Origin of the sequence: Methanosarcina sp. UBA289 (assembly GCA_002496565.1) — an archaeon.
In the GTDB taxonomy this organism is placed as follows: Archaea; Halobacteriota; Methanosarcinia; order Methanosarcinales; family Methanosarcinaceae; genus Methanosarcina.
The window spans coordinates 381660-439330 of record DAKJ01000018.1; the positions used below are offsets into that span (position 1 = coordinate 381660).

Annotated in this window: 54 protein-coding genes; 30 read left to right on the top strand and 24 right to left on the bottom strand. The window is 40.9% G+C overall.

Translation table 11 applies throughout. The features are described 5' to 3' along the window. Positions 1-66: 66 nt before the first annotated feature. The gene (metG, locus tag BP549_RS09580) at positions 67-2199 is read left to right on the top strand and encodes a methionine--tRNA ligase (RefSeq protein ID WP_292380159.1); all 2133 of its coding nucleotides are present in this window, start codon (positions 67-69) and stop codon (positions 2197-2199) included. Between the two features lie 223 nt (positions 2200-2422). Here the strand turns inward: metG and BP549_RS09585 are convergent, their stop codons facing one another. From BP549_RS09585 to BP549_RS09595, 3 genes are read right to left on the bottom strand one after another with little or no spacing between them, the layout of a single operon-like run. Beyond that, positions 2423-2623, bottom strand: a complete 201-nt coding sequence (locus tag BP549_RS09585) for a heavy-metal-associated domain-containing protein (protein ID WP_292380161.1) — start codon at positions 2621-2623, stop codon at positions 2423-2425. 27 nt (positions 2624-2650) lie between these two features. Next, entirely contained in the window at positions 2651-5026 is a 2376-nt protein-coding gene (locus BP549_RS09590; protein WP_292380163.1) for a heavy metal translocating P-type ATPase, read from the bottom strand. Between the two features lie 26 nt (positions 5027-5052). Continuing rightward, positions 5053-5406 (bottom strand): ArsR/SmtB family transcription factor, encoded by a 354-nt coding sequence (locus BP549_RS09595; protein ID WP_292372104.1) that lies wholly within the window; start codon positions 5404-5406, stop codon positions 5053-5055. A gap of 501 nt (positions 5407-5907) precedes the next feature. On the opposite strand from BP549_RS09595, the gene BP549_RS09600 reads away from it, so the two are divergent. Next, positions 5908-6594: a hypothetical protein gene (locus BP549_RS09600; protein ID WP_292380164.1), complete on the top strand. Its 687-nt coding sequence runs from the start codon at positions 5908-5910 to the stop codon at positions 6592-6594. A 93-nt stretch (positions 6595-6687) separates the two neighbouring features. On the opposite strand, the gene cyaB is transcribed toward BP549_RS09600, so the two are convergent. From cyaB to BP549_RS09625, 5 genes are all read right to left on the bottom strand, one after another. Further along, a complete protein-coding gene (gene cyaB, locus BP549_RS09605) occupies positions 6688-7215 on the bottom strand; it encodes a class IV adenylate cyclase (RefSeq protein ID WP_292380166.1) in 528 nt (175 codons plus the stop codon). Positions 7216-7333: 118 nt separating this feature from the next. Further along, positions 7334-7732, bottom strand: coding sequence for a Zn-ribbon domain-containing OB-fold protein (locus tag BP549_RS09610; protein ID WP_292372111.1), 399 nt, complete (start codon positions 7730-7732; stop codon positions 7334-7336). 6 nt (positions 7733-7738) lie between these two features. Then, positions 7739-8911: a thiolase domain-containing protein gene (locus tag BP549_RS09615; protein WP_292380169.1), complete on the bottom strand. Its 1173-nt coding sequence runs from the start codon at positions 8909-8911 to the stop codon at positions 7739-7741. Positions 8912-8927: 16 nt separating this feature from the next. After that, complete coding sequence (locus tag BP549_RS09620) at positions 8928-9977, bottom strand: hydroxymethylglutaryl-CoA synthase (RefSeq protein ID WP_292380170.1); 1050 nt, start codon at positions 9975-9977, stop codon at positions 8928-8930. 48 nt (positions 9978-10025) lie between these two features. Next, positions 10026-10766, bottom strand: coding sequence for a helix-turn-helix domain-containing protein (locus BP549_RS09625; RefSeq protein WP_292372116.1), 741 nt, complete (start codon positions 10764-10766; stop codon positions 10026-10028). 135 nt (positions 10767-10901) lie between these two features. Here BP549_RS09625 and BP549_RS09630 point away from each other — a divergent pair, with 135 nt between their 5' ends. Then, positions 10902-11723 (top strand): CRISPR-associated protein Cas4, encoded by an 822-nt coding sequence (locus BP549_RS09630; RefSeq protein WP_292380173.1) that lies wholly within the window; start codon positions 10902-10904, stop codon positions 11721-11723. 436 nt (positions 11724-12159) lie between these two features. On the opposite strand, the gene BP549_RS09635 is transcribed toward BP549_RS09630, so the two are convergent. After that, the gene (locus tag BP549_RS09635) at positions 12160-12591 is read right to left on the bottom strand and encodes a serine O-acetyltransferase (RefSeq protein WP_292380176.1); all 432 of its coding nucleotides are present in this window, start codon (positions 12589-12591) and stop codon (positions 12160-12162) included. Positions 12592-13342: 751 nt separating this feature from the next. Between BP549_RS09635 and BP549_RS09640 the strand changes: the two genes are divergently transcribed. Together BP549_RS09640 and BP549_RS09645 are read left to right on the top strand one after the other, a co-directional pair. After that, a complete protein-coding gene (locus BP549_RS09640) occupies positions 13343-15247 on the top strand; it encodes a phosphoadenosine phosphosulfate reductase family protein (RefSeq protein WP_292380178.1) in 1905 nt (634 codons plus the stop codon). Between the two features lie 1159 nt (positions 15248-16406). Beyond that, the gene (locus tag BP549_RS09645; protein WP_292380181.1) at positions 16407-17015 is read left to right on the top strand and encodes a hypothetical protein; all 609 of its coding nucleotides are present in this window, start codon (positions 16407-16409) and stop codon (positions 17013-17015) included. Positions 17016-17404: 389 nt separating this feature from the next. Here the strand turns inward: BP549_RS09645 and dinB are convergent, their stop codons facing one another. Next, positions 17405-18502 carry a DNA polymerase IV gene (gene dinB, locus BP549_RS09650; protein ID WP_292380182.1) on the bottom strand — a complete coding sequence of 366 codons (1098 nt, stop codon included), beginning with the start codon at positions 18500-18502 and terminating at the stop codon, positions 17405-17407. 168 nt (positions 18503-18670) lie between these two features. On the opposite strand from dinB, the gene BP549_RS09655 reads away from it, so the two are divergent. Together BP549_RS09655 and cbiQ are read left to right on the top strand one after the other, a co-directional pair. Then, a complete protein-coding gene (locus BP549_RS09655; RefSeq protein ID WP_292380186.1) occupies positions 18671-19651 on the top strand; it encodes an ATP-binding cassette domain-containing protein in 981 nt (326 codons plus the stop codon). A 32-nt stretch (positions 19652-19683) separates the two neighbouring features. Continuing rightward, complete coding sequence (cbiQ, locus tag BP549_RS09660) at positions 19684-20490, top strand: cobalt ECF transporter T component CbiQ (RefSeq protein ID WP_292380188.1); 807 nt, start codon at positions 19684-19686, stop codon at positions 20488-20490. Positions 20491-20613: 123 nt separating this feature from the next. Here cbiQ and BP549_RS09665 read toward each other — a convergent pair whose 3' ends face one another. Continuing rightward, entirely contained in the window at positions 20614-21576 is a 963-nt protein-coding gene (locus tag BP549_RS09665; RefSeq protein ID WP_292380191.1) for a class I SAM-dependent methyltransferase, read from the bottom strand. Positions 21577-22185: 609 nt separating this feature from the next. Here BP549_RS09665 and BP549_RS09670 point away from each other — a divergent pair. The 4 genes from BP549_RS09670 to BP549_RS09685 all read left to right on the top strand — a co-directional run bounded on the left by BP549_RS09670 (position 22186) and on the right by BP549_RS09685 (position 25541). After that, complete coding sequence (locus BP549_RS09670) at positions 22186-23190, top strand: hypothetical protein (RefSeq protein WP_292380194.1); 1005 nt, start codon at positions 22186-22188, stop codon at positions 23188-23190. Positions 23191-23336: 146 nt separating this feature from the next. Continuing rightward, a complete protein-coding gene (locus BP549_RS09675) occupies positions 23337-23702 on the top strand; it encodes a response regulator (protein ID WP_292380196.1) in 366 nt (121 codons plus the stop codon). 874 nt (positions 23703-24576) lie between these two features. After that, complete coding sequence (gene cbiM, locus BP549_RS09680; RefSeq protein ID WP_292380198.1) at positions 24577-25239, top strand: cobalt transporter CbiM; 663 nt, start codon at positions 24577-24579, stop codon at positions 25237-25239. After that, entirely contained in the window at positions 25236-25541 is a 306-nt protein-coding gene (locus tag BP549_RS09685; RefSeq protein WP_292380201.1) for a PDGLE domain-containing protein, read from the top strand. The genes cbiM and BP549_RS09685 overlap by 4 nt, the downstream gene beginning before the upstream one ends. Positions 25542-25629: 88 nt before the next feature. On the opposite strand, the gene nth is transcribed toward BP549_RS09685, so the two are convergent. Continuing rightward, a complete protein-coding gene (nth, locus tag BP549_RS09690) occupies positions 25630-26337 on the bottom strand; it encodes an endonuclease III (RefSeq protein ID WP_292372138.1) in 708 nt (235 codons plus the stop codon). A gap of 112 nt (positions 26338-26449) precedes the next feature. Next, positions 26450-27811: a dihydrolipoyl dehydrogenase family protein gene (locus BP549_RS09695; protein ID WP_292372140.1), complete on the bottom strand. Its 1362-nt coding sequence runs from the start codon at positions 27809-27811 to the stop codon at positions 26450-26452. A gap of 382 nt (positions 27812-28193) precedes the next feature. Here BP549_RS09695 and purH point away from each other — a divergent pair, with 382 nt between their 5' ends. Beyond that, entirely contained in the window at positions 28194-29810 is a 1617-nt protein-coding gene (gene purH / locus BP549_RS09700) for a bifunctional phosphoribosylaminoimidazolecarboxamide formyltransferase/IMP cyclohydrolase (protein WP_292380203.1), read from the top strand. 681 nt (positions 29811-30491) lie between these two features. Beyond that, positions 30492-31277, top strand: coding sequence for a helix-turn-helix transcriptional regulator (locus tag BP549_RS09705; RefSeq protein ID WP_292380205.1), 786 nt, complete (start codon positions 30492-30494; stop codon positions 31275-31277). A gap of 169 nt (positions 31278-31446) precedes the next feature. Here BP549_RS09705 and BP549_RS09710 read toward each other — a convergent pair whose 3' ends face one another. Together BP549_RS09710 and BP549_RS09715 are read right to left on the bottom strand one after the other, a co-directional pair. Then, positions 31447-32370: a UbiA family prenyltransferase gene (locus BP549_RS09710; protein ID WP_292380208.1), complete on the bottom strand. Its 924-nt coding sequence runs from the start codon at positions 32368-32370 to the stop codon at positions 31447-31449. A 570-nt stretch (positions 32371-32940) separates the two neighbouring features. After that, positions 32941-33543: an acetate uptake transporter gene (locus BP549_RS09715; RefSeq protein ID WP_292372148.1), complete on the bottom strand. Its 603-nt coding sequence runs from the start codon at positions 33541-33543 to the stop codon at positions 32941-32943. A 248-nt stretch (positions 33544-33791) separates the two neighbouring features. Between BP549_RS09715 and gpmI the strand changes: the two genes are divergently transcribed. From gpmI to BP549_RS09730, 3 genes are all read left to right on the top strand, one after another. Beyond that, entirely contained in the window at positions 33792-35339 is a 1548-nt protein-coding gene (gpmI, locus tag BP549_RS09720; RefSeq protein ID WP_292380789.1) for a 2,3-bisphosphoglycerate-independent phosphoglycerate mutase, read from the top strand. A 228-nt stretch (positions 35340-35567) separates the two neighbouring features. Beyond that, positions 35568-36524 carry a beta-ribofuranosylaminobenzene 5'-phosphate synthase gene (locus BP549_RS09725; protein WP_292380211.1) on the top strand — a complete coding sequence of 319 codons (957 nt, stop codon included), beginning with the start codon at positions 35568-35570 and terminating at the stop codon, positions 36522-36524. A gap of 139 nt (positions 36525-36663) precedes the next feature. Next, positions 36664-36942 (top strand): hypothetical protein, encoded by a 279-nt coding sequence (locus tag BP549_RS09730; protein ID WP_292380214.1) that lies wholly within the window; start codon positions 36664-36666, stop codon positions 36940-36942. A 101-nt stretch (positions 36943-37043) separates the two neighbouring features. Here BP549_RS09730 and BP549_RS09735 read toward each other — a convergent pair whose 3' ends face one another. From BP549_RS09735 to BP549_RS09750, 4 genes are all read right to left on the bottom strand, one after another. Beyond that, on the bottom strand, positions 37044-37394 hold the full coding sequence (locus BP549_RS09735; RefSeq protein ID WP_292380216.1) for a cation transporter: 351 nt from the start codon (positions 37392-37394) through the stop codon (positions 37044-37046). Continuing rightward, positions 37378-38394: a flap endonuclease-1 gene (gene fen, locus BP549_RS09740; protein WP_292380219.1), complete on the bottom strand. Its 1017-nt coding sequence runs from the start codon at positions 38392-38394 to the stop codon at positions 37378-37380. The genes BP549_RS09735 and fen overlap by 17 nt, the downstream gene beginning before the upstream one ends. Before the next feature lie 520 nt (positions 38395-38914). Next, positions 38915-39217, bottom strand: coding sequence for a hypothetical protein (locus BP549_RS09745; RefSeq protein ID WP_292372158.1), 303 nt, complete (start codon positions 39215-39217; stop codon positions 38915-38917). Positions 39218-39708: 491 nt separating this feature from the next. Then, positions 39709-40032: a hypothetical protein gene (locus BP549_RS09750; protein ID WP_292372160.1), complete on the bottom strand. Its 324-nt coding sequence runs from the start codon at positions 40030-40032 to the stop codon at positions 39709-39711. 426 nt (positions 40033-40458) lie between these two features. On the opposite strand from BP549_RS09750, the gene BP549_RS09755 reads away from it, so the two are divergent. The 11 genes from BP549_RS09755 (at position 40459) to BP549_RS09805 (ending at position 51427) form a co-directional block, all read left to right on the top strand. After that, the gene (locus BP549_RS09755) at positions 40459-41346 is read left to right on the top strand and encodes a presenilin family intramembrane aspartyl protease PSH (protein WP_292380222.1); all 888 of its coding nucleotides are present in this window, start codon (positions 40459-40461) and stop codon (positions 41344-41346) included. Positions 41347-41443: 97 nt separating this feature from the next. Further along, entirely contained in the window at positions 41444-42244 is an 801-nt protein-coding gene (locus BP549_RS09760; protein ID WP_292372164.1) for an HAD family hydrolase, read from the top strand. Positions 42245-42622: 378 nt separating this feature from the next. After that, entirely contained in the window at positions 42623-44236 is a 1614-nt protein-coding gene (atwA, locus tag BP549_RS09765; protein ID WP_292380224.1) for a methyl coenzyme M reductase system, component A2, read from the top strand. A 41-nt stretch (positions 44237-44277) separates the two neighbouring features. Next, positions 44278-45834 (top strand): methyl-coenzyme M reductase-associated protein Mmp3, encoded by a 1557-nt coding sequence (gene mmp3, locus BP549_RS09770; protein WP_292380226.1) that lies wholly within the window; start codon positions 44278-44280, stop codon positions 45832-45834. A 304-nt stretch (positions 45835-46138) separates the two neighbouring features. Further along, on the top strand, positions 46139-46582 hold the full coding sequence (locus BP549_RS09775) for a methanogenesis marker 6 protein (protein WP_292380229.1): 444 nt from the start codon (positions 46139-46141) through the stop codon (positions 46580-46582). Continuing rightward, positions 46579-47088: a methanogenesis marker 5 protein gene (locus BP549_RS09780; RefSeq protein ID WP_292380232.1), complete on the top strand. Its 510-nt coding sequence runs from the start codon at positions 46579-46581 to the stop codon at positions 47086-47088. Before BP549_RS09775 ends, BP549_RS09780 begins: the two co-directional genes overlap by 4 nt. Further along, a complete protein-coding gene (locus tag BP549_RS09785; protein ID WP_292380234.1) occupies positions 47085-48332 on the top strand; it encodes a methanogenesis marker 15 protein in 1248 nt (415 codons plus the stop codon). Before BP549_RS09780 ends, BP549_RS09785 begins: the two co-directional genes overlap by 4 nt. A 7-nt stretch (positions 48333-48339) precedes the next feature. Next, positions 48340-48939, top strand: a complete 600-nt coding sequence (locus BP549_RS09790) for a methanogenesis marker 17 protein (protein WP_292380236.1) — start codon at positions 48340-48342, stop codon at positions 48937-48939. 1 nt (position 48940) lies between these two features. Beyond that, the gene (locus tag BP549_RS09795; protein ID WP_292372177.1) at positions 48941-49873 is read left to right on the top strand and encodes a methanogenesis marker 7 protein; all 933 of its coding nucleotides are present in this window, start codon (positions 48941-48943) and stop codon (positions 49871-49873) included. A gap of 142 nt (positions 49874-50015) precedes the next feature. Continuing rightward, on the top strand, positions 50016-50480 hold the full coding sequence (locus tag BP549_RS09800; RefSeq protein ID WP_292372179.1) for a carboxymuconolactone decarboxylase family protein: 465 nt from the start codon (positions 50016-50018) through the stop codon (positions 50478-50480). Between the two features lie 293 nt (positions 50481-50773). After that, positions 50774-51427, top strand: coding sequence for a matrixin family metalloprotease (locus tag BP549_RS09805; RefSeq protein ID WP_292372181.1), 654 nt, complete (start codon positions 50774-50776; stop codon positions 51425-51427). 36 nt (positions 51428-51463) lie between these two features. Here the strand turns inward: BP549_RS09805 and BP549_RS09810 are convergent, their stop codons facing one another. Continuing rightward, positions 51464-51901: an NUDIX domain-containing protein gene (locus BP549_RS09810; RefSeq protein WP_292380238.1), complete on the bottom strand. Its 438-nt coding sequence runs from the start codon at positions 51899-51901 to the stop codon at positions 51464-51466. Between the two features lie 252 nt (positions 51902-52153). Here BP549_RS09810 and BP549_RS09815 point away from each other — a divergent pair, with 252 nt between their 5' ends. The 3 genes from BP549_RS09815 to speB all read left to right on the top strand — a co-directional run bounded on the left by BP549_RS09815 (position 52154) and on the right by speB (position 55747). Next, positions 52154-53884, top strand: coding sequence for an aldehyde ferredoxin oxidoreductase family protein (locus tag BP549_RS09815; RefSeq protein WP_292380240.1), 1731 nt, complete (start codon positions 52154-52156; stop codon positions 53882-53884). A 518-nt stretch (positions 53885-54402) separates the two neighbouring features. Then, positions 54403-54789, top strand: a complete 387-nt coding sequence (locus tag BP549_RS09820; RefSeq protein ID WP_292372187.1) for a translation initiation factor IF-5A — start codon at positions 54403-54405, stop codon at positions 54787-54789. An 82-nt stretch (positions 54790-54871) separates the two neighbouring features. Beyond that, a complete protein-coding gene (gene speB / locus BP549_RS09825; protein ID WP_292372189.1) occupies positions 54872-55747 on the top strand; it encodes an agmatinase in 876 nt (291 codons plus the stop codon). Between the two features lie 175 nt (positions 55748-55922). Here speB and BP549_RS09830 read toward each other — a convergent pair whose 3' ends face one another. From BP549_RS09830 to BP549_RS09845, 4 genes are all read right to left on the bottom strand, one after another. Further along, a complete protein-coding gene (locus BP549_RS09830; RefSeq protein ID WP_292372191.1) occupies positions 55923-56099 on the bottom strand; it encodes an MM0924 family protein in 177 nt (58 codons plus the stop codon). Between the two features lie 199 nt (positions 56100-56298). Continuing rightward, on the bottom strand, positions 56299-56478 hold the full coding sequence (locus BP549_RS09835; protein ID WP_292372193.1) for an MM0924 family protein: 180 nt from the start codon (positions 56476-56478) through the stop codon (positions 56299-56301). 437 nt (positions 56479-56915) lie between these two features. Next, the gene (locus BP549_RS09840) at positions 56916-57140 is read right to left on the bottom strand and encodes a helix-turn-helix transcriptional regulator (protein WP_292372195.1); all 225 of its coding nucleotides are present in this window, start codon (positions 57138-57140) and stop codon (positions 56916-56918) included. A gap of 1 nt (position 57141) precedes the next feature. Beyond that, the gene (locus BP549_RS09845; protein WP_292372197.1) at positions 57142-57525 is read right to left on the bottom strand and encodes a DUF2178 domain-containing protein; all 384 of its coding nucleotides are present in this window, start codon (positions 57523-57525) and stop codon (positions 57142-57144) included. Positions 57526-57671 lie beyond the last annotated feature (146 nt).

Below are 57671 nucleotides of genomic sequence, written 5' to 3' on the forward strand. Positions count from 1 at the left end.
GAAATATATTTCTGAATTGCAATATTCGAAGAGGAATATATTCATAAAAAATATGTGGAGATAAGAATGCCAGAATCATCTAGTAAACCCGTACTTGTCACTTGTGGCCTGCCTTATGCAAACGGCAAGGCTCATATCGGGCATCTCCGGACTTATGTGCCCGCTGATATTTTTGCCCGTTCCCTAAGAAAGGAAGGAAGGGACGTTACTTTTGTCTGCGGCTCGGATACTCACGGCACCCCCATTGTCGTAAATGCCGAAGAGCTCGGGATCACCCCTAAAGAGCTTGTAAAGGTCTATCACAAACATTTTGACGAGACTTTCAAGCAGCTGGGAGTTTACTTTGATGCTTTTGGGACAACAGATGATCCTGAAAATCATAACCGAACCCTGGATATTGTCAACAGGCTGATTGAAAAAGGCTATGTATACCCGAAAACTATCGAAATTGCCTATTGCCCGAAATGCAATCGTTTTCTCCCCGACCGCTACGTAGAAGGCTCCTGTCCTCACTGCGGCGAAACCGCGAGAGGAGACGAGTGCGATCAGGGGTGTGGGAAACACCTTGAGCCTGGAGAACTTCAGAATCCTGTCTGCACTATTTGCGGAGGACCTGCCGAGTACAGACAGCAGGAACACTTCTTTTTCAAGCTTTCCGATTTCAGTGACTACCTGATGGATTATCTCTCAAATGATCTTGGCGGAACCATTAATGCCAGGAACTATGCACTGGGCTGGGTAAAGCAGGGACTTACAGACTGGTGCATTACCCGGAATCTAGAATGGGGAGTAAAATTCCCTGGACATGATGATCTTGTGGTCTATGTCTGGGTAGATGCTCCTATAGGGTATATCGCTTTTACCGAGGAATGGGCTGCAAAAGCTGGGGATTCCTGGGAAAAATACTGGAAAAATAACGGGGAAATTGTCCATTTTATAGGAGGGGACATTACCTATCATCACTGCATCTTCTGGCCGGCTATGCTTAAAGGTGCAGATTACTCAGTGCCTACAGCTGTTGTAGCTTCAGGCATGGTCAAAATTGAAGATAAAAAGTTTTCCAAGAGCAGGGGTAATGTGGTCTGGGTAGGAGAAGATTACCTAGACCACGGTTTCCATCCTGACTTACTGAGATATTATCTGGCAAGCTATACCTCCCACACAAAGGAGCTGAATTTCTCCTGGCGCGTGCTTCAGGAAAAGATAAATACCGAACTTGTTGCCGTGCTCGGGAATTTCCTATATCGGACAATGCTCTTCGCTTTCAAGAACTATGGAGAAGTTCCCGCAGGAGAGCTTGAACCTGAGGTAAGGGAAGAGATAGGAAAGGCTCTGAAGGAAGTAAAAGACTCAATGGCCGAATACGAGTTCAAAAGAGCCGTTGATTCCGCAATGTCCCTTGCATCTTTCGGAAATACCTACTTCCAGTCCCATGAACCCTGGAGTCTGATAAAACAGGATAAGGTAGCCTGTGGACAGGTGATTTACAACTGCCTCCACCTAGCAAAAGCTCTATGCCTTATTTTCGAGCCAGTGGCCCCTGAAAGCATGGAAACCGCCTGGAAAGAGCTGGGTCAGGAAGAAGACCTGCACGCCGCCCTGTATAATGAGGCTCTCGTACCTCTAAAAGCAGGTACAAACCTTGCAAAACCCGAGATCCTTTTCACCAAACTCGAGGATGACAGGATAGGGGAAATGGAAGAGATCGCAAATCAGAGGGTAAGAGCCGCAGATGCAAAGAAAGCCGCAGGAAAAGGTAACGGTAAAGAACCCGCCAAATCCGAAGGGATGGGGCCCGCCGAAGAAGCAAAATCAGCCGAAAAAGCTGAAAACGCAGCAAAGCCCGAGCAAGAGGAGAAAGAAATTCTTCCCACTATCGAGTATGAAGACTTTGCAAAACTCGACATCCGCGTAGGAAAAGTTCTCCTCGCCGAGCCTGTAAAGAAGTCAAAAAAGCTCATCAGGGTTGAAGTGGACATCGGCGAAGAAAAGCCAAGGCAGCTTGTTGCAGGCCTTGCTTCGTATTACACGCCTGAAGATCTTATCGGAAAATCTGTAATCGTACTCGCCAACTTGAAACCTGCCAAACTCTGCGGAGTTGAATCAAACGGTATGATGCTCGCAGCCGACGATGGAGGAGAATTTGTAGCAGCGCTCATGCCAGACAAAGAGATAAAGCCAGGTTCAAGAATAAGATAAGATTCAGGATTTAGAGTAATAAAGGAATAAACCAAAAGTTACCTGTTTTCATGCCCGTAAGAATGCGGGCATGAATAATTTTAGATTTTTGCTAAGAATAAATTGCTTTTGGAGAAGCTCAGTAATTTAATGGCTTTAATAGCCTGAAAGTTTCCTTTCCTAAATGTTGAGAAAAACATCTCAAATTATAGGCATTAATCTGGGAGTGAAATACATACTTTATTTATTCGACATCATAGCCGAAGTCTTCTACTTTTTCAGTAATTTCCTGCTTGCTAACCTTTTCAGGATCAAAGGTTACTATAGCTATCTTTTCTGAAAGTCTTATATCAAGATTTTCAATACCATCTACACCTTCCAGGGCTTTACGCACATTTGCCGCACAGTTGTTGCAGTCCACATCTAAAACCTTTAAATTCTCCATCTTTCTTCCTCCTCACTAATGATTCATTTAATCCTCATGTTTCACTCTCAATAATCTCATACCATTCAGGGTAACTAGAAGCGAGCTTCCCATGTCCCCTGCCACAGCCAACCACAGAGTCAGCCAACCTGGGACGACCATCAGAAGAATTAATCCTTTAATTATTAAGGCAAAAGAGATATTTTGTTTGATGATGCTCAGTGTTTTTCTGCTCAGTCTCATAGTGTAGGTCAGTTTTGTAAGGTCGTCAGCCATCAAGGCGATATCCGCAGTTTCCAGTGCTGTATCAGTACCTGCAGCTCCCATCGCAATACCAACTGTGGATATTGCCATTGCCGGAGCATCGTTGACGCCGTCTCCAACCATAGCTACCTTTCCATGCTCAGCAAGGAGGCTCTTAATCGCATCTACTTTGTCTTCCGGCAATAAGTCTGCTCGGAAATCATCGACTCCTGATTTTGTGGCAATAGCACGGGCAGTGCTTTCATTATCTCCTGTGAGCATAATGACTTTTTTAATACCGACTTTTTTTAACTTATTGATAGCCTGTCCGGAATTTTCCCGCAATACATCCGCCACAGCGATAAGGCCCAAAACGCGTTCCTCGTCTCCTAGCATCATTACTGTTTTTCCTTCATTCTGCAGACGGGAAACTTCACTTTCTATATGTTTAAGATCTATTGCCTGCTCTGTAAATAACCTGGAATTCCCGATCTGGTAAGTCTTGCCCTGAACCATTGCTCTGGCTCCTTTTCCGGGAATTGCCTCAAATGCTGATATACTGGAGATTTCAGCTCCATGTTCTTTAGCGGATTTGACAATCGCTTCGGCTAAAGGATGTTCTGACCGGCTTTCAATTGCCGAGGCTATTGATAAGAACTCCTTATCTGGGATTCCATCAGTCGGAATGATATCGGTTACCTGAGGCTTTCCTTCAGTAAGAGTGCCGGTTTTGTCAAAGGCAACTACTGACAAAGCCCCGGCTTCTTCGAGGTACCTACCTCCTTTAATGAGTATACCGTTTTTAGCAGCGTTGCCAATTGCAGATACGATAGATACGGGCGTAGATATCACCAGTGCACAAGGGCACGCTACCAGTAGCATAGCCATAGCCTCGTAAAACCACTTCTCGAATGGTTGTCCCAAAGCCAAAGGGGGTACCGTAGCAACCAGAGCAGCCAAGAATATAACAGCAGGAGTATAATATTTCGCGAACTTATCGACAAACTGTTGAGATGGAGCTCGATGTCCCTGAGCTTCTTCAACCAAATGAATAATTCTAGATATTGTATTGTCCCTGGCTAGCTTTGTAACTTTGACCTCAAGCGAACCGCGTTCGTTGATAGTTCCCGCATATATTTCATCTCCAGGCTGTTTCTCCACCGGGATGGATTCTCCTGTGATTGGAGCCTGATTCACTGTAGAGTAACCAGCAGAGACTTTACCATCCATAGCAATTCTTTCACCTGGACGAACGATAATTATGTCTCCAATTACAATTTTTTGTACTGGTAACGTTATTTCAGTTTCTCCTCGCCTGACCAGAGCCTCATCTGGTGTTAATTTAATTAAAGCCCGAATAGAATTCCTTGTTTTATCGAGAGTATAACTCTGCAAGGTGTTTCCGAAAGAGAAAAGAAATACAACCGTTGCGGCCTCCTCAAAAGAACCAAGTGCCGACGCGCCGATTACTGCTATGGTCATCAGAAAATTCATGTCAAATTCTCGGGCATTAACTAGCACGGAGATGCCGTTCTTGGCTGGTAGAAAGCCGCCCAGAAAGATCCCAGTAAGGAACAGCCCATTGACTATTAATTCCGAGGTTTCCAGCATTCCAGCAATAAGCCCAGAGATCAGCATAATAAAAGAAATAGCTGTGGGCTTGACATACTGATTTGATTTCCAGAAACTAGCCGGTTTATTCTTTATCCGATTGCCCTCATCTACTTTTCCCGAATAACCCATTTTTTCAATGGTTGACAGAATTTCTGCCGCTGGTACACTATGACTTACAGTCATTTTAGAAGTGCCGAAATTGACGTGAGCAGTCTCTACTCCAGGGACTTTGGAGATATATTTTTCCAATTTAGTCGCGCAGTCTGCACAATCCATACCTGTGATGCAAAAATCAGTAGTTTGAGAAATTTCTGAGATTTTCCGGTCGTCTTCTCTTGCCTCATAACCTAACTTTTTAATCTTGTCTACTACCTGATTAACACCGATTTGTTGTGGATCATACTCTATGTTGAGGTTTCCTGCTGGGAAAACGAATGTTGCGTTAACTACCCCCAGCATACGTTTAATGGCTTTTTCTACTTTTGCTGCACAATCGGGACAGTCTATACCGGTCACGAGCAGTTTGGATGAGACTGTCGATTCCATTTTTTCTGCCGTATCGGTCATAATTTCTTCCTTATCATTTACGGTTTTTATTCGGTAACATGCTCTAGCCCTTGAGCGAATAATTTCTCAATATGATCATCAGCCAGTGAGTAATAAAGGATTTTACCTTCCCTCCTGAACTTGACAAGACGTAAAGTCCTGAGAATTTTGAGCTGATGAGATACTGCTGATTCAGAAACTCCTATTACAGCGGTAAGGTCACAAACACAAAGCTCTCTGGTCATTAAGGAAAACAAGATTTTCACTCTTGTCGGATCTCCTAGGGCCTTGAACAGTTCGGCCAGCGACACAGCTACATCTTCACTAAATAAAGCCTGTCGCACTGCTTGTACCGCCTTGTCATGTATACAGTGAATATCACACTTGTCCAGTTCAACCACAGTTAACCCTCTAATTGGAACAACTTTTAAGTAATACTAAATATGAGTATCTGTTCATATGTACAGATATAAAGAATAACTCCAAAACTATTAAAGCGTTTGCTTTTTGTATCAGATAATAAACCTGTAAACCTGGAATCTTTTCACCAGTCAAAAAATGACAGTACAGGTGAACCGACCAATTTCGGTGACGGGCTAGAAAATATTTAAGGATTATCCATATTTCTTTTTGCTCAAGCACAACTATGTAGTCCTCGACAAAAACATTTTTTAATGTGGAGAACGTTTTTATATAGTTATAGAAGTTTGATAAATATGAAGTAAGTTATCTAAATGAATCTTCTATTTTTTCGCTGTTTATTTTTAAGTATCAGCGGAGTTAGATCAATCTGCTTCAGTAAATGAAAAGCAGGCAGCTGCTACATAAATTGTAAAAAATCCAGCTAGGAATTTCGATGACCTACTCTTTACCAAATTGAAATAAAGAATAGGAGAATTTTGATGAAACACCTAAATTTGTTTTCGATACTCTTTACACTTATACTGCTTCTTCTGGTTCCAAATCTCGCGGCAGCATTGCTTGTGGAAGAAATTACCAAAATTCCTTACCAAGTAAATAACTCTGATCGAATAGTTATTGGTACAGTCAGCAAAATTGACACATATCCCAGCTATACAATTTATACCATTTCAGTTAAGGAATGGCTCTATAATCCTCAGCCTTTAAAGAAGATAAAAGTGAAATCTAAAATAGGGGCCAACTTATGGGTTGAAGACGAAGTTGAGTTTACTAAGAACGAATCAGTGCTCCTAATGTTAAAGGATGAAAATCTCGGTAAACAGCTTTTCAGAGTATTTGTTGGCATTGCGGGAAAACGCCCTGTTTCTGATAGAGACGCAGTAGTCAAGGAGCTGAAATCTTTGGGTAAATGGCCGGAAGAAAACCAAACCGAAAATAAAACAAACAAAACCGAAGTAGTAGAAAATGCTGGAACAGTAGAGCAAGAAGAAAATCAAACCGAAAATAAGACAAATGACACCGGAATGACAGATAACGCAGGAACAACAGACGAGCAGGAAGAAAGTTCCAATCAAACCCAGAAATCAAACACTACTCCTTTCATGAGTCCTGTCAGTGCGATTGCAGTAATTCTTGGGGCAATCGTATACATAAGAAGAAAGCAATAAAAACTACGGAAGAAGAGTTTATGCAAACCTTAGATTAAAAACAGATAGAGAAGATTAAAGATTGGTACATGCATCTACCAGACGTACTAACCTTTATTTTTTTTCCAGCACCATCTCAAGATAAGAAGTCCGAATAGAATCCTTTTCCCCGGCGCCGAACTCTTTTAGCAGTTCAAACAACTTTGCCCTTGAAGTTTCAAGCTCACTTTCGTTTTCAGCCACGATTTCGACTTCAAGGAATTCCCCGAGCCCTTCGACAGCATCGAGGCAGACAGTAATTTCTCCCGTTCTGAAAACTTCCCTTTTTTTGCGGACTACCCCAGCCTCTGAGAAACCAAGAGAATGTAGTATTTGTATTGTAGCGGTCTCGTCTACAGGAGTTTCAAATTCTTCCCTGGTTTTGGAGATGACATCGAGCTTGGGGCCTTTATAGGTCAGCACAGCCTGACCGTCAAGGGAGCGGATCCTGAGTGCCTCATCAGTTTTTGCAAAATCCCTATGAGGAGCTGCAAAATAAATATCTGACTGGTCCTCAACTCCGAGTTTTAATGCCCCTATCTTCTTGAGAATAGGAAAAGCTTTTGAATGGTCTGCTCTGACCTTGACCTCAATTTCAATCATAGTTTTCAGGCATCTCCAGTTAATTCTGGTTAAAATTGGCTAAATTATGCTAGATCCTTACCTTGCTAAAAACTCATAAAAATAGTCTGAAAAATGGGACCCGGAAGATCCGGATCTTTTATTCATCTGCAGGAACGAATTTGGTACCGTAGTAGATCATACCATGTTCACCGTCTTCCCCGAGTCTACGGAATACGGATCTTACCCTCATTCCAATATGAATCTTTTCTGGGTCACCAATTACCTGCGAAGTCAGACGGGGGCCTTCATCAAGCTGAATTATTGCAAGGGTGTAAGGAGCCTGGTCTTCAAAACCTTCCGCAGATGTATGAATTAATGTGTAGGATATTATTTCGCCAGTACCTTTGAACTTGTAAGACTCAATATGGCCTACACGTCTGCAATTTACGCAAAAATTACGTGGGGGATAGAAATACTCCCCGCATTCTTTACAGTGGGTACCTTCAAGGTTATACCTGCTGCCGAGACTTCTCCAGAATCTTGGAACTGAAGACATCGGATATCACCTCTCCCTCGAGAAAATATGCACTACTGCCGTAGCACCTGACCCTCCTACATTGTGGGTCATACCGTACTCTGCTCCTTCTACCTGACGCTGGCCTGCTTCCCCGCGCAACTGGGTTACGATTTCTACAGCCTGCTTTATGCCTGTTGCTCCTACCGGATGTCCGCAAGCTTTGAGGCCGCCAGATGTATTGACAGGAATCCTGCCTCCTATTGCAGTTTCACCGTTTGCTGTGACAATTCCGCCTTTTCCTTTTTCTGCAAACCCGAGATCCTCAATTGCGCAAATCTCGGCAATAGTGAAGCAGTCATGCACTTCCACAAGATCGATGTCTTTCGGCGCCAATTTTGCCATTGAATATGCCCGTTTTCCAGCCATTACGGTTGCATCGAGGGTTGTAATATCCCGCCGGTCATGAAGCGCAATTGTGTCACTTGCCTGAGCGGTTGCCCTGATATAAATGGGAGTATCCGTATACTTGTGCGCAATATCCGCTGGGGCAAGCACAAGAGCTGAAGCACCATCAGTTATTGGGGAACAGTCAAAAATATGTAAGGGATCGGCTACCATTATAGAGTTCAATACATCGTCTACAGTAATTCTGTTTTTATACTGAGCAATAGGATTAAAAGAGCCATTTTTATGGTTCTTTACGGCAACCTCGGCAAGCTGTTCGCCGGTTGTACCATACATGTGCATGTGCAACCTTGCAATCATTGCATAAATCCCAGGAAAAGTTGCCCCTGCCATTCCTTCCCATTCTCGATCAGCCGCTGCTGCAAGAGCTGAAGACGCCTCTTCAGAGCCGACATCAGTCATTTTTTCTGCTCCTGCCGCAACAACGATATCGTTATAACCGGAAGCTACAGCCATGATGGCCTGTCGCAGGGCAAGCCCGCCCGATGCACAGGCGGCTTCAACTCGCGTAGCCGGAACATGCAGATTCTTGGAAAGTCCAGAATAGTCTGCGATAAGAGCCCCTATATGCTCCTGATCAATAAATCGGCCTCCGCTCATGTTTCCTACGTAAAGGGAATCGATTTCTTTTCCGCCAACGCCTGCGTCTTCGATTGCTCCTGTCCCGGCTTCTACTACTATATCCCTCAGGGACCGTCCCCAGAGTTCTCCGAACTTGGTATTCTTTACTCCAATAATTGCTACATCTCTCATATTGTTCACTCCGTTTTCATGCCCGGCGGATCTTACCTTTATGCTTGGCGTATCTTGCATAGTCAATATATATAGGATCTTTAATCAGTTCGGAAACCGTCGGAGCCCTGTTCCGGATTTCCTCGATCCTGTCTGTAACTGTTATGCTAAAAGCATCAGACCCTGCGCCTGAACCGAAAGCGGTCGCAAAAATCCTGTCCCCTGGTTTTGCCTGGTCCAGAGTAGCAGCAATTCCCATTAGACAGGAACCTGAATATGTGTTCCCGATTTTTGGAACTACAAGCCCTGGAGCAATCTGGGCCTTGGTGAAACCCAAAGTTTTTGCAGCTTTGGTAGGGAATTTTCCGTTTGGCTGGTGGAAAACCGCATAATCATAATCTTCAGGCTTTGTCCCGAGTTTTTTCAGAAGACCTTTTGCGCCGTTAGTTACGTGCTTGAAGTAGCCCGGCTCTCCTGTAAAACGACCTCCGTGCTCAGGATAGGGCATTCCTTCCCTTCTCCAGAAATCAGGGGTGTCAGTCGTAAAGGAATAAGTGTCTTCAATGATCGCGGCAAGCTCGGATTCTTTTCTCCCAATGAGACAGGCAACTCCACCTGCAGCTGCAGTATATTCAAGGGCATCACCTGGGGCTCCCTGGGAAACATCTGCTCCTATAGCCATACCTAGATCGATCATCCCTGAACCTACCAGTCCCATACAGGCCTGAATTGCGGCTGTCCCTGCCTTACATGCGAATTCGAAGTCTGCTGCAGTCATGTTTGGAGTCGCTCCTATAGCCTGAGCGACAATTGTGCTTGTTGGCTTTACGGCATAGGGATGACTCTCTGAGCCAGTATATACCGCCCCGATCCTGCTTGGATCAACCCCGCTTCTAGCCATCGCGTATCTTGCAGCTTCCACAGCTATAGTTGCTGCGTCTTCATCGATATCAGGCACGGATTTTTCATATACCATAAGGCCATTTTTAAGAGACTCTGCGTTATCACCCCAGAGCTGGGCGATTTCTTCAATTTTTATACGGTATCTGGGGACGTAAGCACCGTAAGATACAATTCCAATAGTCATTATTTCCACCTGTTTTTGAGTTTTTCAGGGTATCAGAATAAAGGGAGTTCATTCCTTAGCATAGTATTGACTGTATTTTCTCATTAACTGTACAATCTGGTCAAGATCCATCGTAGTTGCGACCAGGGGAATACGGTCGACTTCAGCCATCTTGACCGCAACAGGTTCTACCTCTTCTTTTCGAAGCCCATGAAGTACCACGGCGCCAGGCTTAAGGTTGGTAACCCTGATGGCCACCAAAGGGGATTTCCCAGTACTGACCTTCGTAAAGATCATGGCTCTGTCCGTACTCCAGCCGTAGAGCTTCTGAAATTCATGGGAAGAAAGTTCCAAGATTGCTCTCTGGCTGTCAATCACAGAGAAACCGTAAAGAGGCCTTTCCACTCCTTTGTAGACGATGTCTCCTTCTATAAGGTTGACAAGCTTTGCAAGCTGTATCGGGAACGTATACTCATATGTTGAGTAGATGGATTTCGTACTGCTTTCGGAATTAAGTATTGACTCGTAAGCGTGAATTTTTTTGCTTCCCCTATCTATGTCAATCTCAAGAAGAGATTCTACAATTTTTTTTACAATTAGTGTCCCTGGAGACTTTCGCCTTCCACTTTCATAGTCACTGATAACGGAGGGAGAAACCTTAAGGTAATTTGCAATATCGGTCTGGGATATCTCGAAATTCGATCTCCACTTTTTGAGTGACTCTCCCGGCTTTTCCGAAAGGGTTATATCTCCAGCCATTTTTTCCGCAAGACGGTTGCGCAGATTTTCTGAGGATTCATTAGATGTCATGAATTACGTACTCTAAGAGGAAACAGTACCATATATATCTAACGAATATTAGTTCGGCAATTGTCGCAAGACTTCTGTACAATCTAGTGCGAAAATTCTCACAAAAATTTATAACACTTGTAAAAGAAATAATATATGATGTCAGCCGAGCTACAGAATCAAGAGATAAACGTCTCAGATCTTCTTTTATATATCAACTGCCCTAGAAGAGTGTACTTTGCCAGCCGAGGCTTTGAATTATTTCCAGAAATAAACACCTCCAGGCTCGAAAGAATGATCCTGAAAGAACTTTCCCTGACTTATCCCGAAATTGTGAAGGGGTGTTCGTTAAATGCCGATAACCTCCATAAAGAGCTTGAAATTTCCCTTACAAGGATATGTACAGACCTTCCGCTCTTGTTTCCGAGAGAACTTTCAGAGGTTACGAGAGAAACTTTTGAGGAAGGAAAAGCGCGGGCAAGAGCTAAAATTCCCGAAATTGCAGCCAACCTTCTAAGAGCACTTGAAGAATATGGGAAAGAGCCTATTCTTGCGGCACTAACGCCTATTAAAACCGAGCCGTTCCTTTCCTCGGAAAGACTCAACCTTAAAGGTGTCCCCTCCAAATTGGTTTACTTTGAAGGTGCGCAGGTTCCGTCAATCTTAAAGCCAGGAAGCTGCCCTGAGCAAGGAGTATGGGCTTCTGACCGGATACATGCCGCAGCTTTTGTCCTTCTTCTTGAAGCCGAAAACGGAAAAGAAGTCCCCTTTGCCTTTGTGGAGTATGTAAGTTTCGGCCTGCTCCGAAGGGTAGTTGTTCGAAGCTCTGATAGGCGGGAAGTCCTCAAAATCTGCAGGGAAGTTGAGAAAATTAAAGCCGGATTCATGCCTGAGATAAAGGAAGAGAAATTCTGTAAGGAATGTAACTTTCTAGAGCAATGCACACCGAGCCCGTCCCTGATGTCGAAATTTTTATGAAACTGGGATAATGGTCCATTTTGAAACATTTAAAAGAATTTTAATCTTTTTGGTGGCCTCTTCTAGCATTTTGTCCTCTATTCAGCTCATTTTTAGGTTTTCAGTATTGGGCTTGAGGTTCATTTTAATCCCCATGAACAATGAATAAACGGAGATAATATTATATTTAACATGAGATTTCATCTCTGAAATTTAAAAAAGATACAGATTTTTCCTTTCTTCACCATCTTTAAAGCCTTAATAAAAATAACTAAGATATATCTTAAAAAGGAAATTTTGGAGAGATTGGACATAGAATATGGGCTAATTGAACGAAGCGCATCAGAGTTGCACATGAATTTGTTTTATTTCACCTATGACCGAAAATTTTTAAAAAGTAAATATACACCTATTGAATAAATGTGTATGAAACCTACACTTCTATCACGAAAATTAATTATTTGAGAACGATCAATGGAGATTGTTCCATCTTTGTAGCAATTTTAGAATTATTGGAATTGAATGACTCTTTATTTGAAAGTAAGATTCCATTTGTTCCTTTGTTATTTATTTTTTTAGCAGGAACGCCTGCAATTGAAATACCTTTTTCGTAAAATGATTTATTTACAACGGAATTTGCTCCAATTGCAATATCGTCTGCAATTGTAATATTTCCAAAAATTTTAGCGCCCGGTCCGATGTATACATTATTTCCTATTTGTGGAGCCGAAGTCTCGTCTCTGTTAGATCCTATATTGGTGCAGGCATGTATCCTGCAATTTTCTCCGACCCTGACGTTCTTGTTTATAACTATAGTTCCTCTATGAGCTATGCATAACCCTGGACCAAAAACATTTAGGGGGATAGTAAACCCTAGACAAATACTCATCTTGTGATATCTGTACTGTATATATTTTAAATATAATTTGGAAATTAAGGATTTTTTACAATTAGTGTAATACTCAGCCTTTCTTAGGATTCTCTGAAATTTCCATATATCATCGCCAACTAATTTAGGCTTCCGATAATTTTTTCCACAAGCTAACTTATCCGCTTTAACATAAAAATCGTAATCTGCTTTTGATTTAATTATAAAAATCCCCCCTTATAATAATAGGTATTAGAATTCTATATATCTAGTGTTGAGTCAATCATCAAAGATTCAATGATTCCGAATAATTGTAATCGATTTTGTACAACATTTTGCTGTTGACTCAACAATAGAAGTACAAAATATTCAATTAACCTGCTTAACTTTGACACAAAGGTCGAAGTTTTAAGGAACATCAATGAAGTAACTGTGTGTATTTTATTACATAGATGAGAATTTAGATAAATTTTTCTTAAATGACATGAAATTTTTTATAGTTATCCAGGTTTTTGAGCAACTTTTCGAAAGGAATAAACTACTTTAAAAGACCTTATTTTAATAATGTCCTTTCAATAATTTTTTGAAATTCGATTTACATCCAAGAGAGAAGTCAACACTAACAAAAGCGCCGTTACACAAAAATTCACCAGGAAAAATATCGAAAGTCTGAGAAAAAGAAGAAGACTTTAAATGAATTTTTGGTCAAGCTTTTTTTTAAAAAGCTTGAGCCAAAGCCTTTTAAGGGAGAACCTCTCTCAATCTGCGTGACATGTCCAGACCAGCATATCTTGGAAAAATGCTTCTGCACTGGTGCGAAGCCTGTAATGTGCCTGTGCTAGGAAAAAAGTGCGGATGCGGCAAAAGTACAAAAAAAGTTGAGGTCACCCCTCCAGGGGATATCCGCCCGGCTTTTGATTATGATATAAAGCGCATAAATTCGGTTTCTGAAAAACAATTCAATGCTCCCCTTATACCCGACGGACACCTTGTAGTACTAAATAAAGCTCCATATGAAGATCGTATGGACGAAATTATTGTTGACGGGAAAGTGATCGCGTCTCTCAGATTTGAGATAGAGAGCTGTGAATGGGTTCTGCTTCCCAGGCTCGAAGGGGCAAGAAGGCTTTTCCAGGGCAGGGATAGAAAAGCCCTGAAAAAATGGGTTGTTATTGAGCAAGCCGTTGTACCTTTTATTCTGGAAAAGGGTGCAAGTGTTCTGGCACCTGGAGTTCTTGATGCCGATCCCGAAATCAAAAAAGAAGATGAGGTAGTTGTGCTGAACCCTACGGGGGAAGTAATCTGCTGCGGACGGGCTCGAATGTCAGGGAAAGAAATGTGTGAGGAAAAACGCGGGCATGCCGTAAAACCACGCTGGAGCAGGGAGCCAGAGCCACAAAAAACGAAATCTGGAGGGCAGACCTGGGAAGATGCCGTAAAAGCCAACGAAAAAATCCTGGACGGTATGATAGAAAAATCCCACGCCTTCATTAAAAATGTCATAGGGAGCATGAATCTTAAAGTAAGCGTATCCTATTCCGGGGGTAAGGATAGCCTTGCTGTGCTCCAGCTAGTTAGTGAAAGTCTTGATGATTACGAGATTATGTTTGCAGATACAGGACTTGAGTTTCCTGAAACCCTTGATAACGTCAAACAGGTTGTTGAGCACTACGGGAAAAAACTCAGGACCTCAAGTGCAGGAGACGCTTTCTGGGATTCGATAAGTGTTTTTGGTCCTCCTACCATGGATACCCGCTGGTGCTGCAAAATCTGCAAGCTCGGACCAATTACCCGGTTAATTGATGAAAACTACGAAGGCGGATGCCTGAGTTTCATAGGGCAGCGGCAATACGAATCTCACGCCCGTTCAATCAGCAAGAAAATCTGGAAAAATCCCTGGGTAGGAAACCAAGTAGGAGCATCCCCAATACAGGACTGGACAGCCCTTCATGTCTGGCTTTACCTTTTCAGGACAAAAGCCCCCTATAATCCGGCTTATGAGAAAGGATACGATAGAATGGGATGCTGGCTCTGCCCGTCTTCCTCTCTTGCCGACTTCTTCCAGCTCGAAGAAAGCCACCCCGAACTTGCAAAAAAGCTGAACTCCCATCTCCTTGCCTATGCCGAGAAAATGGGACTCTCTTCTGAGTGGGTAAAGTACGGTTTATGGCGCTACAAGCGATATCCTCGGATTCTCCAGGAACTTGCTGAGAAAAAAGGAATTTCTCTTCTTCCCTCCCAGGAGGCCCCAAAAGAACTTCACTTTGAAGTGGCTACAGGATACAGACCCTGCAAGGCAGGAGGAATGTCTGCAGATGGAAGCTTCGGACAGGCAATTGATATGGAAACCCTGAAAGAATGCGGAATGCTTTCCCCTATCGGAAAGGTTTCTTTTATAGAAGGGGCTGCCTCGGTCACTTTCAGAGAATCCCGAGCACAGGTTTTTGCCTCGGGGAATGTTAACGGAAGAAGCGAGAATGAAAAAGAACTAAAAAAGTTTATGAGAATTGTTGAGTTCTCGGTAAGACGGGCTTTACTCTGCCAGGGGTGCGGAATTTGCGTGGGCCATTGTGAGCATAACGCGATTGAGATGAAAGAAAAGAAGGTAAGGATTAAAGAAAACTGCATTCACTGCGGAGCATGTATCGAAGTCTGCCCGCTTGTAAAATTTATTTAAAAGTATTTCGAAAAACCCAACATTTGGATGGTTGTTTATAAAGAGTATATAAGCAATTCATTGAAATCAGAAGTTTATCGAAATTCTCTAGGACTTACGCACTTGAGGATTAAAATCTAAAACAAGCGAGTTTGTGAAACTGGCATACGTTGGATAGTTTGATGTCCTATGCTATTGATTTTTCAGTTCAACCGCGTAAGTCCTATTCTCTATACTTAAAGTCCAACTTTTGTTGGTATATAAAAAGGGCTCTTCGCTATTTCGAGTGGGTAACTTACATTTAGCTCCTAAATGTTGGAGTAGCATATCTAAAATTTAAAAGCACTTATGATTGAAAATCACATTCATGCTTGATGTTTTCATATTTGATCTGAATACTTTCTAACTAAGTAATTATTTTTAACCCATACAAAACAGCTAAGAGCCATAAAAAGTAAGCTTGACGTACTTTGCAATATCGTCAATGCAGAGGAAGTACAGGAATTGGCAAATTGAAGCGTTTTCTCTGCTCTGATAGTTTTTGAAGGAGTACTTGAAGAGAACTCCTTATATACAATACTTTTATTTAGCCACAAGAGCGGCCAATTTTGTAGTATTTAATGTTGCAGCTATCGATAAAGACGAGAGCCTGCCAGAGTTCGTGAAAATAAGAATCGGGTTTTAAGTCAAATTCTAATTTGAAGTTCTCGGGATATTATATCCTGTTTTCGGCAGGTATTTTGTGTTTTTCGGCATAATTTCCTTTGATATCGTTTTTGTCATACATCTAAAATCATGTCCAACACATACAATCCCATGCGCTCCCACCTATGAATCCTAATTTGGGACATATGTCGATCTCATGAACATGTGAGATTATGAAACAGGGTTTTAAAAAAGCCATCAATAATGAGTCTCACATTTTAATGTCGCACCTGCCAGATGCAGGTTATATGTAATAGAGAATAATGATTCTAAATAAATATTCCATATCGATTATATCAAATTGCCACAATAAATTAAGTGTCTATATAAGCAAAAAAACAAGAACGCTTTTTAGTATTTTTTGGGAGCGTTAAAATTTAGCATTGATTACGCTGGCATTTGACAGTAATCAATCAAAACCCCAGAAAATAATAAAAAGTCTCGCGAGATGTGATAAATAAAGGGAGTGCTAATTATGTATTTGGATATTGAAGACCTTAAAAAGAAAGCACCCAATGCGACGACAGTGCAAGACTTTGTAACGTCATTAAAACCAGCCGAACCAACCGTTGTTCTGAGAAATTATAATGAGCCTACCACACCGCCATTTCTTGAAAGCGATGTAAAAGTCTTAGATGTCAGAAAAGAAATTCAGCCCAACCCCAAACTCGGTTTTGGAACAAAACCTAATGTGCCTGGCATTAATGTTTACAACGCCATAAAAAAGGCACTGGGTACCGGAAACTACCTCGTATACATGTCAGATGGCAGTTATACCGGGTACACAATTTATGAACTGTATGAGTACCTTAAGAATTTCGACAGTACGAACCTTCAGGTTTGGATTGCGGAAGTCTTCGATTGCGATGACTTTGCTCAAGTTGTCCAAGGAAATACGAACCTCTTCTTCAAGGGTATTCCGCTTGGAACTTTATGGTATGGAGATAAAGCAGGGAAATGGGGACATGCCGTCAATATCTTCTATAGTTACGAGCAGGATAAGGTATACTTGATTGAGCCTCAAAACGATGTTTTCTACGAATTCGACCAGCAAAACTGGGTTGCCTGGATTGTAATGCTTTAAGAAGAGATTTTTTATTAGTACTGCAGAGAGAATGAATCTCTCTGAGCTCATCCCAAAACCCATTTTTATTCTCAATTATCAGAAATATACAGGATTGGCTTCATAGTTTATAAGCTCGCTTGGCCGCTTAAAATACGAGATCCAAAGAAGCAAATTTTGAGTTTTGGGATAGACTCTATTTCTTTCTTTTTGATTATTTATTATTTTGGTTGAACGTAGATGAAATGTGACGCTTTTTAATATTTAGGACTTACACATAAGAGATACAAAACCAAGCACAATAGACATTGCAGTTAAGTATGTGCTTTAGATAGTTGAAGATTTAATGCTATTGATTATTCAGTTCAACCGCGTAAGTCCTAAAGATTATTAATGTAAAAAAAGGCAGATTAATAATCAAAAAGGCTTTTCTGGCCTATTCTTTTCTGGAGTTCTCCTACCCTGACCCCTACGCGCCTGAACTCAGTCCGGTTTTCCGAAATAAACTCGTTCAGGATTTCGCGAGTCACATCGAGAAGGGTTTCTTTTGAATAGGCTGGGTGGTTTAAGGTACGGCTTTTCGTGTACATTTTAAACTTCGAGTTTATGACCGTAACGGTTACAGTCCTGAAGGAAAGCTCCCTTGAATCGAGTTTTGAAATTACATCTCCTGCCAACCTGTCAAGTAATTGAGAAATAAGATTGATATCAAGGGTATCCTCGGGAAGGGTTGCGATCCTCCCTATCTGTTCAGAGCCATCCCTTTCTTTTAGGGGAGAATTATCGATACCTGATGCAGCTTGTTTAAGCCAGACACCCCGCGTTTTTCCGAAATTAGAGATCAGGTCGAGAACATCGTGTTCAGCAAGATCTTTTATTGTGACTATGCCCATTTCCTGCAGTTTTCCTGCGGTTACGTCCCCTATCCCCCAGAGTTTGGACACTTTAAGAGGCCAGAGAAAGCTCTCGATTTTTTCCGGACTTATAACCGTAATCCCATCGGGTTTCTGGGCAGAAGAAGCCATCTTCGCAATAAGCTTATTTGGGCCTATCCCCACCGAACAGGTCAGCTTCTCTTTATCCTTAATTTCATTCTTAATCTGGATTCCAATCTCAAAGGCAAGGTTAAAATCTCCACCTGTTTTTACGGTAATTTCCAGGAAGGCTTCGTCTATGCTTATCTGTTCAAATGCCTCCCCTGTTTCCCTAGCATCCGCATAACTCCTGAGAATTTCCATAACCCGATCCGAGACCGAAGTATAGAAATCCTTTCGGACAGGTAGAAAAACAGCTTCAGAGTTCAGTTTCTTTGCCTTCGAACAAGACATTCCTGCCCTGATCCCGGATTCCCGCGCGATATAATTGCAGGTACTTACAGCTCCACTGAGCTCACTTCTTCCGGACAGCATGCAGACCACAACGGCTTTTCCCTGAAGCTCAGGGTTTTCCCGCTCTTCAATGGCTGCAAAAAAATAGTCCATATCCACATGGAGAACAACACGCTGCATTGCAGTAAAAGAGAGTGGGAAGATTTGTATAATTATCTCTCATAATTTCAGAAGCAGAAAAGTACAAACCATAACACATAAGAAAGATAACTTCGTTAGTTGTAACACTGTTTTTAAAAAAGTTAGTTTTCAGCAGCAGACACGATTTTCATACAGGACGTTTTCAGTATGAGCACTCCGAATTCCCCATATAACTCCGAGGAAACAGCAACTTTCCCGCAAGAAACAACAGGCAAAAAGAGCCAGAAATCCGAAACAGGTTCTGAGTCGGGTCAGGTACCCAGAAGAAGCTGTGTTCCTGTACTGGAAGTGAGAGATCTCTGCCATAGATATCCTCATCTTGATTCAAATGCCCTGGATAAAATCAACCTCAAAGTGTTCAAAGGGGAGAGAGTTGCAGTTCTTGGGGCCAATGGAGCAGGAAAATCGACTTTATTCAAGCACCTTAACGGAATCCTGCGCCCTCTTTCAGGAGAAATTCTAATAAAGGGGGAAAAAATAACTAAAAAGAATGTCCGGGCATGCAGGGAAACCGTAGGGATCGTCTTCCAGGACCCTGATGACCAGGTGCTTGCTCCGAGTGTTGAAGAAGATATCGCTTTCGGGCCGATTAATATGGGTTTAGCCAGAAGTGAGGTTAAAACGAGAGTCAAAGAAGCACTTGAGATGGTCGGACTAACAGGCTTTGAGGAAAGAGCCCCACACCATCTGAGCGGAGGGCAGAAGAAACTTGTGGCAATTGCAGGCATCCTTGCAATGCGCCCTGAGGTTATAGTCCTTGATGAGCCCACAGCCGGCCTCGATCCCCTCAGTTCGGCTCGTGTGCTTGAGCTAATTATGAAGATGAACAGGGAACTTGGAATCACCCTGCTCCTTTCTACCCATGATGTGGATGTTGTTCCTTATTTTGCGGAAAGAGTTTTTGTTCTCCATCACGGAAGACTCGAAGCCTATGGGAGCCCAGACGAGATTTTCAGCGATCCCGAACTCCTCAGGAAAGCTCACCTCAGACTTCCGAGAGTGGCTGAAGTATTCGAAATGCTCCAGCAAAAAGGACTCGATGTAAACATACAAATAACAGCCGAAGCAGCCAGAGATGAAATACTGCGGCTCGTAAGCGTGGGACAACCAAAGGCTAGGATTGAGTGAAATCCGGAAAGAGTCTCAGAGGAGAAGTTTTAATGGTAACGCTTACGGATATCGAACGAGAATCATATAAAAACAGTCCAATACACAGGCTTGATCCTCGGATAAAGTTACTTTTTATACTTGTAATAATAATTTATGTAGTTAGTCTGCCCCGGATTCATGAAAAAAATATTGTCCGCCTTTTTGCCATAGAAATTTACTTGCTGCTACTGGTGCTTGTTGCAGGACTTGACCTAAGATACTTTTTCCTTCGAATTCTTGCGATTTTACCATTCGGGCTTGCAATTGCCCTTATCCAGCCATTCCTCAGACCTTCCTTTATGGAAACTTATACTCCATACCCTCTTGACCTGCCTTTCGGGCTCAGTATAACTTATGAAGGACTTGCCTTTGGGAGTACACTGCTTGCGAAATTTCTGGTATGCATAACAGCTGTCGTCCTGTTTTCTTCAACGACACGGCTCAGAGATATGGTTGCAGCCGCAGATAGAATAGGCATCCCAAAAGAATTCACCCTGCTTTTGAGCATGATGGTGCGCTACCTCTTCCTTTTCTGGGCCGTTCTGAAAAGGATAAGGATCGCACAGCAAACAAGACTCTTTGATATATGGAGCAAAGATGCGCCAAGAAGATGGGTCATCGAGCAGGTGGGAAATAGCATTAGCTCAATCTTCATACGTTCCTACGAGCAGGGAGAGAGGACCTATATAAGCATGCTCTGCAGAGGCTATGGAAGCGGGCATGAAAAAGCGTATTACAGAACAAAAATCCAAACCCAGGATATCTTTTTTCTACTCCTGAGTGCAGGCTGCATCCTGTATATCCAACTTTATGTCTGAAAGGACTGCTTCCACGCTTTATTAACTCTTCAAATTGTTATTAACAGGCTTACAGATGACAGAGAGAAGAGAAGAGAAGATATGAAGATGTCTTGGGATTTAGGTTATCTAGATAAGAAGAACTTATTCTAAGGTTTTCTGTCCCGAGGCCAGAAAAATTGAGTTATTCCCAAGGACTCTTTGTAGGAATGATTGCCTGCTTTTTTTAAATTCCTGTACCTCCAGAAGAGAATTGACTGAGGTATTTACAAGTCCAGTTTCTGAAAAGAGAAGGGAGGCATTCTCAGGACTTATTTTCTCATAGAGAGGCAGAGAGCTCCGGATTGGTCCGTAATAATCCTTGAAGACCGAATTGTGCTGGTTCTTTTTTAAAAACTTATCTGCCCACTCAGAAATCATTCTATTAACGCGTCTGCCTGGTCTGGGATCAAACCAGTCTCCATCTATGGCAAAAACCATCCCTCCGGGTTTAAGGACTCGCTTCCATTCCGTAACAGCGCAGGAAGGCTTCTGAAGAGTCCACAGCAGGAACTTATTCGTGACCAGATCGAAAGAACTATCCTCAAAAGGTAGGTTTTCCGCATCTCCATGAAAAAAGTCAATTTTAAGTCCCATATTGTCTGCATTATGCTTCGCTTTCTTGAGTATATTGGTTGAGAGATCTATACCTGTTACTTTATGCCCCATCTCAGCAAAGAGAAGGGCGAGAAACCCAGCGCCTGTACCCACATCCAGTATGTTTAAACGCTCACTCAAAGAAAAGGAATTTTCAAATATTTGTTTCCAGACAGCACGTTCCTCTTCATCAAAGCCATTTATCCCGTTTGTATATGTGGAAGATCTGATATTCCAATAACTTGCAATAACTTTCTTGCAGTCTATAAAAATACCCCACGCAATTATAATATAGAGGCCTTTGACTACCCTTCTTTTAAATAAATTTTTTCTGATTTTTACAGTTAAAGATTTGGAAGGCTTCAACCTGCATCCATTTTCAGTGGGTTTAGGAACCCCTTCAATTTCCAGAGTTAGAGTATTAGATACTTTTTTGGAAATGTTGAAAATTTGATATCGATTTAAAGCCAACTTTAGAAATTTTCATAATTTGGTTCTATTGGTTGTTTCATCCTTCAGTGCTAGATTCTTTATGACAAACAGTTTTTGACTTCAGGCGTCGAATCTTCAGGCATTTTACGCGTGTATTTTTCAATCTAATAACCGGTGTTCTCGCAATTTCCTCAGACATATTTTACTCCTTTCTGGCCAGACAGGATTTTCCCAACTTTAGTTAAGATAAATTAATTTCTATCTTTTATTAATCTGCATACTAGTTAATAAATTTATTCATAAAAATAACACCAAAACGGAATTTAATGGCATCAAGTCAGGTAAAAAGTTGTTCAAAAGAAAATAAGAATTCCAATAAATCTGAGTCCAATAGAGCTGCAGAAGGTTAGTTTGAAAATTAAAAACTTTAAGCTCCTCTATTCTCGAAAATCAGAGGATTCTAAAAGAACTAAGGCAATTTGAGTTACTTTGTACTTCGGGAGATAAGTAACACTAATTTTTGATTTTATGGGACAAAGTATTTATTATATAAGATATTTCAATACAAAGTATTACTAAATTTAAATTTAGTAATACAACCGAACTCTCGATTGTGGGGGAAACAGGGGCAAGAGGGGCAGATTCACGATGCAGAGAATAAGAACAAAAAAGGTTTCGCCAAAGGAAAAAAATACCTTACTGGTAAATGAAGAATGGAACAAATTATTCCCTACATCTTCACAAGCCCCTCCTATTGCTCAATACTTTTCTCCTTTTACTTATCCTGTTTCTTATCCCGCTCCTGATTGCTCGTTTTTTTCTCCAGGGTTTCTCTACCTTGATCTGAACATTTACCGGGAATCCGTGATAAAAGCTCTTATCAAAGAACAAAGTGAGGATCTGTATCGGCTAATCGAAAGGGTCAACTTTGACGGAAAATATTATCGGGTAAAATGCTTGCGTTTCGGAGAATGGAAACACTGTTGGGATCTAGCGGTTCGAGTGCAATTTTTTGGAATGATGCAGGGGTTAGCCTTCAAGCCGATAAAGATCGTTTCCAGGGAAAGCAGGAAAATAATATACAGATCCCTTGTCCTGGTAAATCCATATGAATTGTGGGAAAGGAGACTGGTCGAAAGGTTATGGAATCTTCAGGATAGGATTGAATTTTTGATAGCAAAAATCCTCTTTCACGAGTGCATCCATATCCTTATCTTCCTTGGAAAAACTCTACCCTCAGGTTTTGAGCAGACGAACGTTTTCCTTGAGTTCAGAGAATTGCTTAAGTTTGCAAATTCAGAGAAACTGTGTCCTGAAAGTCGTAGCGTCCAGTCCCACCTCCGAAATCTGACTGATCTTAGCCCAAACATTTTAGAAAGTTCCGAACAAAAGCTGGACAAGGCTACTGAACTTTACGAATTCCTTATCCACGAAAAATACAGCATCAAAAAAACTGATCTGGCTTTCGGCCTTCCCTGCAGCAACAGAAAAATTTCCTTGAATTATGTGAAACTAGCAGCTTTGAAAATTGGCCCCTGTATGGAGTTTAATAAAAAAATCTGGAAGAAAGAACTTAACAGGTTGCAGAAAGATCTGGAAAAACTGTATGACAGAATTGATGGTAACGAAAGCTCTGAGAGTGGGATAAATTGAAAATTTCTTTGAAAGGCTTGAACATCAGCGCTTGAAAAATGTCAGAAAAAAGGACGACGAAACGTGAGAAATGTGAGTGAAAATTATACAACAATATAGTTCCGAATAAAAGATAAAGGTTTACTAATAAAAATTGAGGGGAATGCATGGCCAGAGTTATGATCGTGGACGATGCCGAATTTATGCGAATGGTAATCAAAGACACTCTCTTAAAGCACGGGCATGAGGTGGTTGCTGAAGTGGGTGATGGAGAAGAGGCAATTCAGACATATCTAGAAATAAAGCCCGATATCGTGTTAATGGATATTATTATGCCAGAGATGGATGGAAAAGAGGTATTGCAAAAACTTCTTGCTGTGGATCCTGAAGCAAAAGTAGTAATGTGCTCCTCGCTTGGGCAGCAGGCCCTCATAACCGAATCAATAAAGATAGGCGCCATGGGTTTTATAGTAAAGCCTTTTAAACCGGATGGAATGCTGGATGTAATAAGAAAAATCTTGGAGCCGAATTAGTTTATCTAACTCAAAATAGTTACTTGATTGAAATAACAGACCAGAGCCTGAAGCTCAAAGCTACTTTAATATTTATTTAAGTTTGATCGATTTGATTCTTTCACGCCGCGTTGATTATACTTGATTCTTTCACTAATATGCGTAAAATCAGAATATTCCATCCCAATGTTTAATTAAAGTTTGATTAATTCAGATAATAAACGCTATGTAAAAATCCTCAATTTAACCTGGAATTTGAACCTTTGCACCAGCCCCTGCCTGCTTTGTTACCACAGGCAGGGGAAAAAGGAGTTCAGGTGACTTAGGCGAATTAGGAGGTAATTTAGTTTTGTGTCTGTTCGCCAGAGACCCTTTATCGATATTACCAATGGGTATTTAAGATTTTTGGTTATTTTTTTATTACGAATTATTAATTTTTGAGAAGATATTCTTACATAATTGGGACGTTAATTTTTTGGAGAATTTACCATCTCGTAGTGACAAAATTGAAAGCGAGATAAGTAGGTATGCAGTCAAAAAATGATGTGAAAAGAGATTCGACTTAATGGAAGATATGATGGTACTTAATTTGACTAAAAAATAAAAATACAGATACTGGAGAAGGTTCCAATAAAAAAATTGTCGAAAAAAGTAATACCAAAACGTATATATGTAATACTAGACAATGTGATATTATCAAAAGAATTCTTTGAAAACGGTTACCTGAAACATTGTAAGAGATATAAAGAAATTAAGATTATTCCTGAAAAAGAATTTTCGGGCTTCATATTAAGTAGATCTGTACCTCATTTAAGGAATGTTATTCAACATAAAAAGAATTCCTGTTTGAATTAATAGGAAATAAGAGAACGGGGTAAAAAGAGGGAAATATGAAATGCATATACCTGATTCGTTCATACCGCTTGACCAGGCAATAATCTACTGGGTTATTGCTCTTCCGTTTATTATAATGTCAATGAAATGGGCAAAAAACGAGCTTGATGAGATGAAAGTACCGATTCTTGCCGCCCTTGCAGCAGGAATCTTTGCAATTCAGGCCATGAATATCCCCATAGGGATGGGAACAAGCGGGCATATGGTAGGAGCAGCCCTTGTTGCCATAGTCTTCGGAAGCCCGTGGGCTGGGGTTCTTGTGCTTACGTTAGTCCTGCTTGTGCAGGGATTCGCCTTCGGTGATGGGGGAGTTACTACCATGGGAGCGAATATTCTGAATATGGGTGTTATCTCCGGGTTTGTCGGATATTATACCTATGCTGCCCTTCGTAAGAGCATAGGTACAAGTATTGCAGCCTTCGGAGGCGCCTGGCTCGGACTCTTTATTTCGGCAATAGTCTGTGCAGTTGAGATGTGGATTGCAGGTACTTTCCCACTAGTTTCCGGCTTGGCTGCCATGGGTACATATCATCTGATAATTGGTTTTATCGGCGAAGGTCTGATTACTTCAGTTGTAATAACAGCAATTGCAAGATCCCGTCCCGACCTCCTTGAGGATGATTTCACTGCCAGACCAGAGAAGCATAAGGAGGCCCATGCATGAGCGGAAAATCAAACATAAAATTCTTATACGTCGGAATTGTGATTGCACTTCTGCTTTCGATTCTAGCTCCTTTCCTTGCATCCCCCGACCCAGACGGACTGGAAAGTGCTGCTGCAGGCGTAATTGAGGAATCAAAAATGTCCAAACTGGAAGAAAGTGATCCTGTAGTAGGTTCTCCAATGCCTGACTATTCAATCGAAGGACTGGGAAAGAGTGGAGAAGTAGTAGCTATAGCTGTTGGAACACTTGCAGTACTGATAATCAGTTTAGGGCTGGGCAAAGTATTCAACAAAAAAGCCTGAACATAAAGCCTATTTCTCCCCCCTTAAAACCATTTTTCTTCCAAAAAGTAAAAAGCAGAAACGACTTGCATACTTTTGGAAAAACATCTCAGTTACTGCCAATAAATATAAGACTAGAAGGGCATAAGTCCTTCACAATACAGATTTTGCACTTTGGTCTCCTTGCCTGGCAGACCTTCCTTCCATGATAAATCAGGGTCATAGAAATTGAATCAAGGTCTTCCTTTCGAGCAAGTGAAATAAGATCCTTTTCAATTTTATCAGGATCGGAGTTCTTAGTAAGTCCCAGCCTTCTTGAAACCCTCATTACATGAGTATCCACAGCAATTCCCTCTATTATCCCAAATGCTCTGGCAAGGACTATATTAGCCGTCTTCCTCCCGACACCTGGCAAACTGATCAGCTCTTCCATAGTTTTTGGAACTTCTCCATTGTATTTCTCAGCAATCATCTGCGCAGCAGCTTTGATGTTCTTTGCCTTGGCTTTGTAAAAACCTGTAGAATATAAATCATTCTCAAGTTCCCGGAGATCTGCACTAGCATAGTCTTCTGCGGTCCTGTACTTTTTGAACAGTTTTTCAGTCACTCTATTAATCTGGATATCGGTCGACTGGGCTGAAAGAACAGTCGCCACAAGCAACTCAAGAGGATTGCTGTAATTAAGAGAGGGCTTCACATCAGGATACTCTTTCTTTAGAAGAGCCCAGATCTTGTCGAAATTGTGCGTATTGTCTGGGATGTTGTATTCAGAAACAAAATCCTGTGTGTCAAGTTTTTTTGGCTTTCTTTCAGGCATGATAACTCCATGTTTGAGTTGTTGTTTCCCGGTTTTATCGGGAAATAGCTTGAGGAAATATATTCTCTTTTTAAGGTACCTGAGAAGTTTGAGTTCTGCATCTTTCTCCAGGTTACAGCATATAAGGAATATCCGAACATGTAGTAGGATACGAGAAAACCAGTTTTTTTATATCCGATGCCTTAAGCCCAAGCCGCATTATTGCAGCGAAGATGTTGATAGCTTCTCCGGCATTAGGCCCCAAAATATGCGCTCCCATTATGCGGTCGTTTGTTTCATCGATAATTATTTTTGAAGCCGCAAACTCGATTCCTGCTCTCCGGGTAGTGCTCCAGTTGCTTCTGTCCTGGTAAATTACTCTATACTTTCTATACTTATCACTATCTCTAGCCACACTGACTCCTACAGAAGCCAGAACAGGAATTGTAAAGACCGCACTTGGAATGCCTGTATAGTCTGCCTCAACACTATCTTCCTCAAGGACATTGATTGCAGCAACTTCTCCCTGAAGGGTTGCTACAGGAGTTAGCTGTACACCCTCCAATGCACAGTCCCCACCCGCGTAGATCCGAGGGTTTGAGGTTTTCATGTGCTTATCAACCACAATAGCTCCCTTTTCAGTTTTAACCCCGGCATTTTCAAGACGTAAATCCTCTGTATCTGCTACACGACCTGCTCCATGTACTACCATATCCGCACGGAAACTCTGAGTTTCAGATTCAGTTCCGGATTTAGATTTAACCCTTACAAGAAAACCATTGTCTTCTTTTTCTACAGAAATCACCGGTTTATTTGTGAGGATCTTTATTCCTGCGGCTTCGGATGCTTTCACAAGCATATTTACCATATCAGAATCAAAAGCTCCCAAAACCCTTTCACTCCGTTGCAGGATTAGTACTTCAGCTCCAGTCCTCCGCACAACATGTGCGAACTCTATGGATATATAACCTCCTCCAATGAAAATGATTCTTCCAGGAAGCTTTCTGGTTTCCATTAATTCCTCACTTGTGGTGACATACTCTTCACCGGGAATATTGAGTTTTCTGGGTTTTGCACCTGTAGCAAGGAAAATATACTCTCCTTTAAGTTTGTCCGCTCCGACAACGACTGTGTTTTGATTTTCGAAATACGCCCTCCCATGATAGGTATCAATTCCCATATCAACCAGGAGTTTCTCTGCTTTGCTGGAATATCCTTCCGTAAATGTCTTTTTAAACTCGATCAGTGAAGTCCAGTCGAGCTTTAAAGGAGTGTTTATCTCTACACCTTTTCCTATTAGCCGGTTGTTTGAGTCAATGACCTCAGTAAGATCAGTGAGCACCTCTTTCGGATCACATCCCCTTAGAGGACAGGTGCCTCCATATTCCCTTGAGTCAACAATAGCGATTCTTAATCCAGAATGTGCAACTTTACCCGCAAAGGTTCTGCCCGCAGTACCAGTCCCGATAACTATAATATCATAATTCCTTTCCATTGAACTCCCCCACCCTACGAGAATACTTTTTGAAATAAAGCAACAAGACATTTTAAATGCTATATTATATGCAATTTATCCATTTTAGTCTCAAAGAATAAGTATTTCACCTGAATCTTGACTCCAGAGAAATAAGTATTTCACCTGATATTTTCCCAAAAGAAGCAAATAACAGTATACATTTCAAGATTTATGCAAAAAGAGTACCAAAAACTTAAAGAACTATATTCCCAGAAGAGTTCCTGCATCACCTTGATGGAAATACTGTATTTGTAGAACTGAAGTCCAGTTTTTCAGGAAAAAGTCTTCTTTTTAATATAATAATAGGTAGACCATAAGTTTTATAGCTAATAATTTTTAAAGCAAGTATATTGGTGATTTTTTGGTAAAAAGGGCACTGCTCAGCGTCTCAGACAAGACAGGAATTGCAGAATTCGCACGCGGGCTTGAATTACTTGGCGTGAAGATTATTTCAACAGGCGGAACAGCGAAAATTCTTCGCGACGCCGGCGTAGAAGTTACCGATGTCTCGGAAGTTACGGGCTTTCCGGAAATGATGGGAGGAAGGGTCAAAACTCTCCACCCAAGAATTCACGGCGGACTCTTATGCCTGCGAGAGAGCAAGGAACAGATGGCTGAGGCTGAAAGAGAAGACATCTCGCTTATTGACATGGTGGCTGTAAACCTCTATCCTTTTGAGGTAACGATCTCAAAGGAAGGTGTGGAACTCGAAGAAGCCATTGAGAACATAGATATCGGAGGCCCAACCCTTCTTCGTTCGGCAGCTAAAAACTATCGTTCTGTTACAGTTCTCTCCGATCCATCAGACTACGGGCGTGTCCTCAAAGAACTTCGTTCAAGCGGGGTAGTTTCAGAGGCAACCCGGGCTGCCCTTGCAGTTAAAGCTTTCAGGCATACTGCGGATTATGATGCAGCCATTGACACCTACATGAGCAGAACCCTGCTCGGAGAAAACGTGCTTCGCATGAACTTTACCGACGGCATAAAACTCCGCTATGGAGAAAACTGGCACCAGAAAGCCTATTTTTATAAAGATTCCACAATAGAAGGCCCTACTCTGGCAAAAGCCGTCCAACTGCACGGAAAAGAACTTTCATATAACAACTATGTGGATGCCGACAATGCCCTTCAGACGGTAAAAGAACTCGGAAATGCTTCTCCTGCCGTGGCAATTGTAAAACACAATAATCCATGCGGACTTGCAACCGGAAGCACACTCCTGCAGGCTCTTCAGGCTGCCTGGGATGGAGACCCTATTTCAGCTTACGGAAGCATAATATGCACTAATGAAATTTTTGACCTTGAAGCTGCGACTTTTCTGAACGGAAAGTTTGTAGAAATTATTCTTGCTCCTGACTTCAAACCTGATGCCCTTGAATACCTGAAAAACAAAAGTGAGAACCTTAGACTCCTTAGATTGCCGGATCTCAAAGAAGCTTTCGGAACAGACTATACATATAAGTATGTAATCGGAGGCATGCTCAAGCAAAGTCGAGATATCGGTCTCTACGAAAAATGGAAGTCAGTTACTGACATTCCCTATCCTGAAGAAAAGCGTTCTCTTTCGGAATTCTGTATTAAAGCCTGTAAGGCAACCAAATCCAATTCAGTTATTCTTGCTCATGAATACGAGCCAGGATTCTTCATGGTACTTGCTATGGGAGCAGGACAGCCAAATAGGGTCGACTCGATTCGCAAACTGGCAGCCACAAAAGCTGTTGAAAATCTAAAGATAATTTATGAAAGGGAACACCCTGCAACTTCTTTTGAAGATTATTGCCAGAAAATTATGTCAGAGTGTGTAATGGCTTCAGATGCCTTTTTCCCCTTTGATGATAGTATAATTTATGCCGCAGAAAATAATATCCGTTACATAGTCTCTCCAGGGGGATCAATTCGAGATGGCGAAGTTATTGCTGCTGCAAATCGACTAGGAGTGGCCATGATTTTTACAGGTATGCGTCACTTCCTTCATTAAGAACCATTTTCAGGTATTGATAAATAACAATTGAATTACCCCTGAGTCATTGGCTCAGGGGTTTCTTGAGCTATTTTTGATTAATTGTCAAATCAGGTCACGAAATTAAAATTAACTGTCTATCTACAGATATAAATGCTAATATTAATGAGTGGGAATGTGTAAAAACCAGGATACACATCAAATTTATTTATTATTATATGAATACATTTACCCTTTGATTCGTAAGTACTTTTTTAAATTAATCATTGTATTTTTAAGTATAAATATTAAGTTTTTTTTAATTGTCGACTTTATCCAATTTCTCGGAGATAAATACTGAGTTTATATTAATAAAATAATCTGATACTATTGACATATGTATTTTCTTTTGATATTAAGAAAAATTATTCAAGAAGATAATTTGCATTTTCGGTAGAATGATACGTATATTTTGAAATAGGAGAGAAAAATTAGCAGAAATAAGTACACTTTCGAAAAAGATAATATATATTGAATTCGTATAGCATTCTAGCAATGTTATATCATCTGGATATAATTACTTCTCTAAATAAATCTAAAAAATAAGAAGAATTAGAACTTAAATTTTAGCTATTGTGCATCAAAATCAAAGGATACGTTTACAGACATTAAACCTCGATTAACTTCATAAACATACGGAAAAATAATGGGTTGATAGAAGTGAAATCTAGCGGACTCTTAAGCATTCTTACCTTTTCTGAAAAAAGGAAGGATATTCTGTTTTTACTTCAGGAGAATCCAAGAACTCTTTCCGAAATTAAAGATTATTTTGATGTAAGGTCACCTGAAATCCTGCCTCGCCTTAAAGAAATGGAAGATGCAAATTTGATAATCAGACAAGAGGGAATGTATCGGTTGACACCCCTCGGAAAAGTTTCAGCCATATATTACAAGCCCTTACTAGATACCCTCACAGCTATAGAAACAAACGAAATCTTCTGGAGAGACCATGACCTTTCTGCAATTCCTGAGGCATTATTAAATAGAATTCAGGAGCTTAAAGAGTGCAGAGTCGTAAGGGATGAACAGGAGCATATTTACGACACACATAAGGCATTTATGCAATATGTTCAATCTTCTGCTCACTTCGTGGGGTTTTCATCCATTTTTCTTCCAAACCATCCCCTAATGTTTCTGGAATTAGCCCGCAGGAATATTCCGATTTCCATCATTGTTACACCCAATGTGTTTTTTAAAATAAAAAGTGAGTACAGTGCTGAGATTGAGGAATTCCTTAAACTCAAGCAAACGAGTCTCCACGTATACGACAACGCAAAAATAGCCTTTGTGGTAACAGACCGTTTCCTATCTCTTTCACTCTTTTTCAAAAATGGAACCTATGATCCTCGAAATGACCTTATAGGTTTGGATTCGTCCTCAATCAAGTGGGGGGAGGATCTTTTTAAGAATTATAGAGAAAACTCAATTGAAATAAAGAATCTGTAAAGCCCGTTGAAGAATTTCTTTTATAAATCTTAAGATTATACCGAGAAATGAGAATTCAGAGATTTGGGTTTTTCCCGATAAATTTTTGGGGAATTAAACCGTTTTCTCTGAGTATTTTTCCTGCATTATTGCCTTCGCACTTCAGCACAATTTCTTTCTAAGTATACATTTATGCCAGGAAAGCACATGCAATTGCTCTCAACCCGATAATTGAGGTTGATTCTCCATCCACAAGAATTGTTCTTTCGAGCTTCCGGAAAGGAGGCTCATCACCATTATATCTGGTATAATTCTGGATGCAGACCAGCCCACATATAAAACTATAAAGAATGATTAAAGGTTCAAAAGCTAAGATTCCGTTAATTAGAGCAATACCAAGAATCAGGTGGGAGAACAGGTGCAGTCCTAGAAGGAAATTACGTGTATTTCGTTCTCCAAGGCTCACAGGAAGAGTTTTGAGACCTGCGAGAGTATCTCCTTTAATATCTTTGAAGTCATAGATAGCAGAATTGATAAAGAGCTTAACTCCAAAGAAAGTGAAAACTAAAAATATAGGGAGCATGCTTCTGCAGGTGTTGCCTGCTAGCCCTGAAATGAAGGCTCCCCAGGTTAGACCTACAACAAAGTTTTTAACTCCAAGTCCACCTTTGAGTTTCAAAGCGAATTTTCCGATTTTAATCCCTTTACTATAAAGGAAACCGGTTATCAAAGGTAAGAATGCAAGTGCAAGCATTCCTCCTTTTGCCAGTACATAGCTACCTATCACGAAGGTAAGCATAGAGGCTGCAAGCCCTATTTCCTTTCTTGATCCATTTAATTCTTTCCTATTTACAATATCCTCTTCAGAGCCAAGAGCTCTATCAAGTGTATATACACTGTAAATTACTAATCCTCCCGCAATGCAGGTGAATAAATTCGAATGAATTTGAAGCAGAAGGAAAGCAATATGGATTCGTAGTGCGCCTGAAAACGCAACTAACACGGAACTTTTTAAGAGTTCTAGTGTAGCATTCTTTCTCCCAAATTTTGGGGCATTCTTTCGTCTGTACCTGAGAAAACGTTCAAAACTTCCGAAAAATACATTGGAGCTCATAAAAATAATATTGGAGCACTTTTAAATATTATTTACTCAGTATAAGATTTTATAATGTATATAAGATATGAGGAGTTGTCTATGTATTAAAGAAATGAACGAATACTAGCTGATTAAACTAACAACTTTTCCGAGAGGAAATCATGTTTCAGTCATACATAAAAAGTTGTTGGCATATATAATAGGGATAATCTTAATATATACAGATATTAAAAAATAAATATTAATATTCTTTGTTATTTATCGTTTTTTGAAAATGATTATTCACTTAGACAGTTTTTTGGCCAAGGTGAAAATAATGATTTTGAATGTAATGTTAATAACAAATATTTTCCAATCTTATATACAATAGTTAGGTAGTTAGAAACGTAATATAAGTTTACTAATGAAAAAATGAAGAGGCAAATTATAAAATAAAGATCAGATCCTAAGGAAAAAGGACAAATTTATGGAAAATTTGTGAAGTAAAGTAAATAAAAGATTTTCAGGAAGGTCTTTGTAAGCAAAAAAGATTAAAAAAATGGGGACAATAAAGCCCAAAAAATTACAAATATCACAAAGAAAACGTTATTACAAAGGAACCATTTTCTTTCCATACGCCTCGTTTAGTACCTGACCAAGAGCTGTATATATCGCGGCAAGTCCTGTAAAGATTCCCTCATAGCCAGCTATCGTAAGGATTCCGGTACTGCCCAGATAGTTTCCTGCTGCAAGCAAGAAGAACAGAACTGCAAGAGCTAGGAAAACAACGGAAAGAGCCTTTGAGCCTTTGAGCGTAGCTATAAACATGAAAGTGGTGAAAACTCCCCACATGAAAAGGTATGCAGCGAAAGCGACTGAACTTGTAGCCAGCCCTGCATAGTCTGGAGACTTAGGAATCAGAATATTCCCTACCAAGGAGAGCCAGAAAAACCCGAATGAAGTGAAGGCCGTAGCTCCGAAAGTATTTCCCTTCTTCCATTCTTCGATTCCGGCAATGACCTGAGCTAACCCACCGTAAAAGATACCCATCGAAAGGATCATCGCGTTCATCGGAAAGAAGCCCGCATTGTGTATATTCAAAAGCACGGTCGTCATCCCGAAGCCCATCAAACCCAGAGGAGCAGGGTTTGCGGATAAATCCGTTATTTTTATATCACGAATGCTCATTACATCTTTAATATTTTGACTCATAAAATTAAATCCTCCTTCCCGTTATCCGGAAATTTAGCCTGAACTTCCAATAAGAATTACATCAAGATAATCAATCTTTTTTAGAGTCCATTTTTCACATTTCGGGAATATGTAATTGTTAATACTTATAATTAAGGACAGTTAATATATTTTCAATACACTATAAATATATAATATAAAATTTTTACACAGGCTATTAAGAATTTTCATAATAAGCTATTTATGAACAGGTGTGGAATTTGCTTCATATGACTCAGGCAAAAAGACCTCTTATGCTCGTTATTCTTGATGGCTGGGGCTACAGAGAAGCAAGAGAAGGAAACGCTATCCTTGCAGCCAGAACTCCAAACCTTGACCACCTTAAGGAAGAATATCCCTGGTGTTTCTTAGAAGCCTCAGGGGAAGCTGTTGGCCTTCCGGAAGGCCAGATGGGAAACTCCGAAGTCGGGCACCTGAATATAGGAGCAGGGCGAATTGTGTACCAGGACCTAACTCGAATAAATCTCTCTATAAGGAAAGGAGACTTCTTCAAGAATCCGGCATTTTTGAGTGCGATTTCAAACGCCAAAGCCAATAATTCAAGCCTTCATCTCATGGGACTTGTCTCCTACGGAGGCGTTCACAGCTATATGACCCACATTTATGCTCTTATCAAGCTTGCACAGCAGGGAGGGTTGAAAAAAGTTTATATACATGCTTTTCTGGACGGCAGAGATGTACCTCCTAAAGCCGCACTCAAAGACATAAAGGAGCTTGATGCTTTTTGTAAGGAGAATGGGAGTGCTAAGATCGCAACCGTCTCAGGGCGTTATTACGCAATGGATAGAGATAAACGCTGGGATAGAACAAAACTTGCCTATGATGCCCTAACTATGGGAGTTGCGCCTTATAAAGCTCCTGATGCGGAGACTGCAGTTTCTGAAGCCTATGAAAGGGGAGAAACTGATGAGTTCGTAAAACCGACTGTGATCACGGATTCAGAAGGAAAGCCTGAGGCAGTTATACGGGATAATGATTCTGTAATCTTCTTCAATTTCAGGCCAGATAGGGCGCGGCAGCTTACCTGGGCTTTTGTTGATGAAGACTTTAAGTACTTCCACAGAGAAAAAAACCCGAAAGTTTACTATGTGTGTATGACCCAGTACGATGAAACCCTGGATTTGCCTATCGCTTACCCTCCCGAAGAGCTGGAGAATGTACTTGGAGAAGTCCTGAGCAAGCAGGGACTGACCCAGCTTAGGATTGCCGAAACTGAAAAATATGCCCATGTGACCTTTTTCCTGAACGGAGGGCAGGAAAAATGTTATGAAGGAGAAGACCGCTGCCTCATCCCATCACCAAAGATTGCTACCTATGATCTTAAACCCGAAATGAGTGCATATGAGGTTACGGATGAAGTGATAAGGAGAATCCGATCGGGAAAGTATGATGTGATTATCCTTAATTTTGCAAACATGGATATGGTTGGACACACCGGAGATTTTAAAGCCGCAGTAGAGGCGGTTGAGGCAGTAGATACCTACGTGGGAAGAATTCAAGAGGCTCTGAAAGAAGTAGGAGGTGTAGCAATCATAACTGCGGATCACGGGAACGCCGAACAAATGGAAAACCCGCTAACTGGAGAACCGCATACCGCACATACTTCAAATCCGGTAAAATGCATTTATGCAGGAAACGATGAAGTTAAAGCACTTAAGAATGGAAAACTATGCGATCTTGTGCCAACTCTTCTGGAAATCCTCAATATCCAGAAGCCTGAAGAGATGACAGGAGAATCATTGATTATAAAACAATAATTAAAGAAGGAAAAAGCGATCTGAAATTTCAGAAACCCTGATATTTCCTTATCTAATAATTTTTTCTGTTCCTACTCTTTTTATATTTAACTTTTTATATATATACCATGTTTATATAATTTAGTAAAAGATAATTTTAAAAAGATTAAATACCAGCAGCTACAATAAAAAGAGCACAGGATTTAGGAAGTCATAAAGCTTTAAGTGTAGTTTCGGAGTTTAACAGGAATGATCAAAATAACCACTCCTTGCCGAATTCATATGACTCTTATTGATATGAATGCGGAAATCGGAAGAGTCGATGGAGGAGCAGGACTAACCCTTTCCTCTCCCAATATAAAAATTACGGCTGAAGAAGCCGATGGAGTCAGTATCGAAGGTCTGCAGGATTTTGCCGATCGGATGAAAAAAGCTGCGGAGTCCCTGCTTCCTGAAGGGAAAGGGATAAGGATCAACGTACAAGAAGTGTACCCAGCTCATGTAGGTTTCGGATCAGGAACTCAATCCTCCCTGGCTGCGGCAGCAGCTGTCAATGAACTATATGGGCTTGGAAAAAGCGTTAGAGAACTTGCACTTGCAGTAAAAAGAGGAGGAACTTCGGGTATAGGAGTAACTGCTTTTGAGAAAGGCGGATTTATAGTTGATGGAGGACACCGATTCAAAGATAAAGGTGGTTTTATGCCATCAGCTGCCTGCCAGGTACCCCCAGGGCCAGTGCTCTTCAGAGAGGATTTTCCTCAATGGGATATGGTAGTAGCAATCCCCAATGAAAAAGGGATGCATGACCAGGATGAAGTGGAGACCTTCAAGAAATTCTGCCCCCTCCCTGTAGAAGAAGTCAGGGAAATTTCCCATGTCGTGCTCATGCAGATGATGCCTGCTGTAATTGAAGAAGATATAGTGAGTTTCGGAGCCGCAGTAAACCATGTCCAGACTGTTGGTTTTAACAAAAGGGAGAGCCTTATCTGGCCCCAGTTTGTGAAAAATATTGCTTCTTTCTTGCGCAGCCGGAGCTACGGAGCCGGTGTAAGTTCCTTTGGCCCTGTAGTATATTCTTTTGTAGATAATAAATCCGAAGGTAGGGAGCTTCAGTCGGAGGTCCAGAAAATGCTTGACGACTCCGTTGGCGGGGCTGTCATACTTACCAAGGCAAGAAACCACGGTGTAGAGATATCCCGAGTTTGAAAGCCTTGCATATTCAGTGAGAACGAAAAGGAAAATTGTTGTGTTCATGCTCGGGCAACCTGTGAAATGATTCTCCGGCTGATCCGAGTGGGCCACATACGACTACGTTTGAAAGATAGCTCAAGTCGTGAATCATTCTATGCCATACCTCACAGCAATTGCATGCCCTTCTTCAACTAAGAGCAACGGGTCTACTGCAATATTTACTTCCACACATAGCCTGTGTTCCAGCCAGCGAACCCTTACTTCAGTTACATCCTACCTTTTCTATTTTATTGACTATAGACGTATTTCGTCGGCAATATCTGGCTCTACGCCGTCAAGCATATGGAGAAATACTGATTTTCTGGCACTCGATACTATTCTGAGAATTACACTTGTAATAGGAAGCCAGAGTAGAGGATTCGCATGTGGATAACCCAACCAGATTCCAAGTGACCCGAAAAAGCAAGACTTGTAAATCCGCCTGCCTGAACATGACAACCATCAGCCACAAGAGCTGCACTTCCTATTTCCTTTCTACTTTAATTCGGAACTTTGCACAACCAGCTCTTTTCCCATAAACCCGACAATAGAAGCTGCAATTACACCTTCAAGAAACTCCAAAGGCTGTGGGAAGAAAAACCTGGAAATCGATTCATATGCCGCAACAGCCGGACTAAAAAGAATTAAAAATACGATTATTAAGCCTTCAATATCTTCTGCTCTGCCGTAACCGTAAGTGAAGCGCTTATTCGGCTTTTTCCGAAAAAGAAAAAAAGCGAAACCCAGAGGAACTGCGGTTGCGGCGTCTCCGAAATTATGGACGTAATAAAGGAAAAATTTGAGAAAGAAGAATTTTGAACCTAAATTCTTAAAACCATTGGTCAAGAGTCTTCTGTCTGGCTCCTGAAGCGGCTTTAAGGCGTTCTGCTGCTTTTCCCACCCTGTCAACCGAGAAGTCGTGACTTTCGCAGAGGAATTCGAGAAGTTTCTCAGAGTCAGGTTTACCCCATTTTATATCATAGTCGCCCGTTACTTCAGGATGGAGGAAAATATCTCTTATCCGGTCCACAGCTTCGATCTCGACCTTTTTTTCACGGAGTACGGCGTAAATATCCCCATGCTTTTTAATTAGTTTGAGGGCTGTTTTAGGGCCTACTTTTTCCAGACCTTTGTTATAATCCGTGCCCACACAGATCGCGATATCTATGAGCTGCTCCCTAGTTATTTCTAAAGCTTCGAGAGTCTCATCTAGCTCGATTTTTTCGGGTTCGACATCAACGTAAATACTCTTTCCCGGAAGCTTGCGTTTTCCTGTTATAGCCAGGTTTCTGACAACAATTGGAGCCCCAAAAAGAAAAGAATCGTAATCCTGCGAAGCAACGCAGTTAGCATCTTTTTTGAGAACCATGTGTGCAGCCTGGGCTTCACCTTCACAGGGGGCCTGAACAAAGGGAATTCCCATAATGCCGAGAAGATATTTAGAATCTTCAACAATTTCCTGGTTTACCTTCGAAGAAGCCTGAGCATACTTATAAGCTGATTCAAGATCACCTACAGCTTTTGCATTCTCCCATTTTTCTCGAGAGGATTCCCTTATTTCTTTCCTTCGTTCCAAGGTTTCGGACTTGAGATCAGGAGGCTTGCCGTCAAAAACAAAAAGAGGCTTGACACCGGCTTCTACAAGGCTCGCTGTCCTATAGAGCAGGCCTGAGAGATGGGAGGTCACTCCCCCTGCGGAATCGACCAGAGGACTTCCATCCCGCTGGCGAATAATGCTCAAAAACTGGTGCAGCGTGTTAAACGCATCAATTGCAACTACCTGATTTGTAAGATCCGAAAGTTCAACTTTTCTTTTCTGGAGCAAGTCTCCTATATCTGTACCCATATTTTCCCTCGAGTATCTGAAATTTTCCAGAAAGCCTCAGCGCGTTCATTGCCTTCCTTCTCTTTTATTATTTTCCTTTTTAGTCTTTTGTAGATTAAATTCTTCAACAGTTACGTGGAAAATTGATATCAAAATGCTCTACTGCAGCTCAATATCAAAAATGCTTCAGCGAGTCAATATCAAAGATACTTTATATTAACATTTATTTACTGCTCAATATGCTATATAGGTACTGAAGTCTTATATTTACCGCGTATTCAGAGTTATCCTGAGATACCTATGGATGAATGTACACTGTTGAAACATAAAGTTACTCAGGAAGAAAAAAGTAAAGTAAAAAATATAATATGATTTCATTCCAATTTATGGAATTCCAATCCAAGTTGTAGATTTTTAGTCTGATTTTTTAAGATCAACTTCATTAGCCCTTTCTGAAAGCCAATCAAAGCTATCCAGTAAGAGAAGAAAAAAGAAACGAGAATCCGATAGACTTTATAGTCTCTACAGACACCTCAGAAAATCAAGCGGTAAGATCAAGTCGGACATCAATTACTGAATCTTCATTTGCTTCTATTTTGGATATTGTCAGCAAATTACCATTTCTTTCCAGTAAAGTCGCTTTTGTGACCTGAACCTGATGACCATCCATCTGCTTCTGGTTGTTATTTTTATGGACGACCAGGAGCTTCTGTCCTTTCTCAGCTCCATCTCCTATTTTGGACATGATATTTCGTATGACCTGTTCAAAATCAGAATAAATCAAAATTTCCGACTTATTTGCAACCTTTGTAATAATGCCAATAGGTTCCAGACTAAGGTGCATATAGCTTTCCTTCTTTACCTACTTACACAAGTAATCAAATAATACTAACGTCTGAGTAATAATAACTTGCGATACAGAATATCTGATTTATTATTTTATAATGGTTAAGCTTCAGACATCCTCCTTAATACAGCAGAACCAATATATATACTTTACTAGATTGAAGAACCTGCAATCGAAATTGTCTGAAGAAACACGAATAAAATTAGAAAAAATAGTATATATTGAGGTAAAGATATAGATAAATACCAATAAATTTATATTTAAAGCCGAATAAGACCAGAAGATCTGGTAAAAAATATTATAACTGCTATTTCATATTAATTAACAGATTATATAGAAAATTTCTGAATTATAAAAGAGATATTGCTAAACTGTCAAGTATTTCTAAAAAGAAACAATATTTAGCTGTTAGAAAAATTCATTATTTAATTCATATTATGAAAATAAGAAAGCGAAAACGTAGTCTTAATATAAAAATAAAGAAAAAGTTAGTGATATTTTCTGCGATTAAATTCGTATATTGCGTTATCAACTTTGCTTGAGAGCTCATTCATTCGTTCTTCAATCTTTGTTTCCGTACTCTCCATGTTGACCTTGAGGGTACGATCTTTCGCTTCCATTTTGTCTTCGAGTTCCTGAAGCCTATTATTAATAGAGATAAGCATAACAGCTAATGTTCCAACTAGGACCATAACCGAGAGAATAATCAGGGGATTTGTAGATTTGTATGCAAATCTTCTAAGCCATTCAAAGGATAGAAGAAAAGATGACAGAACCATCACAACAAGAAATACTGTATCTCTAGTTTCCATCGTATACCTCTAACATACCTGTAAAATTACTCCGTATACACAAGTTTTCGTAATATAACCTGTTTCAAAATTGTCAAGCGAATATTCCATTAAGGTATTTACTGCTTTTCTATTTTTTACGATTTCCTATTTTTATTTTTTTCTATTTTGCTTATTTTTTAAAGAAATATAATATATAATTTTTTTCGCAAATTATTATCTATAAGCCCATTTCATTACTTTTTGTTATTGCCCCCACGAGAAAGAATTCAGTATTATATATAAAAAGCATGTGTAGGAAAATTTTTATCTTTGAAAAAATACAAAAGGGGAATATTCTCTCCGGGTAAAGTTATATAAGTAATCCAGAAGAATCGGAGCTGAAAAGACAGCAAGTATATAAAGGAATAGAAAAGGCATACTGTTAAGAATTAAGGAGTTTAGCACTTGAGTTCCATCGAACAATCAATTAAAGATTATTTACCTATTATTTCCATGGGAGGACTAATCCTTATAGTGCAGATTCTTGCACTTTTTTTGTCCACGCCAATGGAAGTTAATGAAATGCAGGCTTTTGAAGACCCGACCCAGGTGTCTAATTCCATATATTATATTGTAATGATCCTGGTTTTCACTCTGTTTGTCCTTCTGGCACTGAAGAAGAATATGAAATGGGTAATCAGCCTCTTTATTTACCTGGCCATAGTAAGCACTCTCTATTACGTAATCTTCGCCTTATTTACCCTCATCCCATCTCTTTCAGGGTTTGAGGCTATTACCTCAGTTGTGTTATCAATAGGAGTAACAGTGTTGCTCTATAAATATCCAGAATGGTACATCGTTGACATTGTTGGAGTTTGTATTGCAGCAGGGGTCAGTGCCCTGATAGGAATTTCCCTCTCAGTTGTCCCTGTAATAGTACTTTTACTACTTCTTGCAATATACGATGCTATCTCGGTATACAAAACAAAGCACATGGTAACTATGGCCGAGGGGATAATGGATCTGAAACTTCCAATCCTGTTTGTAATTCCAAAACACCTTAACTATTCATTCTTAAAGGAAGACTTCAAACAGGGAGAAAAGCATGAAGCGTTTTTCATGGGTCTCGGAGATGCGGTTATGCCTACCCTGCTGGTAGTCTCAGCAAACGTCTTCATGAAAGGTAATTTCTACCCAATCCTTGGGGCTATCCTAGGGACGCTTATAGGACATGCAGTCCTTTCCATCCTGGTAATGAGAGGAAAACCGCAGGCAGGGCTTCCCTTCCTGAATTCCGGAGTGATCCTGGGATTCTTTGCGGGGGTTCTGATCTCAGGGGCCTCAATCCTGTGAAATTAGTATTTCTTCGCATATTTTTATTTTTATAAATTTTTAGTTTATTTTCAGATTTTCGCAAAGATTTTTTTATTTAATAGCTTAATCACTTGATATGTCCAAAAGAATTGCAGTGGTCTTTGACAGTGCCGGAACCCTTCTACATATGTACAGGGTTGCAAAGGAAGCCAGTACCGGTAATATCCTTGAAAACATAGAGAGCACTGCTATTGTCGCGCAAAAGAATGGATGTGGGCTTGTAGTTCTGAATGCCGAAAGTGATATACTCCTGCGCTCAAGAAAAGATATGCCTCTGTTTGAGTTTATAAGAGAGTACAGAGTTTCAATAGGTATAAGCTGTTCAAAAGGAATTTTTACCCCAGAGATCGCATGTGAGATTATAAGGGGAACCTCCCCAAGAATGGGCGACGTACATGACGTGCTGGAAGCGGTTACAGCACGTTGTCCAGATGTTTTTTACCTTGCAGCAGGCCTGATAGTTGACTCTGAGGCTAGAAGCGTACCGTACGTACTGAGTACAGGCGGGCATGTATTCAGTACCACATTACAAACTGTCCAGACTCTCCATTCCATGAAAGTGGATACGTATATAGCGTCTGGAGATAGTTTATTCGCTCTCGTGCAATTGGCTGAGTTTATAGATATTCCCCAGGAAAGAGTCTTTGCCTTTTCAAACACCCTGATGAAAGAAAAAATAGTTCTGGAGCTAAAGCAAAAATATGAAAAAGTAGTTATGGTAGGGGATGGGATCAATGACATACTGGCATTCAGGGCCGCAGACATAGGAATAATGACAACACAACAGGGTGACAAAAGACCCCAAGAGCTAAAAGAAGCAGCAGACGTGATAATTGACAATATTATAAAAGTTGTGGATGTGGTAAAAGCGCTGTAACCGAGAAATAAAGAGAATTATTATATAAACGGATCAATATAACACGATGGGTCAGTATAATAAGACGAATTAATATAACAAATCGAATCAGTATAACAGAACGAGAAAGTACTGATTAAGCAAATTCATCAGATGAGGTTGGCTTTACTTTAAATCTGCTTTAAATGTTAACAGTGAAAAAATAATGCGTTATGTTTATGTAATCTTTACTCTTATGTAGTTGTTGCCCAAATGTGTGAAATTCGTTAAATGTATGAAATTTGTTGTTTGTACTTATATTATTCATTTATGGTAACTGCTTTTCACTCTTGAGCGATATGCCCAGGCAGGTAAGAGCCACCAGAAAGTATTGCAGCCCATAATTGCGGAGGAAAATCCATGCCAGTATTTATTGAAGTCAAAAACCTAACCGTAGATTTCGACGGTCATAAGGCCCTAAAAAACGTAAACTTAAACATCAACGAAGGAGAAATCGTTGGAATTTTGGGAAAAAGCGGGTCTGGGAAAACGATTCTAATGCATGTACTGCGCGGCACAGAATCTTTTCAAAACATTTCAGGTGAAGTAATTTATCATCTAGCCCGCTGCCCGAAATGCGGATACATAGAGCGCCCCAGTAAAACAGGCCAGAAGTGCCCGGTCTGTGGAGAAGCGCTGGAAGCTTTCGAAGCTGATTTCGTAAAACTTTCCCTTTATGACCCCGTAAGGAAAGATCTTACAAAACGTATAGCTATCATGCTTCAGCGTACCTTTGCCCTTTATGGAGACGAAAGAGTTCTTGTAAACGTTATAAATTCCCTGAATGAAATCGGATATACTGGGAAAGACTCTATGAGAAAAGCGGTCGAACTGCTGGAAGAAGTAAACTTGAGTCACCGCATGATGCATGTTGCAAGAGAACTTTCAGGTGGAGAAAAACAGAGGGTTGTGCTTGCAAGACAGCTTGTGAGAAGTCCTTTGCTCCTGTTAGCTGACGAGCCCACAGGTACCCTTGATCCCATGACTGCGAAGCTGGTTCATGATGCCATGATCAGAGCAGTCAAGAATTACAATATGAGCATGGTCCTGACTTCGCACTGGCCTGAAGTTATTGAACAGCTGGCAAATAAAGCTATCCTGCTTGAAAACGGAGAGGTAGTCAAGGAAGGGGATCCTCTTGAGGTTTCTGCAACCTTTATGCAGAGTGCCTCCATCGTGAAGCAGGAAAAGAATGTCATAGTAGGGGAACCTATAATCAGGGTAAGAAATCTCGAAAAGCGTTATATATCAGTTGATCGAGGCGTGGTAAGAGCTGTAGACAGTATCTCTTTTGATGTAAAAGAAGGAGAAATCTTCGGGCTAGTTGGAGTGAGTGGAGCAGGCAAGACTACAACCTCAAAAATTCTTATGGGAATCTTACCCCCCACATCCGGAGAGGTTGAAGTTCGTGTGGGAGATGAATGGGTTGATATGACAAAGTTAGGAGTGGAAAATAAAGGAAGAGCAACCAAATATATGGGATTCTTGCACCAGGAATACGGCCTTTACACTCACAGCTCCGTAATAGATAACCTTACCGAGTCTATTAGCCTTGATCTGCCTTTTGAACTTGGAGTTAGAAAAGCCATAATCACTCTCAAAGCTGCCGGTTTTGAAGAAAACAAGGCAAAAGCTATTTTACCGAAAATGACCGATGAATTGAGTGAAGGGGAGCGCCATAGGATTGCACTTGCACAGGTCTTGATCAAGGAACCGAGAATAGTTATTATGGACGAACCAACAGGAACTATGGATCCGATTACCAAAGTATCTGTGACGAACTCTATTCTGAAAGCCAGAGAGGAGATAGGAGAAACATTTGTTGTGATTTCTCATGATATCGATTTTGTAAATGAAATCTGTGACCGTGTCGCACTTATGCGTAACGGGAAGATTGTAGATATAGGTGAGCCAAAGAAAATACTATCTCAACTCACTGAAGACGAAAGGATCCAAGCTGCAGAAGAAATATAAATATGCTCCCACCTCATAGTATGGAAGAATACTGAAATGAGGTGCCGATTACGAGTAATGAGATCAGCGTAGAGGTGAACGGGGAAAAATATACCTTATCTGCAGGCTCTACCCTTGGAGACGCCCTTAAAGTTTCCAGAGCCCCTTATATAGCCGGTACAGCGGTTGGAATTCTGAAAGAGGCCGCTAAGGAAAAGACAGAAACAGTCACCGAATACGCTATCAATACTCCTAGGGGAGAATTCAGGATAGAAATAAAAAATCCTGAATCACCTTCAGGAAAATTATGGGCTGAGCATTTTAAAGAGTACGAGGGAAAATCTGTCCATTGGGCAAGTCCTGAAGCTCTGGCTTTCGGGCCCTTTGAAGCTGAAATTAAACCTTCGCGTGAGACAGGAAGCTTTGAAGCGTTTGAGGTAATGTTTGGAGCAGGAGGGTTTGATCCCCATAATACTCATCTTATTTTTTCACTTAAAAGACATACTGCAGAATATGGGACTCCTGAAGACGGAGTTTTTGCAGAAGTTGTGACAGGAAGAAAAATCATATCCAGGCTTTCCAGAGAAGATACAATTCTTGGTATTGAGCCAATTATAGAATGGGAACAAATCTCAGAAAAGACCTGTACAACTGATCTTTCTCTTCTGCTTGAAGATGGGAACAAAATATTTACTTATTTTGAAGTCGAGCTTTCCAGGAATGCTCCCAGAGGGGCAGAAAATTTCTATGCCCTGACCCGTGAAGGAACTCTCAATGTAGATGTTACCACCAGCTCATTTATTTCAGATGATAGCCTAAAGGGAGAAACTACCCCTTATGAAAATTTCGAGCCGAGACGAGAAGGTGCAATTTCGGTCCGAACAGTTGGGTATGGTTTGGGCAGAACATATATTTCAAGAGAGGAGCGGCCTTCAAGCCTTGTACATTCAATTGTAGGGCAGGTAACGAAAGGTATCGAGCTTATCAAGCTTGCAGAAGAAGGACAGAAACTTTCGGTTGAGTGTCTTCCTCCCCAGATAGTGCTTCTGGGGCATAGCTTTGAAGATGTAGAGCCAGTACTTTCTTCCATAGGGGTTGAACTGATAAAAGACGGATACACTGGAGAGGATGCCGTAATCGTCAGTCAGGATCCGCCAACAACCCTGGAGATCCTTGGAGAAGCAAAAGTAACAGCATATGCAGTATCCAGAGATAAACTGATTGAGATTGAACTTTACCCTGAAAAAGCCCCGAAATCTGTGGACTTCTTCCGCCATGGCCTTGAACTTAAGACAAAAACCGTTGGGAAGCTACCTGTCTATATGATATATGACGACACTTATCTTTTTAAAACAGAAAAGGAAGTCGTGAAGTATAAGGAAATCCTTCCAGAAAATACTCCCACGGACAAAGTACTCGGAGGAGAAATAGGGATCACAAATCAGGCGGCAAAGAGAATGGGGATTATAGGAGTGAGACTTGGAGATGACGAGCTTTTCGGCCCCACAGGAGAAAGATTTTCTTCAACTAATATTGTCGGCCGGATAGTTAATCCTGAAAAGCTCCTAGGAGTCAAAGAAGGAGATACGGTATACGTAACTGAAACTGTACGCAAGTAAAGTTAAAAGTATAAACAGAAAACAATTGAATAAATACTGAAGCACGCATAAGAAAGATAATATATAAAAGAAGTAATATACATGTGCACAGTAATAAGTAAGTATCCGTGTAGCACCCGATGATAAATTACTCGAGCTGAAAATCGTCTTGGTGGTGCTAGGTTAAAACCTTACTAACAAATAACTTAGATAATAGATAAGTCAGCTCATAATAATGCGGCCGCTTTAATGAATCCAGATCTTTAAGCGGATTTACATGAATTTATCAAATGTGAAGTCTCCCGAGGCTAAGGAGAGACGAAAGATGACGGAAACGAAAAAAGAAGAGATTACAAAGTACATTGTAATCAGTTCGGATAAAGTGCTGCCTTCAGACGCAGCTATGAAGATCTACGAATCAGAGTTTCCAGTTACGGTAAAGGAGACCTGTTTTGGACTTATCGTATCAGGAGCCAAAGATGATGTCGAGACACTGGTCGAAAAAATCCGGCAGCTGGATAAAAATCATATTTTTGTAAAAGACAGGGGATTCCCTCCAGGAGATGAGAGGCGCTGCCGCGCAAGCAGGGGAGGGGGTCCACGGCCTGGGTTCCATTTTTTGAGGGAAGAAGTAGAGATGCTCCCTGCCATAGGGGCTGCACTTGACGAACTGGAAGAAAAGGAATGTTTAATGGAGAAAAGCAAAACAAAATGCAGGCTTAAAACTTCGGACCTGGAGAAAGTTATTGAAGAAGAGCTTGCGAGGTGAATTTCTTGGCAAAGGTTTTCATTTACCCTATTAACAGTCTTATTTTAGCCGATCTGGTTGAACGTTTCGGGCACAAGCCCCTTACCATGATGAGCCAGATCCGAGGAAAAGTTACAAGCCTCAGCCTTGATTCTCCTCCTATAAATATTACTCCTGAAGATCCTAAATTGGGTCTTAAATATGCTGCAATTGAAGTACCGGCTGGAGTGAGAGGAAGGATGTCGCTGATAGGTCCTCTTATAGAGCAAACAGAAGCTGCAATTATAGTTGAAAATCCGCCTACTGACTTTGGCTGTGTGGGTTGTAACCGCACAAATGAGCTGACGAAGTATCTTGTCCGCTCAAAAGGTGTCCCTGTACTCGAGGTAAAGTACCCGGAATCCGACGAGGAAGCCCGCGACTTCGTAAACGAAATCGTAGCATTTCTGGAGTCATTGCCTAAAGAAAAGCCTGAAGACGAAAAGGTGGAAGAGAAAGAATCGGCAGAAAAGGAGGACAAGAAATGAGCGCTGAAGAATCTTCACTTGTCAAAATTGCACTAGTATCCTGCGGCTCTGAGTATGCCGGAGTTCAGCCCGAATTTGAAGAAGCCGCAGCTAAGGTAAATGCAAAATTTATTTATCCTGAAATTGATGTTGCATCCATAGATACTATAGGCAAAGATTTCGGGCTTGAGGTTGCGAGCGGAGATCTTAGGCTTATGATGGCCAGGGCAAAGGCTGTTGTTGAAGGCACAACTAATGCTGAAGGGGTTTTTATCACTACCTGTTTTCGATGTGCTGAAGGAGCTATTGTACGAAATGAGGTCAGAAGGTACATTCATGAGCACTCCAACATTCCGGTAATCAGTTATTCATTTACCGAAAGCACCAGTGCAGGTACGCTGCTCACTCGCCTGGAGGCTCTTACTACAATTGTCAGACGCAGGCACCTTCTTACAAGAGAAGTTCAGACCGGACTGACTGCGGGAATAGACTCAGGGTCAACAACCACAAAAGCCGTGATAATGAGGGACAATAAGATAATAGGTAAGGGCTGGGTACCCACAACAAAAGTTCTTGAAAGTGCTGAAGAAGCTTACTCTATTGCCCTAGAAGAGGCCGGGGTTGCCAGGAAAGAAATTCAAGCTATAGGTACAACGGGATATGGTCGTTTCCTTATAGGGAACCATTTAAAAGCTCAGCTTATCCAAGAAGAAATAACTGTCAACTCAAAAGGAGCCGTCTATCTTGCTAATAAGCAGAAAGGCAATGCAACAGTAATTGATATAGGCGGTATGGACAACAAGGCAATCTCAGTTCAGGACGGAATTCCCGGTATGTTTACAATGGGGGGAATCTGCGCAGGTGCTTCAGGACGTTTCTTTGAGATGATCTCAAAGCGACTTGGTGTAGATATTACTGAATTAGGAGCCCTAGCAGTCAAAGGCATGCACGAAAATGTATCCATGAACAGCTACTGTATAGTCTTTGGAACTCAATCCCTTGTAAATTCCCTTGCAAAAGGAGCTACCCCTGAAGATGTGGCTGCAGCCGCTTGTTATAGTGTGGTAGAACAGATATATGAGCAGCAGTTGCAGGAAGTGGATGTTAAAGAGCCGTTGATTCTTGTAGGTGGGTCATCACTAATTGCAGGAGTTCCAAAAGCCCTCGGAGAGCTTCTCAAGATCAATGTCCTTGTGCCCGAGAACTCACATATGATAGGAGCAGTAGGAGCAGCTTTGCTTGCTTCGGGCTTTGTGGAGGAGTGAGGGAAGGATGGATTCGCTTGAGATCTTTGATGTCGAGTCCGCAATTGCTTCGGAGCAAGAATTTTACAGAAAGATTATCGAGGACAATCTTGTAAATCTCAAGCTTGCCCCGGCAATAGGGAGAATAAAGGTAGTGTTGAGACCTGAAGATTCTCTCTTTCAGATGGCAATTCTCCTGAGGGATGTGGGTACCAGAGTTACAACAGCTGATGTCGCAGATATTGAAGCAAAACCGGTTGCCCGTGAGATAATAATTTCGATCAAAAAAGAGCAGTATATTCCAGAATTACTGGGAAAACTCTGGGAACGCTACGGGAAAGCAAACATCAGTCAGCCGGACCGCTGGACTGTAGCCATAAGTACGGATAAACCAGAGGAAGAAGCCGCTTTTCTTAAAGATATGATGGTTGCAGATCCCAGGCACAGGCTTCATGAAAACCTTGTTGATTTCGCAATCCGTGTCACTCCAGAGGGTTTCAGGGTTCGGTATCATCTATATAAAGGTAACCAGTTTATTTTTGTGGCGTCTGAGGAAGCACTAAAACAAGAATGGATTAAAGAGGCAGGAGCGATGCTTGAAGAACTGACGAAAGGAGGGAAAAAGTAAGATGGCTGTACTTCAACCCTATCTTTATACAGGTGGCGTCCACAAGCATGGACTTTTAATTGAGCTGCTGGAAGACCTGGGAGGCTACATAATCCAGAAAGTAATTACAGGGACTGAAGTCAACCTTATAATGCTTATTCCGGAAAAAGATGTCCCAGTAGTGAAAAAACAGTCTGATGAACTGCTCGGGATGATGATAGAAGCTCCCCTGACTGGAGTTGAGATTGCAGTTGTTTCACCGACCCTTGCTTCTCATCACCTTCCACATTCAGCCTGCGACGTAGCAGAGTATCTTCGCCATCCCGGGGCCAATACGAACATGATAGGACTTGCAAGAGGAATGGGGCGCAGAGTCTCTCTATCCATGGATTACGAAAGGAAACTTATCAACGAACACGATATTGCAGTTTTCACTTTCGGGTCGTTCAGTGACTGCATAATAAACAAGAAGCCAAAGCTCTTTGAGGGCATAGAAATCCCGATTGTGGTTACAGGCGGACCGGACCTGAAGACCGAAGACGTCCCCGGAGCAGACCTTTACGTTGGAAACATAGGAAGGACTTCTCATAGGTTAAGGAAAACCGAGGAGGTTAGCGCCCTTGATAAACTTAATGAAGGGATTGGAAAGATTGCTGACAATATTCGTAAACAGCAGGCAAAAGATCCTCTTGCAGTGCTCCCTGCCAGAGTTATGAAAGAGATTGAAAACCAAGTTCCGGAAATTAGAACTGTACTTTCGCCTGCTCCACTTACCCTCCAGCTTAACGGGCTTAGAGTCAAGTTGCCTTATGATGAATTTCATGAAAGGCTTGAAAAACTGGAATTTGATGAAGGAGTTAATCTTTCCGAGCTTTCAAATATTTCCAGATCAAAAATGAAAAATTATATATTGATAAAAATCAAATCTAAGTCTGACGTTGGTTTTGCAATTTGACCCGGGTTCTGTTGCTTTAATAGTTATCTACTTTACATTTTACTGGGTTCGTGTTTTTTCACTTATCCTTTAGAATGTAAAGCCTATACAGAAAACGGTGTGTGAATCTTTTTTCCACGTTAATCTATGCTGGTGGTTTCGTATGGAACTTGAGGATATTGTGGAAATTTTGAAAAAGGATCCTGAGAAAGCTGTTCCTGAACTCCTTGAGGATGTCCGGAGTCAATATGGTGAAGTTCCCTACATAATGAATTTCATGAAAGATCTCCCGGAGATTTTCATCCCAAAAACACTTTATGAAAACTCCATAATGAGGGGATTCAAGAACCTCGATCCAGAAACAGTTGAACTTATTGCAATAGGTGTAGCTTCTGCCCTTCGCTGCGAGCATTGCCTGAAAATGCATATTAGAGTCGCAAAAAGAAGAGGGATAAAGAAAGAAAAAATATTTTATGCAATTATGATAGGCGCATCAATTTCCAATGCCGCAGTGCTTGCCGAAAGTACAAGAGCTCTTGCATCCGAATTTCCGGACAACGGAAACAAAGAAGAAAAACACTGCTATGATCCAGACTGTGAGATATGCAATATATCTAGCCGCTCTTAAATAAACAGAAAAAATTTGGCAAATTGCCAATTCGTTTTTGAGGGTTTTATAAATTCAGTTTGTCAGGAATCTGATTATTTTTGAGAAGAATTCTCCAATCGGAAGTTATTAACAGAAAGCATACTCTCCGTCAAGTAGACAGTACTCTTGCACCAGATTCTATACCAAAGTCTGCAAAATATGTGTAAGAAATGATACTGTTACTTCAGGATCAAACAACTATTTTATGGAGGCCGGTTTATATAAATAGAGACAGTAGATCTGGAATTAAATTGTCCTTTGTGCTGTTGCTGATGGTAATTGTTTTATCCAATATCTCGGCCGCATCTGAAGCAAATTCAGAAAGGATTTTAGACCATCCGTGGGATCACTCTCCTATAACGGTATATATAGATGATAGCAATGTGCCTGAGCACTACAGCCCTACTTATTATGCACAGATAGAAAAGGCTATGGAATACTGGGTGGAGGGAGGAAATGGAAACCTAGAGTTCACGCCTGTTTTTAAAATTGTGGATTCGAAAGATGCGGATATCAGAGTAAAATGGGTAGAAAATCTGGAAGAAGTTGAAGGTGCTCCCTCAGGCGTTGCTGGTTATGCAAGGCCCAGGATATCGGATGGTCGATATGTAAGGGTAGATATAGTGCTTGAGGTAGGAAACTATCAGGGTAAAGCCTGGCGCCAGTACGGAGATGCGACAATGCTCTCTATTGTGAAGCATGAGTTTGGACACGCTCTTGGGCTGGGACACAGCAGTGATAGGAGGGATATTATGTATCCCGAATATGAGCAAAGAGACAATATAAACCCCCTCCTCTTGAGTAAATTTGGTCCCTTACTGCGTATAGCAGCTCTTGCAGCTCTTGCAGTTCTCCTGTACCTCGGGGTAAGCTGGCACCGCAGCAAGAAAAAAAGGAAAATACTTGAGGATAAGTACTTCAAGTAAAAAGTTATATTTAAATAACCTCAAATCGAATACGAATTAAATAGGTAGCTCTGGAGGTTCTTTATTTTCTATCGCAAATCTTTGAAAGAATTCTTTAAAATGGTCAGGAAGGGCATCCATCTCCAGAATATTCTCAAGAGAACTCCATATATGTTCAGTATGTTCGTGGCTTAACTTTACATCAGCAATGATATATCCTCCATCATATACTATGGCAATCACCTTTTTTTCCGGAAGCTCAAAGGTAGCATATCCTGCGATTTCTCCAGGAACGATTGAAATTCCAGTTTCCTCCCAGACCTCCCGCACAACAGCTTCCTCAAGGGGTTCTCCGCGAATTAACTTTCCCCCTGGAAGATCCCATTTTTCTGGATTGCTGTGGGAGTTTTCCGACCGCCTGAGAAGCAGGAATTCACCTTTCTCGTTCCGGAGAATGGCATAAACAGAAACGATGTAAGGTTTCTCTAGATTCATACAATAATATGTGAGATTTCTCTGTCTTAAAGGCTGGCTCTTTTAATATCTTCAAGATACAATTTTCTCTTAAAGTGAGGAAAAATTGAAACCGCAGAAAAATGGTCTGAAATAAATAAGGTCGAATAGAAAAATCAATACCGAAAAAGGTAAAACCAAGAAAAAGGTGAGTTTAATAGAATCTTGGCAGCTACTTGAAAAAAAGTTCTCAACTAAAAAAGCAAAACAGGAAAAGAGAATAGAGGACTCAATATGACTCGCTGGACAGGAAAAACAGTATATTTAGACCTTAGCTCCGAATCGGTAAGTACAGTCAGGACCGATGAAAACTTAATTCGAAAATACCTTGGCGGCCGAGGGCTTGGGGTAAGATTGCTTTCCGAGCTTACAGATGCTAATATTGACCCTTTTGACCAGGAAAATCCCTTAATTTTTACTTCAGGGCCTCTTTCAGGCCTTGCTCCGATGGCTTCAGGGACAGTCCTTACATCGAAATCACCGTTAACAGGCACAATATTTAGCTGGAACATGGGTGGGGGTTTCGGGGGAGAGCTCAAGAAAGTTGAAATTGATGCTCTGGTAATCACCGGAAAGGCAAATAGACCTTCCTATGTGGAAATAAAGGGAGGAAGCATTAAAATTTTGCCCGCAGAACATCTCTGGGGAAAAAATATTAGAGCATGTACCGAAGCCCTTGAAAGCAAAGGCAGGGTGGCCTGTATTGGTAGAGCAGGAGAAAAGCAGGTTCTTATTTCTTCCTTTGTTGTTGATTCCACACATATCGGAAGAGGAGGTCTTGGTGCAGTTGCTGGTTCAAAGATGCTAAAAGCTGTGGTTGTAAAAGGAGAAAAAGAACTTTTGCCTTCCGATCCAGAGAGCTTCAGGGAACTTAAAGCAAAAGTATTGAAACTTTTTGATGCAAGCCCCGTGCTTTCCAAAGGTCTTGCAAATTATGGGACATGTGCTTTTGTAAAATTACTCGATTACATGAATCTTATCCCCAGCAGGAACTTTACCGGAAGGAAGACTTCTTTCTCAGACGTGCTTTCAGGAGAACATATCAAATCCACTTTCGAGCTTGAAAATGAAAGTTGCCCTTGCTGTCCTCTGGGTTGTAAAAAGAGAATTAAAGAAACTGGGCAGATTTTGCCTGATTATGATTCCCTTTGGGCCTTCGGATTTAACCTTGAAAACCCTCACCTGAATTCCGTGTTTGAAGCTGATAGGATATGCAAGGATTATGGACTTGACCCTATTTCAGCAGGTTCCGTGCTTGGAGCGTGTAGAGAACTTAAAGCAAGAATATTTGAAGATAATGAACTGGAATCCATGCTCTCTAAAATTGGAGAAGGAGGAAAACTCGGAAATGGAGCCAGACGATACTTTTCAGGCATTGGGAAAAAAGATTTAAGCATGGATGTAAAAGGGCTCGAACTTGCAGGTTTTGATCTGCGAGGGATAAGGGGGCAGGCCCTGGCTTATGCTACATCCACCCACGGAGGAGACTATCTGACTGCTTTTATGGTCGGTCCCGAGGTACTTGGAAAGCCTGTAAGTCTTGACCGTTTGAGCCTTAAAGGAAAAGCAGGTATCCTTCAGGTATTTGAAAATCTGACTGCAGTTCTAGACTCTTTTGTATTCTGCCCCTACTCGGGTTTTGTCCTTAACGAAGAACTCGTTTCAGCTCTCCTTCTTTCGGCTACAGGTATGGAGATATCCCCTGCAGAACTTCTGAAAATCGGAGAAAGAATCTATAATCTGGAGAAAACTTATAACCTCAAAGCCGGATTTACCCGGAAAGATGATACCATCCCTGAAAGGCTGTTTGAAAACAAGGGAGAGGATAAAGAACACGGGCTTCCCAAGCAGGAGTTTGAAGCTGCACTTCAGGAATATTACCATTACCGTGGCTGGGATGAGGAAGGAATACCGAAGCCGGAGAAATTAAAGGAGCTTGGACTCAGCTTTAAAGAAGAAAACTGAAAAGGCAGTTCGAGAGGTTAGAAGTATAAAATTAATTTGGTATAACGCGTCTCAAAGAGAAAAAGAAAGGAAAAGTATTTTAGAGCATTTTACTGTATACAAGCTCCAAAAATAATAAATTTTATAAGGTAAAGGATTTTCTCTTTGAAATCTAATGTTTCCTTTAATCCAGTATTCCACTAACCTGGGTTTTTCCAATTTATTCAAGAGATTTCAGGCAAATATTCCCGAAATCCAGTCTAAAGACGCAGAATCTCGCACAAGCGTTATATAGTCAAGGATAATTAATCGTATTAGTTCTCGATCTGTAGATTGATTCTGTAGTCACCCCAAACCAGGAATATTTTCCATTTTTCCATGCAGAAGATTAGCAATGTGTGGACAGAATAAGAGACAGGCTTAAAAATTAGGAAAGCCTTCTTATACTACTTCGTCGGAGCCGCGGAAAGTGTCCGGCAAATCCGAAATGGCATTTACAACTTATTTATAAACATCCAAAAACGTATGGGAGAATCATTATGAAACAGCAGGTAGAAGTAAAAGAACTTAAAGAAGGGAAATATGTAATCATTGATGACGAAGCATGCGTCATAAAAAGCATTACCAAGTCCAAGCCTGGGAAACACGGAGCTGCAAAGGCAAGAGTCGAAGCTATAGGCCTCTTTGACGGTCAGAAACGTTCCTATATAGGTTCAGTTGCAAACAAAGTCTATGTTCCGATTGTGGAAAGGAAGACTGCACAGATAATCTCGATCACTGGCGACATTGCCCAACTCATGGACATGGGAGACTTCTCAACCTTTGAGATCGTAATTCCTGATGAATATAAGGATAAGGTCAAAGAGGGCGAAGAGATTTCTTATATTACGGCCCTTGGCAAGGTCAAGCTCGATATACGGACATAAACTTTCAAAACTAAAGTGAAAACTCAGGTTAACAGCCTGAGTCATTCTTTTTTAAGCAAATAATTTCATATCAGGTTAAAGTATGTTTTTACCCAATTCCTTTATAGACGCTCTTGCAGACTATGAATCTGCACGTTATGTTATCTTCGGTGTGCCTTTTGATAATACCTCTTCTTACAGGGCAGGCAGCCGCTGGGCTCCAGACGCTATGCGACAGGTCTCTGCTAATTTTGAGAGTTATAACCCGACTTTTGACATAGATCTTGTGGATCTTCCGATATATGATGCAGGAAACCTGGAAACTTCAGCCTCGGTTGATGAGACCCTGCAGAGTCTCTACGACGCTACAAAAGACCTCCTGAATGACGGAAAGCTTCCCATTATGCTTGGTGGAGAGCATTCTCTGACTTTCGCTATGGTGAAAGCCTGTGCCGAACTCGCAGGAGAGGACTTTGGAGTCCTTGTTCTGGATGCTCATTTTGATCTCAGGGAAGAGTACAGGGGCTTTAAGAATAACCATGCCTGCGTGTCCCGAAATATTCTCAATGAGGTTACGAAGAATCTTGTCTCTATAGGTATCAGAAGTGGTCCGGAAGAAGAATGGGTCTTTGCCAGGGAAAATAACCTTAAATATTATACAGCTGACGATGTGGAATCCACAGGCATGGTAGAGATCCTCAAAGAAGCCATTGAATGGCTTGATTGCAGCCAGCTATATCTTTCCCTTGATATGGATGCAATAGATCCGGCTTATGCTCCTGGTCTCGGCACACCTGAGCCATTCGGTCTGAGTGCTCGGGATGTAAGGACTGCGATACGGACGCTTGCTCCGATCTCAATGGCTTTTGACGTCGTAGAAATCGCCCCTGAATACGATTCCGGGCAAAGTGCCATGCTTGGGGCAAAATTAATGAGAGAGTTTATAGCTTCCCATGCAAATAGTTGCAGGAAAGCATGAGCTGAGAAAGCCGAAAAGTAATCCTGAGAGATCCAAAATTCGCAATGGATAGGATTACTCATTTTTTGAAATTGAAAAAGTTGGAAAAGGCGAAGTATTAAAGCTTCGGAACATTTTCAGGACTCAATACGTCCAGGATCCAATACTCTATTTATCGATTGACGATTTAAATCAGTTAAGCGAGCCAAATGGCTATTATTTTGTCAATGGCTACGTGTGTGTACTTTCCATTCTGCTTGAGAGTGAGCACATTGTCTGCGCAGGATTCCACCTTTCCGTTAAAAACATCAGGACCCCCACAGTAAACATCTACGACTTCGCCTAGAAGGTGTTCTACTATAAAAGGCTGCATTTCTTTACACCTCAATATTTTCTCACGTATTAAACTCTAACTCTATAATTTGAATGACCCTTATTCTGGAAAATAAAGAACTAATCCAGCTTTTCAGAGTGTTTTCCAGCTTTAATCAGTATAGAAAACGACTCGGAGGATCTTTTCTTAATCTAGTTATCCTTTATATAAAATAGTAAAGGAATATGAAATTTTGAACTTATTGACCCCAAAGTGCTATTATTTTGTCAATGGCTATATGGGTAAGTTTCCCTTCATTATTGAGCGTCAGAACATTATCGGCGCAGGCTTCTACATTTCCCCTGAAAACATCAGGTCCACCACAGTAAACATCTACATTCTTGTTAAGATAGTGCTCCACTATAAACGATTGCATCATAGATTTATTTCCCCTGCTTAATTTTTGCAACTTGATTATTTATCTGTTAGTTCGCTTGATGACAGAAATTGGCAGTCTGTACATCCACAAATGTCCGTTAATTGTAAATACCCTTTCATTTCATATAAATATATTTAGAAACTAAAATTGCTTTTCAGTGTACATCGCCATTAATTACGGGAGGAAAATTAGCTTACTTACCTGAGAGCCTGTGTAGTTTTTAGGTCTCGTTTTCCCGAAAATAAAAAAAGATTATATGGCTCCTTTTCTCCTGGTTTACTTGCTTAAGGAATCCGGGAAAGCTAAGTTTATCTGGAAAAAGCTTGTGAACCCAAATTTTAATAAAAAAGGGTTTAATTAGAGTCATTTTGGAAAATTTTAAGAGAAATGTCTCTGAGATTTAAGCAAATAAATCCTTTATTTCGTAATTAAACGGATCAACTATTTCTTTTAGAACTCTCGGCTTCACGGTCTTCATAGAGGAAAATATCCTCAATACAGGCGCCAAAAAACCTGGAAAGTTTGAATGCAAGCTCAAGAGATGGATCATATTTGCCTTTTTCAATCGCATGTATAGTTTGCCTTGTCACTCCCAGTTTTTCAGCCAGGCTTTCCTGGGTAAGGTCATGCATTGCCCTGTAAACTTTAATATTGTTCTTCATCTCAGCCACCAAATTCCCTGTTATAGTATATGTAAAACAGGGAGTAAAGCAGAATAACCCAGCAACTAGCATATGTCATGAAGAGACCAAGGTAAGTGTACCCGGGATAGAGATCTTTCATGGATATTAGGACTACACCCCCAATTGCAAGACCCAGTGTAACTATTCGGAGAGTAACATTCGAAGCCTTCTGACTGATCTGGTAAATACGTTCGTCTTCCACAATGCCTTCCTGTCTATTTTTAAAGATATATATGGCAATTCCCCCTGCTAAGAAGACACCTATAGCAAGTACTGGACTTCCTATCGAAAAGGCAAAACTTAAAACCGTCCCCATTAAAATTACAATCAGGAACAAAATTATACGAAGTCGTTTCTGTTTCATCTAATAACTCCCTAAATACATGTTTCAATTTCAGTCAAATTTCTATATTAGTAGCATTCTTATGTATAGTTTTAAAAACAAATTGAATATTTTTGTATACAATAAGTAACGTAAACTTTACATATTGTACATAGATAGATACATTA

Bases quoted from the DNA above. Each gene is read 5' to 3' on its own strand.
- metG (WP_292380159.1), top strand. From the start codon at position 67: ATGCCAGAATCATCTAGTAAACCCGTACTTGTCACTTGTGGCCTGCCT.
- BP549_RS09585 (WP_292380161.1), bottom strand. From the start codon at position 2,623: ATGGAGAATTTAAAGGTTTTAGATGTGGACTGCAACAACTGTGCGGCA.
- BP549_RS09590 (WP_292380163.1), bottom strand. From the start codon at position 5,026: ATGACCGATACGGCAGAAAAAATGGAATCGACAGTCTCATCCAAACTG.
- BP549_RS09600 (WP_292380164.1), top strand. From the start codon at position 5,908: ATGAAACACCTAAATTTGTTTTCGATACTCTTTACACTTATACTGCTT.
- cyaB (WP_292380166.1), bottom strand. From the start codon at position 7,215: ATGATTGAAATTGAGGTCAAGGTCAGAGCAGACCATTCAAAAGCTTTT.
- BP549_RS09610 (WP_292372111.1), bottom strand. From the start codon at position 7,732: ATGTCTTCAGTTCCAAGATTCTGGAGAAGTCTCGGCAGCAGGTATAAC.
- BP549_RS09615 (WP_292380169.1), bottom strand. From the start codon at position 8,911: ATGAGAGATGTAGCAATTATTGGAGTAAAGAATACCAAGTTCGGAGAA.
- BP549_RS09620 (WP_292380170.1), bottom strand. From the start codon at position 9,977: ATGACTATTGGAATTGTATCTTACGGTGCTTACGTCCCCAGATACCGT.
- BP549_RS09625 (WP_292372116.1), bottom strand. From the start codon at position 10,766: ATGACATCTAATGAATCCTCAGAAAATCTGCGCAACCGTCTTGCGGAA.
- BP549_RS09630 (WP_292380173.1), top strand. From the start codon at position 10,902: ATGATGTCAGCCGAGCTACAGAATCAAGAGATAAACGTCTCAGATCTT.
- BP549_RS09635 (WP_292380176.1), bottom strand. From the start codon at position 12,591: ATGAGTATTTGTCTAGGGTTTACTATCCCCCTAAATGTTTTTGGTCCA.
- BP549_RS09640 (WP_292380178.1), top strand. From the start codon at position 13,343: ATGTCCAGACCAGCATATCTTGGAAAAATGCTTCTGCACTGGTGCGAA.
- BP549_RS09645 (WP_292380181.1), top strand. From the start codon at position 16,407: ATGTATTTGGATATTGAAGACCTTAAAAAGAAAGCACCCAATGCGACG.
- dinB (WP_292380182.1), bottom strand. From the start codon at position 18,502: ATGCAGCGTGTTGTTCTCCATGTGGATATGGACTATTTTTTTGCAGCC.
- BP549_RS09655 (WP_292380186.1), top strand. From the start codon at position 18,671: ATGAGCACTCCGAATTCCCCATATAACTCCGAGGAAACAGCAACTTTC.
- cbiQ (WP_292380188.1), top strand. From the start codon at position 19,684: ATGGTAACGCTTACGGATATCGAACGAGAATCATATAAAAACAGTCCA.
- BP549_RS09670 (WP_292380194.1), top strand. From the start codon at position 22,186: ATGCAGAGAATAAGAACAAAAAAGGTTTCGCCAAAGGAAAAAAATACC.
- BP549_RS09675 (WP_292380196.1), top strand. From the start codon at position 23,337: ATGGCCAGAGTTATGATCGTGGACGATGCCGAATTTATGCGAATGGTA.
- cbiM (WP_292380198.1), top strand. From the start codon at position 24,577: ATGCATATACCTGATTCGTTCATACCGCTTGACCAGGCAATAATCTAC.
- BP549_RS09685 (WP_292380201.1), top strand. From the start codon at position 25,236: ATGAGCGGAAAATCAAACATAAAATTCTTATACGTCGGAATTGTGATT.
- nth (WP_292372138.1), bottom strand. From the start codon at position 26,337: ATGCCTGAAAGAAAGCCAAAAAAACTTGACACACAGGATTTTGTTTCT.
- BP549_RS09695 (WP_292372140.1), bottom strand. From the start codon at position 27,811: ATGGAAAGGAATTATGATATTATAGTTATCGGGACTGGTACTGCGGGC.
- BP549_RS09710 (WP_292380208.1), bottom strand. From the start codon at position 32,370: ATGAGCTCCAATGTATTTTTCGGAAGTTTTGAACGTTTTCTCAGGTAC.
- BP549_RS09715 (WP_292372148.1), bottom strand. From the start codon at position 33,543: ATGAGTCAAAATATTAAAGATGTAATGAGCATTCGTGATATAAAAATA.
- gpmI (WP_292380789.1), top strand. From the start codon at position 33,792: ATGACTCAGGCAAAAAGACCTCTTATGCTCGTTATTCTTGATGGCTGG.
- BP549_RS09725 (WP_292380211.1), top strand. From the start codon at position 35,568: ATGATCAAAATAACCACTCCTTGCCGAATTCATATGACTCTTATTGAT.
- BP549_RS09730 (WP_292380214.1), top strand. From the start codon at position 36,664: ATGCCATACCTCACAGCAATTGCATGCCCTTCTTCAACTAAGAGCAAC.
- fen (WP_292380219.1), bottom strand. From the start codon at position 38,394: ATGGGTACAGATATAGGAGACTTGCTCCAGAAAAGAAAAGTTGAACTT.
- BP549_RS09745 (WP_292372158.1), bottom strand. From the start codon at position 39,217: ATGCACCTTAGTCTGGAACCTATTGGCATTATTACAAAGGTTGCAAAT.
- BP549_RS09750 (WP_292372160.1), bottom strand. From the start codon at position 40,032: ATGGAAACTAGAGATACAGTATTTCTTGTTGTGATGGTTCTGTCATCT.
- BP549_RS09760 (WP_292372164.1), top strand. From the start codon at position 41,444: ATGTCCAAAAGAATTGCAGTGGTCTTTGACAGTGCCGGAACCCTTCTA.
- atwA (WP_292380224.1), top strand. From the start codon at position 42,623: ATGCCAGTATTTATTGAAGTCAAAAACCTAACCGTAGATTTCGACGGT.
- BP549_RS09775 (WP_292380229.1), top strand. From the start codon at position 46,139: ATGACGGAAACGAAAAAAGAAGAGATTACAAAGTACATTGTAATCAGT.
- BP549_RS09785 (WP_292380234.1), top strand. From the start codon at position 47,085: ATGAGCGCTGAAGAATCTTCACTTGTCAAAATTGCACTAGTATCCTGC.
- BP549_RS09790 (WP_292380236.1), top strand. From the start codon at position 48,340: ATGGATTCGCTTGAGATCTTTGATGTCGAGTCCGCAATTGCTTCGGAG.
- BP549_RS09795 (WP_292372177.1), top strand. From the start codon at position 48,941: ATGGCTGTACTTCAACCCTATCTTTATACAGGTGGCGTCCACAAGCAT.
- BP549_RS09800 (WP_292372179.1), top strand. From the start codon at position 50,016: ATGGAACTTGAGGATATTGTGGAAATTTTGAAAAAGGATCCTGAGAAA.
- BP549_RS09805 (WP_292372181.1), top strand. From the start codon at position 50,774: ATGGTAATTGTTTTATCCAATATCTCGGCCGCATCTGAAGCAAATTCA.
- BP549_RS09810 (WP_292380238.1), bottom strand. From the start codon at position 51,901: ATGAATCTAGAGAAACCTTACATCGTTTCTGTTTATGCCATTCTCCGG.
- BP549_RS09815 (WP_292380240.1), top strand. From the start codon at position 52,154: ATGACTCGCTGGACAGGAAAAACAGTATATTTAGACCTTAGCTCCGAA.
- BP549_RS09820 (WP_292372187.1), top strand. From the start codon at position 54,403: ATGAAACAGCAGGTAGAAGTAAAAGAACTTAAAGAAGGGAAATATGTA.
- speB (WP_292372189.1), top strand. From the start codon at position 54,872: ATGTTTTTACCCAATTCCTTTATAGACGCTCTTGCAGACTATGAATCT.
- BP549_RS09830 (WP_292372191.1), bottom strand. From the start codon at position 56,099: ATGCAGCCTTTTATAGTAGAACACCTTCTAGGCGAAGTCGTAGATGTT.
- BP549_RS09835 (WP_292372193.1), bottom strand. From the start codon at position 56,478: ATGATGCAATCGTTTATAGTGGAGCACTATCTTAACAAGAATGTAGAT.
- BP549_RS09840 (WP_292372195.1), bottom strand. From the start codon at position 57,140: ATGAAGAACAATATTAAAGTTTACAGGGCAATGCATGACCTTACCCAG.
- BP549_RS09845 (WP_292372197.1), bottom strand. From the start codon at position 57,525: ATGAAACAGAAACGACTTCGTATAATTTTGTTCCTGATTGTAATTTTA.